This window comes from Kribbella sp. CA-247076 (assembly GCF_050942445.1).
Taxonomy (GTDB): domain Bacteria; phylum Actinomycetota; class Actinomycetes; order Propionibacteriales; family Kribbellaceae; genus Kribbella.
Window position 1 is genome coordinate 615,923 of sequence record NZ_CP192051.1, and the last position, 57,671, is coordinate 673,593.

At 70.3% G+C, this 57,671-nt stretch carries 47 protein-coding genes (1 of these 47 cut by a window edge); 30 read left to right on the forward strand and 17 right to left on the reverse strand.

The genetic code is table 11. From position 1 onward, the window contains the following. The 7 genes from ACQPYZ_RS03020 to ACQPYZ_RS03050 form a co-directional block, all read left to right on the forward strand. Positions 1-661 carry the 3' portion of an ABC transporter ATP-binding protein gene (locus tag ACQPYZ_RS03020; RefSeq protein WP_433164961.1) on the forward strand. 338 nt of this gene lie to the left of the window's left edge, so the window shows 661 of its 999 coding nt (coding positions 339-999); its start codon lies beyond the left edge, outside the window; its stop codon occupies positions 659-661. 1 nt (position 662) lies between these two features. Next, complete coding sequence (locus tag ACQPYZ_RS03025) at positions 663-1,427, forward strand: ABC transporter permease (RefSeq protein ID WP_433164963.1); 765 nt, start codon at positions 663-665, stop codon at positions 1,425-1,427. A gap of 237 nt (positions 1,428-1,664) precedes the next feature. Further along, complete coding sequence (locus ACQPYZ_RS03030; protein WP_433164965.1) at positions 1,665-2,456, forward strand: DUF2785 domain-containing protein; 792 nt, start codon at positions 1,665-1,667, stop codon at positions 2,454-2,456. Between the two features lie 303 nt (positions 2,457-2,759). Beyond that, positions 2,760-4,064: a cytochrome P450 gene (locus tag ACQPYZ_RS03035; RefSeq protein ID WP_433164967.1), complete on the forward strand. Its 1,305-nt coding sequence runs from the start codon at positions 2,760-2,762 to the stop codon at positions 4,062-4,064. Positions 4,065-4,304: 240 nt separating this feature from the next. After that, entirely contained in the window at positions 4,305-4,595 is a 291-nt protein-coding gene (locus ACQPYZ_RS03040; RefSeq protein ID WP_433164969.1) for a DUF6247 family protein, read from the forward strand. A 332-nt stretch (positions 4,596-4,927) separates the two neighbouring features. Next, on the forward strand, positions 4,928-6,472 hold the full coding sequence (locus ACQPYZ_RS03045; RefSeq protein ID WP_433164971.1) for a diguanylate cyclase domain-containing protein: 1,545 nt from the start codon (positions 4,928-4,930) through the stop codon (positions 6,470-6,472). Positions 6,473-6,491: 19 nt separating this feature from the next. Further along, positions 6,492-8,054 carry a diguanylate cyclase gene (locus ACQPYZ_RS03050; RefSeq protein ID WP_433164973.1) on the forward strand — a complete coding sequence of 521 codons (1,563 nt, stop codon included), beginning with the start codon at positions 6,492-6,494 and terminating at the stop codon, positions 8,052-8,054. On the opposite strand, the gene ACQPYZ_RS03055 is transcribed toward ACQPYZ_RS03050, so the two are convergent. Both ACQPYZ_RS03055 and ACQPYZ_RS03060 read right to left on the reverse strand, forming a co-directional pair. After that, on the reverse strand, positions 8,048-9,490 hold the full coding sequence (locus tag ACQPYZ_RS03055; protein WP_433164975.1) for a DUF7059 domain-containing protein: 1,443 nt from the start codon (positions 9,488-9,490) through the stop codon (positions 8,048-8,050). The two genes, ACQPYZ_RS03050 and ACQPYZ_RS03055, sit on opposite strands and share 7 nt — an antisense overlap. Positions 9,491-9,497: 7 nt before the next feature. Beyond that, a complete protein-coding gene (locus ACQPYZ_RS03060; RefSeq protein WP_433164977.1) occupies positions 9,498-13,160 on the reverse strand; it encodes an NPCBM/NEW2 domain-containing protein in 3,663 nt (1,220 codons plus the stop codon). A gap of 158 nt (positions 13,161-13,318) precedes the next feature. On the opposite strand from ACQPYZ_RS03060, the gene ACQPYZ_RS03065 reads away from it, so the two are divergent. From ACQPYZ_RS03065 to ACQPYZ_RS03080, 4 genes are all read left to right on the forward strand, one after another. Then, positions 13,319-14,644 (forward strand): alpha/beta hydrolase family protein, encoded by a 1,326-nt coding sequence (locus ACQPYZ_RS03065; protein ID WP_433164979.1) that lies wholly within the window; start codon positions 13,319-13,321, stop codon positions 14,642-14,644. A 291-nt stretch (positions 14,645-14,935) separates the two neighbouring features. Further along, entirely contained in the window at positions 14,936-17,587 is a 2,652-nt protein-coding gene (gene topA / locus ACQPYZ_RS03070; RefSeq protein WP_433169615.1) for a type I DNA topoisomerase, read from the forward strand. A gap of 13 nt (positions 17,588-17,600) precedes the next feature. Beyond that, the gene (locus ACQPYZ_RS03075) at positions 17,601-18,029 is read left to right on the forward strand and encodes a Fur family transcriptional regulator (RefSeq protein WP_433164981.1); all 429 of its coding nucleotides are present in this window, start codon (positions 17,601-17,603) and stop codon (positions 18,027-18,029) included. A gap of 72 nt (positions 18,030-18,101) precedes the next feature. Then, positions 18,102-20,903 (forward strand): glycoside hydrolase family 2 TIM barrel-domain containing protein, encoded by a 2,802-nt coding sequence (locus ACQPYZ_RS03080; RefSeq protein WP_433164982.1) that lies wholly within the window; start codon positions 18,102-18,104, stop codon positions 20,901-20,903. Positions 20,904-20,906: 3 nt separating this feature from the next. Here ACQPYZ_RS03080 and ACQPYZ_RS03085 read toward each other — a convergent pair whose 3' ends face one another. Beyond that, positions 20,907-22,331: a PLP-dependent aminotransferase family protein gene (locus tag ACQPYZ_RS03085; protein ID WP_433164983.1), complete on the reverse strand. Its 1,425-nt coding sequence runs from the start codon at positions 22,329-22,331 to the stop codon at positions 20,907-20,909. A 63-nt stretch (positions 22,332-22,394) separates the two neighbouring features. Between ACQPYZ_RS03085 and ACQPYZ_RS03090 the strand changes: the two genes are divergently transcribed. The 7 genes from ACQPYZ_RS03090 (at position 22,395) to ACQPYZ_RS03120 (ending at position 31,456) form a co-directional block, all read left to right on the forward strand. After that, the gene (locus ACQPYZ_RS03090) at positions 22,395-23,507 is read left to right on the forward strand and encodes a pyridoxal phosphate-dependent aminotransferase (protein WP_433164985.1); all 1,113 of its coding nucleotides are present in this window, start codon (positions 22,395-22,397) and stop codon (positions 23,505-23,507) included. A 9-nt stretch (positions 23,508-23,516) separates the two neighbouring features. Next, positions 23,517-25,502, forward strand: coding sequence for a dTMP kinase (gene tmk, locus ACQPYZ_RS03095; protein WP_433164986.1), 1,986 nt, complete (start codon positions 23,517-23,519; stop codon positions 25,500-25,502). Beyond that, positions 25,499-26,668 (forward strand): DNA polymerase III subunit delta', encoded by a 1,170-nt coding sequence (locus ACQPYZ_RS03100; RefSeq protein WP_433164988.1) that lies wholly within the window; start codon positions 25,499-25,501, stop codon positions 26,666-26,668. Before tmk ends, ACQPYZ_RS03100 begins: the two co-directional genes overlap by 4 nt. 107 nt (positions 26,669-26,775) lie before the next feature. After that, the gene (locus ACQPYZ_RS03105) at positions 26,776-27,441 is read left to right on the forward strand and encodes a DUF4190 domain-containing protein (protein ID WP_433164990.1); all 666 of its coding nucleotides are present in this window, start codon (positions 26,776-26,778) and stop codon (positions 27,439-27,441) included. 25 nt (positions 27,442-27,466) lie between these two features. Further along, the gene (locus ACQPYZ_RS03110) at positions 27,467-28,591 is read left to right on the forward strand and encodes a DUF4190 domain-containing protein (protein WP_433164991.1); all 1,125 of its coding nucleotides are present in this window, start codon (positions 27,467-27,469) and stop codon (positions 28,589-28,591) included. Positions 28,592-28,814: 223 nt separating this feature from the next. Next, the gene (locus tag ACQPYZ_RS03115) at positions 28,815-29,855 is read left to right on the forward strand and encodes a PSP1 domain-containing protein (protein WP_433169617.1); all 1,041 of its coding nucleotides are present in this window, start codon (positions 28,815-28,817) and stop codon (positions 29,853-29,855) included. Next, on the forward strand, positions 29,852-31,456 hold the full coding sequence (locus tag ACQPYZ_RS03120) for an alpha/beta hydrolase (protein WP_433164992.1): 1,605 nt from the start codon (positions 29,852-29,854) through the stop codon (positions 31,454-31,456). The genes ACQPYZ_RS03115 and ACQPYZ_RS03120 overlap by 4 nt, the downstream gene beginning before the upstream one ends. Positions 31,457-31,491: 35 nt before the next feature. Here ACQPYZ_RS03120 and ACQPYZ_RS03125 read toward each other — a convergent pair whose 3' ends face one another. Beyond that, positions 31,492-32,118 carry a hypothetical protein gene (locus ACQPYZ_RS03125; RefSeq protein ID WP_433164994.1) on the reverse strand — a complete coding sequence of 209 codons (627 nt, stop codon included), beginning with the start codon at positions 32,116-32,118 and terminating at the stop codon, positions 31,492-31,494. A gap of 81 nt (positions 32,119-32,199) precedes the next feature. On the opposite strand from ACQPYZ_RS03125, the gene ACQPYZ_RS03130 reads away from it, so the two are divergent. Genes ACQPYZ_RS03130 through ACQPYZ_RS03140 form a run of 3 tightly spaced genes read left to right on the forward strand, consistent with a single transcriptional unit; the run spans position 32,200 to position 34,847 of the window. Then, a complete protein-coding gene (locus tag ACQPYZ_RS03130) occupies positions 32,200-32,535 on the forward strand; it encodes a sterol carrier family protein (protein ID WP_433164996.1) in 336 nt (111 codons plus the stop codon). A 47-nt stretch (positions 32,536-32,582) separates the two neighbouring features. Further along, on the forward strand, positions 32,583-33,869 hold the full coding sequence (locus ACQPYZ_RS03135) for an MFS transporter (RefSeq protein WP_433164998.1): 1,287 nt from the start codon (positions 32,583-32,585) through the stop codon (positions 33,867-33,869). Positions 33,870-33,881: 12 nt separating this feature from the next. Further along, positions 33,882-34,847, forward strand: coding sequence for a hypothetical protein (locus tag ACQPYZ_RS03140; protein ID WP_433164999.1), 966 nt, complete (start codon positions 33,882-33,884; stop codon positions 34,845-34,847). Here the strand turns inward: ACQPYZ_RS03140 and ACQPYZ_RS03145 are convergent. Beyond that, positions 34,844-36,262, reverse strand: coding sequence for a PLP-dependent aminotransferase family protein (locus tag ACQPYZ_RS03145; protein WP_433165001.1), 1,419 nt, complete (start codon positions 36,260-36,262; stop codon positions 34,844-34,846). The genes ACQPYZ_RS03140 and ACQPYZ_RS03145 overlap by 4 nt on opposite strands. A gap of 82 nt (positions 36,263-36,344) precedes the next feature. Between ACQPYZ_RS03145 and ACQPYZ_RS03150 the strand changes: the two genes are divergently transcribed. Genes ACQPYZ_RS03150 through ACQPYZ_RS03160 form a run of 3 tightly spaced genes read left to right on the forward strand, consistent with a single transcriptional unit; the run spans position 36,345 to position 38,826 of the window. Next, positions 36,345-37,154 (forward strand): methyltransferase domain-containing protein, encoded by an 810-nt coding sequence (locus ACQPYZ_RS03150; protein ID WP_433165003.1) that lies wholly within the window; start codon positions 36,345-36,347, stop codon positions 37,152-37,154. Next, a complete protein-coding gene (locus tag ACQPYZ_RS03155) occupies positions 37,148-37,303 on the forward strand; it encodes a hypothetical protein (protein ID WP_433165005.1) in 156 nt (51 codons plus the stop codon). The genes ACQPYZ_RS03150 and ACQPYZ_RS03155 overlap by 7 nt, the downstream gene beginning before the upstream one ends. Before the next feature lie 32 nt (positions 37,304-37,335). Continuing rightward, the gene (locus ACQPYZ_RS03160) at positions 37,336-38,826 is read left to right on the forward strand and encodes a CHAD domain-containing protein (RefSeq protein ID WP_433165007.1); all 1,491 of its coding nucleotides are present in this window, start codon (positions 37,336-37,338) and stop codon (positions 38,824-38,826) included. A gap of 992 nt (positions 38,827-39,818) precedes the next feature. Here ACQPYZ_RS03160 and ACQPYZ_RS03165 read toward each other — a convergent pair. The 9 genes from ACQPYZ_RS03165 to ACQPYZ_RS03205 all read right to left on the reverse strand — a co-directional run bounded on the left by ACQPYZ_RS03165 (position 39,819) and on the right by ACQPYZ_RS03205 (position 48,224). Continuing rightward, complete coding sequence (locus tag ACQPYZ_RS03165; protein WP_433165009.1) at positions 39,819-40,175, reverse strand: PAS domain S-box protein; 357 nt, start codon at positions 40,173-40,175, stop codon at positions 39,819-39,821. A gap of 208 nt (positions 40,176-40,383) precedes the next feature. After that, on the reverse strand, positions 40,384-42,030 hold the full coding sequence (locus ACQPYZ_RS03170) for a solute symporter family protein (RefSeq protein ID WP_433165011.1): 1,647 nt from the start codon (positions 42,028-42,030) through the stop codon (positions 40,384-40,386). Next, a complete protein-coding gene (locus ACQPYZ_RS03175) occupies positions 42,027-42,371 on the reverse strand; it encodes a DUF485 domain-containing protein (protein WP_433165013.1) in 345 nt (114 codons plus the stop codon). Before ACQPYZ_RS03175 ends, ACQPYZ_RS03170 begins: the two co-directional genes overlap by 4 nt. Before the next feature lie 199 nt (positions 42,372-42,570). Next, positions 42,571-44,199, reverse strand: coding sequence for a cation acetate symporter (locus tag ACQPYZ_RS03180; protein ID WP_433165014.1), 1,629 nt, complete (start codon positions 44,197-44,199; stop codon positions 42,571-42,573). Next, positions 44,200-44,580, reverse strand: a complete 381-nt coding sequence (locus ACQPYZ_RS03185) for a hypothetical protein (protein ID WP_433165016.1) — start codon at positions 44,578-44,580, stop codon at positions 44,200-44,202. It abuts the gene before it with no gap. A 1-nt stretch (position 44,581) separates the two neighbouring features. Further along, positions 44,582-45,331, reverse strand: coding sequence for a LytR/AlgR family response regulator transcription factor (locus ACQPYZ_RS03190; protein ID WP_433165018.1), 750 nt, complete (start codon positions 45,329-45,331; stop codon positions 44,582-44,584). A gap of 9 nt (positions 45,332-45,340) precedes the next feature. Then, positions 45,341-46,471 (reverse strand): histidine kinase, encoded by a 1,131-nt coding sequence (locus tag ACQPYZ_RS03195; RefSeq protein WP_433165020.1) that lies wholly within the window; start codon positions 46,469-46,471, stop codon positions 45,341-45,343. A 17-nt stretch (positions 46,472-46,488) separates the two neighbouring features. Next, complete coding sequence (locus tag ACQPYZ_RS03200) at positions 46,489-47,226, reverse strand: metallophosphoesterase family protein (protein ID WP_433165021.1); 738 nt, start codon at positions 47,224-47,226, stop codon at positions 46,489-46,491. Between the two features lie 56 nt (positions 47,227-47,282). Further along, a complete protein-coding gene (locus ACQPYZ_RS03205) occupies positions 47,283-48,224 on the reverse strand; it encodes a hypothetical protein (protein WP_433165023.1) in 942 nt (313 codons plus the stop codon). On the opposite strand from ACQPYZ_RS03205, the gene ACQPYZ_RS03210 reads away from it, so the two are divergent. Beyond that, positions 48,202-48,423, forward strand: coding sequence for a hypothetical protein (locus tag ACQPYZ_RS03210; RefSeq protein WP_433165025.1), 222 nt, complete (start codon positions 48,202-48,204; stop codon positions 48,421-48,423). The genes ACQPYZ_RS03205 and ACQPYZ_RS03210 overlap by 23 nt on opposite strands. A gap of 103 nt (positions 48,424-48,526) precedes the next feature. Here ACQPYZ_RS03210 and ACQPYZ_RS03215 read toward each other — a convergent pair whose 3' ends face one another. Both ACQPYZ_RS03215 and ACQPYZ_RS03220 read right to left on the reverse strand, forming a co-directional pair. Next, on the reverse strand, positions 48,527-49,708 hold the full coding sequence (locus tag ACQPYZ_RS03215) for a hypothetical protein (protein ID WP_433165027.1): 1,182 nt from the start codon (positions 49,706-49,708) through the stop codon (positions 48,527-48,529). A gap of 14 nt (positions 49,709-49,722) precedes the next feature. Continuing rightward, positions 49,723-50,823, reverse strand: coding sequence for a hypothetical protein (locus ACQPYZ_RS03220; RefSeq protein WP_433165029.1), 1,101 nt, complete (start codon positions 50,821-50,823; stop codon positions 49,723-49,725). Between the two features lie 116 nt (positions 50,824-50,939). Between ACQPYZ_RS03220 and ACQPYZ_RS03225 the strand changes: the two genes are divergently transcribed. Then, complete coding sequence (locus ACQPYZ_RS03225; protein ID WP_433165031.1) at positions 50,940-52,373, forward strand: serine/threonine-protein kinase; 1,434 nt, start codon at positions 50,940-50,942, stop codon at positions 52,371-52,373. Here the strand turns inward: ACQPYZ_RS03225 and ACQPYZ_RS03230 are convergent. Continuing rightward, positions 52,370-53,311 carry a hypothetical protein gene (locus ACQPYZ_RS03230; RefSeq protein WP_433165033.1) on the reverse strand — a complete coding sequence of 314 codons (942 nt, stop codon included), beginning with the start codon at positions 53,309-53,311 and terminating at the stop codon, positions 52,370-52,372. The genes ACQPYZ_RS03225 and ACQPYZ_RS03230 overlap by 4 nt on opposite strands. A 120-nt stretch (positions 53,312-53,431) precedes the next feature. On the opposite strand from ACQPYZ_RS03230, the gene ACQPYZ_RS03235 reads away from it, so the two are divergent. From ACQPYZ_RS03235 to ACQPYZ_RS03250, 4 genes are read left to right on the forward strand one after another with little or no spacing between them, the layout of a single operon-like run. Beyond that, entirely contained in the window at positions 53,432-54,766 is a 1,335-nt protein-coding gene (locus ACQPYZ_RS03235) for a dipeptidase (protein ID WP_433165035.1), read from the forward strand. Between the two features lie 43 nt (positions 54,767-54,809). After that, positions 54,810-55,934, forward strand: a complete 1,125-nt coding sequence (locus ACQPYZ_RS03240) for an NAD(P) transhydrogenase subunit alpha (protein WP_433165037.1) — start codon at positions 54,810-54,812, stop codon at positions 55,932-55,934. Continuing rightward, entirely contained in the window at positions 55,931-56,236 is a 306-nt protein-coding gene (locus tag ACQPYZ_RS03245; protein ID WP_433165038.1) for an NAD(P) transhydrogenase subunit alpha, read from the forward strand. Before ACQPYZ_RS03240 ends, ACQPYZ_RS03245 begins: the two co-directional genes overlap by 4 nt. After that, entirely contained in the window at positions 56,233-57,603 is a 1,371-nt protein-coding gene (locus tag ACQPYZ_RS03250; protein WP_433165039.1) for an NAD(P)(+) transhydrogenase (Re/Si-specific) subunit beta, read from the forward strand. The genes ACQPYZ_RS03245 and ACQPYZ_RS03250 overlap by 4 nt, the downstream gene beginning before the upstream one ends. The last annotated feature ends 68 nt before the right edge of the window (positions 57,604-57,671 follow it).

Sequence of the window (57,671 nt, forward strand, 5' to 3'; positions counted from 1 at the left end):
CATGGTCGGCCTGAGCTCGGTCGCGAACAAACGCGCCGGTGCCTACTCGCTGGGTATGTCGCAGCGGCTCGGCATCGCCGGCGCCCTGCTCGGCGACCCGGAGGTGCTGCTGTTCGACGAGCCGGTCAACGGCCTCGACCCCGAGGGCATCGTCTGGGTCCGTACGTTCATGCAGAAGCTGGCCGCCGAGGGCCGGACCGTGCTGGTGTCCAGCCACCTGCTGTCCGAGATGGCGCTGACCGCCGAGGAACTGATCGTCATCGGCCGCGGCAAGCTGATCGCGCAGAGCTCCACCCAGGAGTTCGTCGACCGCGCCAGCGGGACGACGGTCAAGGTGCGGACCCCGCAGCTTGACCAGCTGGCCGGCGTCCTGCAGCAACAGCAGCTCGCCACCCGGATCGAGGACACCGACGCGCAGGGCAAGGTGCTGTTCGTCGAGGGTGACCTGACCACCGACCAGATCGGTGAGGCGGCCGCCGCGCACGGGATCGTGCTGCACGAGCTGACCCTGCAGCGCGGCTCGCTGGAGCAGGCGTTCATGCAGATGACCGGCGACTCGGTGCAGTACCACGCGCACGACGAGCTCGCGCAGATGACCGACGTACCAATGGACGTGCCATCGAACACCGAGGTGGTCGCGGGTCCGAAGGAGGACAACTGACATGTCGGTGATCACTGTCGAGCGCATCAAGCTCTTCTCCACCCGCTCGCCGTGGTGGTGCATGGTCATCGCCGCCGTGCTCACCGTCGGGTTCGCCGCGCTCACCACCGGCTTCCTGAACGCGCAGGACGAGCAGCAGGCGACGATCTTCATCACCCAGCCCGGCGCGCAGCTCAGCCAGATGGTGATGATGGTGATGGCCGCGCTGGCGGTCACCACCGAGTACCGGTTCAGCACGATCCGGACCAGCTTCCAGGCCGTTCCGCAGCGCGCCGCGCTGCTGCTCGGCAAGACCGCGGTGGTCGCGTTCCTGGCCGGTGTGATCGGCCTGATCGCGTCGTTCGGCGCCTGGGCCATCGGCAGCCTGTTCGCGGGCAACGCCGACCTGGCGATCAACACGTCGGCCGAATGGCGGCTGCTGGCCGGCCAGGGCCTGATCTTCGCGATCTCCGCGGTGATCGCGGTGGCGATCGGCATCCTGATCCGGCAGAGCGCCGGCGCGATCGCGATCCTGATCCTCTGGCCGCTCCTGGTCGAGAACCTGTTCCTGCTGATCCCGAAGGTCGGCGACGACCTGAACAAGTGGTCGCCGTTCGTGAACGGCAGCTCGTTCCTCAACCAGGGCCAGGACTTCGGCCTGGCCGGTGCGGAGGCGGGCGGCAGCAACTGGGCCTTCGGTCCGTGGGGCGCGCTGCTGTACTTCACCGCGTGGGCGGCGGCGCTGATGGCGATCGCGCTGTTCTCGGCGAGCAAGCGCGACGCCTGACAAGACGCACCCCGGCCTTGGTTGAGGGGCCCTGGCCGGGGACGCGAGGCCCGGCCGGGCTGAGGGGTCCTGGCCGCCACGGCCCGTGGATCATCCGGTACACCGGGTGGACCACGGGCCGTCCTTGTTGGGGCGGTCCGGCGGGGCCTGCGGTCGGCTCGGCGTACAGGACCGGTTGGTTCCGGAATCGGGGTGCGGGGTGGCGGGTCGGGTCGGAGAGCGTTTAACCTGCCGCGCATGACCGACTGGGACCGCGTGCGCGCCGACGACTACGCCGTACCGACCGATCGTCCGCTCACCGAGCTCGTCGCCGAGCTGTCCGGGCTGCTGCGCTCACCCGATCCGGCGGTGCGCGACACCCAGGCGTACGCCGTCCTCGCCACCTGGATCGGCCGTGGCGTCCTGTCCACGGATCAGCTCACCGGCCTCGGCGACGAGATGGTCAGCCGGTTCGGCGACCCGGAGATCCAGGCCCGCACGTTCGCGCCGTTGATCCTCGACTCGATCGTCTCCGCCGGCGTCTTCGAGCCGACCTGGGTGCCGCCGTTCGAGCGTTGGTACGTCGCCGAGGAGGACCTGCGCGGGTACGACGGCAAGCTCGGATGGCTGCACGCCGTCGCCCACGGCGCCGACCTGCTCGGCACGCTCGGCCTGCATCCCGCGGTCGAACCGGTGCAGATGCTCCGCCTCGGCATCGGCCGGCTGCTCACGCCCACGCCGTACGTGCTGCGCGACCTCGAGGACGACCGGCTCGGGTACGCCCTGGCCGTCACCCTGACCCGCGACGACCTCAGCGAGACCGACGCGGTGGAGTGGCTCGATCCCGTCGTCCGCGTGCTGGCGACTCCTCCGGCGGACGGGTTCGCCCCCGAGGTGTCGAACACGATCCGCACGCTGCGGGCGACGTACCTGCTGATCGACCACGGCGTGCGGCTGCCCGGTGGCACGCTGACGCGGGCGCCGTACGGCGATCTGGTCAAGGCGAAGGTGGCCGACGTACTGCGCGTCGTCACGCCGTACTACCTCTGACGGTCTTTCCTTGCAGCAGACCTGCGGTGGATGACGCGTCCGACTTTCGGGTGGGGTTTCCCTGACGTGACCCCGAAGGGCGGCGTGCCGTGATCCAGGGCACGGTACAGGTGGTATCCGGTGGATGCGAACCCATGTCCGTGGGATCGTCTGAGCTGGCAATACCGTGGCCCCCTCCCATGGTGGTGCCAACGCCACTACCGCAGTAGTGCCAACACCATCGGATCTGGTTTTCGGCGGCGTTAGCTTTTTCGGTGACGAAGGCCGTCGGGGGCAGCAGGGCAGAGAGGGCGCGTAGAAGTCATGGTTGCGACATACCTGAAGAAATGGGTCGGCAGCCGGATCTTGAACAGGACCACCCGCAAGGGTGGTCTCGACCTGTCGAAGATGCGGATGTTCCCACGTCAGGTTTCGATGCCGCTCCGCCGCAACGGGGTGGACCCCGTCCCAGAGCTGGGACAGGTGCGCGAAACCGAGCCGGTGCACAAACTGGCTCATCTGTTCGGACTCAACGTGTGGGTGGTGAGCGGCCACTCCGAGGCGAAGGCCGTGCTCACCGACACCGCGAACTTCAGCAACGACATCCGGCCGCTGGTCGGCTCGGACCCGAACAAGCCGTCCGAGGGCATCGGCGGACTCGGGTTCACCGACCCGCCGGACCACACCCGGCTGCGCAAACTGCTCACGCCGGAGTTCACCAAGCGCCGGCTCGCGCGGCTCGAACCGGCGATCGAGAAGATTGTCAACAATCAGCTCGACCTGATGGAGGCCAAGGGCCCGGTCGTCGACATCGTCTCCGACTTCGCCTTCAACGTGCCGTTCCTGCTGATCGCCGACCTGCTCGGCGTCGAGGAGCAGGACCGCGACCGCTTCCGCGCGCTCGGCCCGGCCCGGTTCGACCTGTCCGGCGGCGGCATCGGGGTCTTCGGCTCCGCGAGCGAGTCCCGCGACTTCCTCTTCGAGATCGTCCGCAAGCAGCGGGCCGACCCCGGCGACGGGCTGATCGGCTCGATCATCCGCGAGCAGGGCGACGCGATCGACGACATCGAGCTCGGCGGGCTGGCCGACGGGGTGTTCCTCGGCGGGTACGAGACGTCGGCGAGCATGCTCGCGCTCGGCACGCTGGTGCTGCTGCGCGACCCGTCGAACTTCGAGCGGATCCGGGAAGAGCCCGGCGCGGTCGACGGGATCGTCGAGGAGCTGCTGCGCTACCTGACCGTCGTACAGGTCGCGTTCCCGCGGTTCGCCCGGCACGATCTCGAGCTGTTCGGCCAGCAGGTGAAGAAGGGCGACCTGGTCGCGGTGTCGCTGTCCGGCGCCGACCGGGACAAGCAGGTTTTCGGCCTCGACGCCGAAGACGTCTACCCCAAGCGCAACGCCCCCGCCGCCCACCTCGCCTTCGGCCACGGCATGCACCGCTGCGTCGGCGCCGAGCTGGCCCGGATGGAGCTGCGCGCGGCGTTCACCGCCCTGGCACACCGCTTCCCGGATCTGGCGCTGGCCGTCCCGGAGGAGCAACTCCGCTTCCGCGACTTCTCCATCGTGTACGGCGTCGAGTCCCTCCCCGTCCAACTCCACGCCACCACCACCGAACAAGCCGCCGGCTGACGCGCGAAGGACGCCGCTGCGCGGCGGCTGTCCTGTGGCCGCCTTCGGCGGGGTGCGCGAGGCGTGGTCGTGGTGTTGTGGTGGTTGGCGCCGTCGGACGTGGAGCGGGTGGACAGGCGGGGGACCATCTGGCCGACGCCACTGAAGCACAGGGTGCTGGTGCGCGGTCGGCTGGGCCGGTGCGTTGGGTCGCAGTTGTGTGGACGGCGTTCGGTGCGGTTGGGCGGTAACCTCGCGGCCGTGGCTGCTCAGGTGGTGCAGGGACCGTTGGATGATCCCGGGGAGATTCTTCGGGTGTTGCCGGTGAAGTGGCATGAGCAGTTCTTGGGTGAGTATCGGACAGCGCTGCAGGCTGCCCGGGACGTTCGGCGGATTCCGGAGTTGCGGGTGATGCTTCGTCTCTGGAGGTTGCGGGCGTTTGCCTACTCCAGCCCGGGGTTCGAGGAGGCCATGGAGGCGGCTCGCGAGGGACGGGACGACGAATTCGTTCCGGCCGAGCATGTGATTCCAGGCTGGCCAGACAGGCAGTGACCATCACGTGGAGTTCCACGCGTCCGCATGCCCCAGCTGTGTGGTTGATGCGCGGGCGGTAGCCCGGTGACACGGGCGATAGCCCGTAGCTTGCGATGGGTGGGCGGGAGTCGCCGCGTAGCGGGCGACGGAGGAGGTCGCGTAGCGGCGCGTGGGGCGATACATACCACCTTCCCCCGGGGTATTCGGGTGGCACTAGGTGGTCGGTGGCTGGTTCGGGTCGTGACAGATGTGGGGGTGGGTGGTCACAATGGGCGGTCCGGCCCGAGGTGCGGGTGTGGATCAGGGAAGGCCGCCGGCGGGTTATGGGTAGTGGCGAGATGGGGACGGGCGTGGGGTTGACCGCTCGGATCGCCGCCGCGATGACGTTGGCGCAGTCGGGTGGACATGCGATCGCGGCCGCCGAGATCGAGGCGATCCGGGTGGAGCTCGGGGACGTGCCGAGCTACCAGAAGGCGGCCGCGGAGTACGTTCGCGGCGTCACCGCCCATCACGCGAGCGACGCCGACGAGGCCCTGAAGGCGGTGGACGACTGCATCGCGGTGGCGAAGGCGATCGACGAGCCGGGGTGGGAGGCGAACGCGCTGCCGATCCGGATCATCAACCTGGCCAGGAGCGGCCGGGGCGGGGACACGGTGAAGGATCTGGTGACCGCCGAGCACGCTCTCCAGCGGACCCAGGACGCCGGGCTGACCGCGTGGGCGCATACCGGGCTCGGCTACGCGTACGACGTACTGCGACTTTATGAACTGTGCATTCCGCATTACGAGCTCGCCACCCAGCTGACCGAGGACGTGTTCGAGCTCGCGGAGTCGCCGGCGATCGACCGGCTGAACCTGGCCGAGACGTACCTGCGCTGGGCGCACGAGCTCGAGCGGCTCGGCGATCCGTCGTACGGGCAGGAGATCCAGGAGCGGCTGGCGTCGGCGGCGTACTGGGCGCGCGAGGCGGAGCGGGTCATCGTCGACGACGAGAGTCAGGAGTTCTGGCGGTTGAGTGCCCGGCTGTGGATTGCGGCCGCGGCGACGGCCGAGGATCCGGAGACGGCGGTCGCCGAGCTGACCGAGTGCCGCGACGAGATTTCCAAGCTGGGTGAGACCGAGCGGCTCGCGATCGCGGGTGTCTATCTCGCGAGGGCTCTGCAGGCGCAGGGCAAGTCGGAGGAGGCGAGCGCAGCGGCGGATCGGGCGGTGGACGACCTGATTCCGTTGGCGGATCCGGCTACGCACGTACTCGTATTGCAGACCCGGTCGGAGATCGCCGCGGCCGACGATGGTCCGGGAGCCGTTGCAGGCTTGGAGTATGCGCGGTCGGTGGCCCGTGGTTGGTGGAAGGAGCGGCAGCGGGCACTCAACGCCGTACGCCACGCGCTTGCCACTCACGATCTCTCCGCGCGCCACGATGCCGAGTGGCACGCGGCCCGGCAGGATCCGCTGACCGGCGTCGGCAACCGGCGCGCCCTCGACGAGCGACTGACCGCCGCGCGGGACTCGGGCCGCGCGGTGACCGTGCTGGCCATCGACGTCGACGATCTGAAGGTGGTGAACGACACCTACGGGCACGCCTGCGGGGACGAATTGCTGCAGGTTGTGGCAAATCTCCTGGTAGAACAGGCGCGAGCCACCGATGCCGTGATTCGATCGGGTGGCGACGAGTTCATCGTGGTGCTCGACCAGCCGGACGCGAAGGGCGGTGCGCAACTGGCCTCGCGGATCCGGGCCGGGGCCGCGGCGATCGCGGCAGCGACGCCGAAACCGTGGCTCGGGCGGCTCGGGCTGAGCATCGGGTACGCCGCGACGGCCGAGGGCGTCGCCGTGGAGCAGTTGATCGCCACGGCGGACCGTCGGTTGTACGACGACAAGCGCCGCAGGCGGTGAGGCGACAGGGGGTTGTGAGGTGCGCGACACGTCGGGGGTGACCGCGCGGATCGCGGCGGCGATGACGCGGGCCCAGTCGGGCAATCCGGCCGAGGCCGCGACCGAGCTGCACCGGCTGCTGGCCGAGCTGGGTCCCGAGCCGAGCCCCGAACGGGCCGCCGCCGAGTACGTCCGCGCCGTCGCGGCCCACCACGCCACCGACGCGGTCGAGGCGCTGGACGCGGTCGACGCCTGTATCCGGGTGGCCCGCGCGATCGACGAGCCGGGCTGGGAGGCGAACGCGATCGCGATCCGGATCGTCACCCTGATCCGGACCGGCGAGGGCGGTGACTCGGTCGCGGATCTGGTCGCCGCCGAGAACGCGCTCTCGCGGACCCGCGACCTCGGCCTGGCCGGGTGGGCGCACACCGGCCTCGGCTACGCGTACGACCTGCTCCGGCTGTACGAGCTGTGCATCCCGCACTTCGAGCTCGCCGCCGAGGGCGATCACGATCCGATCGGGCTGCCCGAGGCCCCGGCCATCAACCGCCTCAACCTGGCCGAGTCCAACCTGCGGTGGGCGCACGAGCTGGAGCGGCTGGGCGACCCGTCGTACGACGGAGAGATCCGCGAACGTCGGCGGGATGCGCACCGGTGGGCGGCTGAGGCGGTCGAGGTGATCGTCCGCGACGATCTGCTCGGGTACTGGCCGATCGCCGGGCGGATGTGGCTGGCCGCGAGCAACGACGACAGCGACGCCGCCGAGGCTGTGGTGATCCTCAAGGACTGCCGCGACCAGTTGGCCAAGTTGGGTGACCTGGAGTTGGCAGCGATCGCCGGCGCCTACCTGGCCAAGGCGTACGCCGCCCTCGGCCGGCATGACGACGCCACCGAGGCCGCCGACCGGGCCGGAAGCGACCTGCCGCCGACGTCCGATCCGCCGGTCGAGGCGCTGGTCCGCCACACGGCGGTGCAGATCGTGGCGGAGTCCGGTGACGCCGGCGCGGAGACCGGCATGCAGTACGCGCGGGCCATCACCAGGGGCTGGTGGGCGGAGCGGTTGCGCGGCCTGTACGCCGTACGCTCGGCGCTGGCCAACCACGAGCTCTCGATCCGGCACGACGCGGAGTGGCGGGCCGCCCGCGAGGATCCGCTGACCGGGGTGGGCAACCGCCGGGCTCTGGACGAGCGCATGTCGGTCGCGCACGACGTCAGCCGCTCGGTGGCGGTGATCGCGATCGACGTGGACAACCTCAAGGTGATCAACGACAGCTACGGTCACGCCTGCGGTGACGACGTACTGCGGCGGGTCGGGCAGCTGTTGACCGAGCAGTGCCGGGCGGAGGACGTGGTCGCCCGGGCCGGCGGGGACGAGTTCGTCGTCGTCCTGGACAAGCCGGACGAGCGTGGTTCGCGGGAGCTGGTCGAGCGGATCAAGCTGGCGGCGGACCGGGTCGCGTCGAGCGCCGACAAGCCGTGGTTCTCGATGCTGCGGCTCAGCATCGGTCACGCGAGCAGCACCGACGGTACGCCGGTCAGTGACCTGCTCACCGAGGCGGACCGGCGGATGTACGCCGACAAACGCCGACGTCGGCCTCAGTAGTTCAGAAAGCCTTCGACCACGAGGCGTCTGACCTGCGGGAGGTAGTCCCGGAGCACGTCCTCCAGCGGCCGTTCCAGCAGGTCTGCAAGCGCCGCCAGGATCTGCCCGGCGCTCAGGTCACCATCACAGGCGCCGACGAAGCCGGCCAGCACAGTGTCCGCCTGCTCGGCCCGCCGCATCCCACGCTGCCGCCGCAGCACGATGGTCGCCGGGTCCTCGGCGCCCGGCTGCCCAGTGGTCTCCTGGATCACGTCGTCAGCGACGACCAGGTGCAGGCCGGTCAGGTCGTCCGGCAACCCCTCCGACCGTTCGAATCGACGCAGTACGTGCGGACCGATCGGGCGCTCGATCTCGTACGGCCACTCCTCGGCGTCGAGCGTTCCGACCACGTTGTGCACGGTGATCCAGCCCATGCCGATCGCCTCGACGTCCTGGTCGTCCAGCCAGCGCAGCCAGGCGTCGTACCGAGCTGTGTACTCCGGAGTCCCGTGCAGACCCGCGTCGCGCAGCCACAGCTCGACGTACTCCGACGGGTCGAGCTGCTCGCGCTGCACGACCCACGCGGACCGGTCGCCCGTCCAGCCGGCGATCCGGTCGCGCCAGTCCTCGCCGCGTACGCACGTCCAGTTCGCGAGCAGCTGGCACCAGCCGCCGTCGGTCAAGTGGTACGGCGCTTGCCGGACCAACTGCTCGACTACGGAGTCACCGGCGAACCCGGTCTCCCGGTAGGTCAGCCGGCCGTCTCCGGGGGAGATCACGTACGGCGGGTTGCTCACGATCAGGTCGAACCGCTCACCGCGAACCGGCTCGAACAGGCTGCCCGCGCGGACGTCGAGGTCCACCCGGTTCAGCGCGGCCGTCCACCGGGCCAACTGGAGCGCCCGCGGATTCACGTCGGTGGCGACGACCTGGTTGACCCGGTCCGCGAGGTGCAGCGACTGGATGCCGCAGCCGGTGCCGATGTCGAGCGCCCGCTCGGCCTTGATCGGCACGGTCAGGTGGACGAGGCTCAAGCTGGCGGGAGCGATCCCGAGCACGTAGTCGGACCGCATCGGCTCCCGCCGCCCGTCCAGCCCCGGCGTAAGGTCCGCGACCACCCACCACTCCCGCTCGTCCTCGGCGAACGGCCGGATGTCGAGCACCGCCCGAGCCTCCCCGCCGTCCACCTCAACGATGCCGAGAGCAACCAAGTCGAGACCCGGAAACGCTGCCGACAGGTCGTTTTCGGGTACGGCGTACTGCAGCAGGAACAACCGGATCATCGTGTCCAGCGCGTCCCCGGCCCCGGTCCGCCGGCCCGCAAGAGTGGTCTCGTTGCGAGCCAGCGCACCGTTCGCCTGAACCCCCAACCGCCCAGCCACACCCTCAACCGTGTACCCGGCAGCCGAGAACGCCCGCCGCAGCGCGTCCGCGTCGATCCCCGTCAGATCTCTCATGCAGCAATTATGGGTTGCAGGTCACCTTTGCTTCCGCCCAGTCGCCGTGGTCGCTGGTGATGCCGTCTCCGCCGTCGGTGACCTGGAGGATCAGAGTTTGGCCGCCGGAGACGTCGACCGAGACGTTTGCGGTCGGGGACGTGCCGGTGAGGAGGTCGGAGGTGTATTTCGCGACGCCGTCGACGAGGACCTTGAAGCTGACCTTGCCGCGATCTTCCATCTCGTCGTCCACCCCGACCTTGGCGGTGAAGGTGGTGCAGTTCCCGCCGATCCGGACGCTGACCGTCGACGGGGCGTGCGTCCCGAGGCCCTTCGCGTACTGCACGCCGTCGAGGGTGATCGGGTTGCCGTCGGTCGCGCCGTCCTCGCCGTTGCTGCGGTCGCGTTCGACCGGTCCCCAGCCGTTCGTCGAGTCGAGGAACTCCAGGTCGCTGACCCAGTTCTCCCCGGTAGGCGCCGGAGGCAACGGCTTGTCCGCGATGGTGGCCGCGAAGAAGCCGAGTCCACCGCCGGGCAGCTTGATCGCCTTGACCGTCTTGCCAGGATCCAGCGGTACGGCGGTGTAGAAGACCCGGTAGTCCGTCGTCGTGTTGCTCAACCCGGCCTGCGTGTAGCGGCCCTTGACCGACACCGCGAGCTTCGCGCCACCAGTCGTCGGGTCCTGGCAGCACCAGTTCGGCAGCTGGAACGTGCCCTGGGATTCCGTGCCGTCGGTGTAGATGATCGTGACCGCTCCGCGGGCGTTCAGGCTGGCGCCGGCGCCCAGCAGGGCGAGGTGCGAACCAGTACCGGACACCAGGATCGGAGCCGATTGGTTCTTCACCAGGTTCGGCGTCCCCGGCGCCCCGGACGGCCAGGTGAACTGCGCGTCCTGCACGGTCACCGTCGCGCCGGGCGTGTACCCGGCCGCGGCCAGCGCTTCACCGTTGAAGCTGTTGCCCGATCCGTCGAAGTTGCCCTGCGCGTACGTCGACGCGTCGCTGATCCCGACCACGTTGGCGGCCTGCGACAACGAGGCGTACGGCAACTGCGCGGTCGCCGCCGCACCGACGCTGTAACTCTTGCCGTCAGCAACATAACTGGCCTTCAGTCGCAGCGTGAACGACGCAGGCTTGACGTCGGCTCCAGGCGTCACCTGCAGCTTGGTAGTCACCGTCTTGCCGCGGTCGACCCGTGGGAACACCGTCTGCCCGGTGACGGACCAGCCGGAAGGAACCTGCAGGTCGAGCTTCACGTTCCGCATCGTCGTCCGGCTGTCGTTCCGGAAGGTCGCGGTCACCTCGGTGGCCTGACCAGGAGCGTTCCACAGCGACGGTGTGCTCAGCTCCGCGGTGCCGAAGGTGTTCGCGACGTCCGGTCCGCCGACCGACGAGGTGCCGATCAGGTGTACGACGGCCGAGCGTGCGGTCGAGATCGGCGGAGTCTTCACCCGGACCACGCCGTTGTCGTAACTCCAATCGCTGACCTTCCGGCCGTCCAGGAGGACGATCAGCGGCTTGGAGCCGGTGTGCACGGTCAACTCGTACGGTCGCGCGGCGGGCTTCCCGGCGTACGAGCCGAGGCTGGCGCCGATCTTCACGGTCACGTTCCCGCGGCCCTGCGTCGGGGCGTCGACCGAGAAGAGCTGCTGGGCGGACTTCTGCGACCGGGTGACCCGGTCGTCCTCGTACAGGCTGAACGACGACTTGCCCTGCGGGTAGATGTCGAGGGTGAGCGGGTCGCCGAACGCCTGCTCGGCCGCCCGGTTGATGCCTTCCTTCCACATCGGTACGACGGCGCCGGCCTTCACGAACAGCGGCAACGTGTCCAGTGGGGCGTGGTAGCCGTTGACCGTGGTCGGGCCCTGGTAGACGCGACCGGTCCAGTAGTCGACCCAGTTGCCCTTGGGCAGGTAGATGCCGGTCTTGACCTCGTCGGCACCCCACATCGGCGCGACCAGGAACTCCTTGCCCGCCAGGAACTCGTACTTGGTCGTGTCATCCCAAGTGCGAGGGTCGTCCGGGTACTCCAGCACCAGCGACCGGTTCAGCGGTGCGCCGGTCCGGTGCGCCTCGGCGGCGTACGTGTAGAAGTACGGCAGCAGGCGCTCGCGGAGCTTGAGGTACTTGCGGTTGATCGACGTGTACGGGTCGCCGTACGCCCACGGCTGCTTGAAGGCCGGAGTGGCCCAGCCGGACATCGTCATGAAGGCCGGGTTGAACACCTTCCACTGCATGTCCCGCACGTAGCTGGTGGGTGAGCCGCCGAAGATGCCGTCGACGTCACCGGCGCTGTAGGCGATGCCGGAGTTGCCGGAGCCGTGGATCGCCGGGATCTGCCAGCGGATCGCGTCCAGCGAGCCGCTGTGGTCACCGGTCCACTGGACCGCACAGCGCTGCGCGCCGGCCCAGCCCTCCACCATCCAGGCGTACCCGCGGGCGTTGCTGTGCTGCTCGATCCCGTCGTGCGCGGTGTCGCAGGCGCTGAGCGCGTGCCGGTAGCCCGGGCCGACCCAGGCGACGTCCAGCTTGCGGACGCGGACGCCGGCCTCGCCGACCTCGGCCGGCTGGCGGTCGAGCGAGGACTGCGTCCACAGGCCCATCTCGATGTTGCGGCTGCGGAGTTCGTCACCGGTCTGCTTGAGCGGCGGGATCTCGCGCTTGCCCCACCAGGTGCCCTCGACCTGCTCGAACTCGGTGTCGTCGGAGTAGCCGCAGCCGTAGTCGTCGTTGACCAGCATCCAGCCGCCGGGCATGTCCTCGTCCTCGAACCGCTGCGCGATCTTCACCGCGTCCAGCGTGGTGACCTTGTCCGGGTGCACCTTCCAGTCGTTGCTGGGATCGGGGTCCTTCGCGTAGTGACCGCGGTTGTAGCAGTCGGAGTCGCCGTACTCGAGGCCGTAGATCGGTGGCATGAACGGCCGGCCGGTCAGCTCGGTGTAGCGGTCCAGCGAGGTCTTCAGGTCGCCGATGAAGTAGTACGCGTCGAACCGCTGCTCGTCGTGCGTGGTGGCGACGGGCTCGGTGAAGTTGTAGCTGCCCGGGCTGAAGGTGTTCCGCAGTACGCCGTACCCGGCCGTGCTCATGTAGTACGGCGACGCGTTCGGGTTGCCGCCGTCCTCCCAGTTGAAGTCGCGGGAGATCTTGATGGTCTGGTCCCGGTGCGAGAACCGGCCGTTCTGCATGCCGCCGCCGAAGAACTGCTCACTCGGCCCGCGCCCCAGCGACTGGGTGGTCGAGGCGTCGTTCCACGAGAGCGGCGCCCGCTCGGCCCAGACCAGCCGACCGCTCCGGTACACGCTGAACGTCAGCGGCTTCTTCTGCGCGCGGACCTCGATCTTGCCGGTCGTGAGCGAGTAGTGGCTGCCGCGATCCCGCCAGGACGTGCGCGGGGTGCCGTAGTCGGTCTTGACGACGATGTTCGACGCGGGCGCGTCCGGGTCGGTCGGCGGGGTGTTCGCGGGATCGGTGAAGTTCCCGTCCGGCGCCAGCCACAGCCGGAACACGTCGTCCTTGAGGAAGGCCACCCGCACCTTCGCCGGACCGGCGCTGAAGGTGTACGTCGCCTTGTCGGCGGAGAACCCGGTGGCGTCACCCAGCGTGGCGTCGGCGGAGGTTTGCGCCTGCGCCTGAGCGCTGACGGCGACCAGCGCACCGGCCATCAAGGCCAGCGCGGTCACTGAACGTTTCATGCGGACAAAGATGCTCACGAGTGCCTCACTTCACGCATCAATGAACAAGAGTGCGCTCATTGAAGCGCACGGACGACGCGTTGTCATCAGCTCGGCCGTCATGAAGTTGAGACGCCGCCGCCATGCCGGGGTGAACCCGGGCCGTGACCATGTTTCGCATGGCGAACAGTCGACCGACCGCGGGGCGCACCCTCAGCCGGCGCCGGATCCTGGCCGGCAGCCTCGGGCTGGGGGTCGCGCTGACGACCCCGGCCGTGGCCCGGGCAGTCCCGTTCGACCCGCATGGGGTCGGCACGCGGGACGACCCGAACTTCCATCCGGTGACGTTCCGGCTGCCCGCACCGACCGGCCGGAAGTCGCTCGGCACGACGGCGCTGCACCTGGTCGACCGGTCCCGCCCGGACCCGAGGATGCCCAGCGGCCACCGGGAACTGATGATCAGCCTCTGGTACCCCGCCTCGATGACCCGTGAGGCGCCGTTCGCGAAGTACATGCCGGCGCGGACCGCGGCCGAGGTCGACGAAGCCTGGACCGGCGAGTACGGGCTGGCGCTGCCGACCGGTTCGTTCGACTTCGCCGGCACCGAGACGCACTCGCGGGTGGACGCGGCGATGCAGCCGATCCCGCATCCCGTCGTACTGTTCTCTCCCGGGTACCAGTACAGCCGGTTCGTGAACACCGCCCAGGTCGAGGACCTGGCCAGCCGCGGGTACGTCGTCGTCACCCTGGACCACACCCACGAGACGCCGACCGAGTTCCCGGGCGGCCGGTTCCTCCCCGGCGTACCGGCCGACCAGCTGCCCGATCCGGTGTTCACCCGGCAGGCGGTCGAGACCCGGACGGCCGACGCACGGTTCGTGCTGGACCAGCTCGAGCGGATCGTCGCCGGCCGGAACCCGGACGCGGACGGCAAGACCCTGCCCGCCGGACTCGGCGGCGGGCTCGACCTGCAGCGGGTCGGCATGTTCGGCTTCGGCCTCGGCGGGTACGCCGCCGCGAACACGCTGCTCGTGGACCGGCGGTTCGCGGCCGGCCTCACCCTCGACGGCACCCTGCAGGACGACCCGGTCAACGGCCCGCTCGGCGAGGTCGCCCGGAAGGGACTCGACCAGCCGTTCCTGCTCTTCGGCTCCGACACCAGCCAGCGCACCGACGAGGGCAAGGAGTACTACGACAGGTCGTGGGCCGGGTTCTGGGACGCGCAGCGCGGGTGGAAGCTGAACCTCGAGCTGGCCGGGGCGAAGCAGAAGGCGTTCACCGACTACCAGTTCGTCTTCGACCAGTTGTTCCGCGCGATCTACGGTGACGACGAGATCATCACCTCGGTGATGACCGCGCTGGTCGGCTCGGTCGACCCGGGCCGCAGCGTGCTCGCGCAGCGGCAGTACCTCGGTGCCTTCTTCGACCAGAACCTGCGCGGTCGCCCGGAGCTGCTGCTCCGCGGCGAGTCGGCGAAATTCCCGGAGGTCCGCTTCGCCCGCTGACGCTCGATCCACGCCCCGCCGAGCCCCGATGTGAAACCCTGTGACGTGTGAGTGTGCCGGGACCGGTTACCGTGCGTTGAGAAATGCGTTGCCGTCGGCCGTACCCTGTCCTCGGACGGGTGGCGACCGGGTGAGCGGTGCGTGCTCGGGGAACAGACGTCCGCCGGCGGGCGTTGTCGGCAGGACGAGAGTGCTAGGGCAAGGAGCGCGGTGGCAGGGGCAACAGGGACGAAGACAGCAGCAGCGGCAGCACGCCGCCTGGTGATCGTCGAGTCGCCGAAGAAGGCGCGGATGATCGCCGGTTTCCTGGGGTCCGGGTACGTGGTGGAGTCCAGCTTCGGTCACATCCGTGACCTGCCGAAGGGCGCCGACGAGATCCCGGCGAAGTACAAGGGCCTGCCCTGGGCCCGGCTCGGCGTGAACATCGAGGACCACTTCGACCCGCTGTACGTCGTCCCGGCCGACAAGAAGGCCCAGATCCGCAAGCTGAAGGACCTGCTCAAGGAAGCCGACGAGCTCTACCTGGCCACCGATGAGGACCGCGAGGGCGAGGCGATCGCCTGGCACCTGCTGGACGAGCTGAAGCCGAAGGTCCCGGTCCGCCGGATGGTGTTCCACGAGATCACCCCGAAGGCGATCCAGGACGCGGTCGGCAGCGCCCGGGACATCAACGAGTCCCTGGTCGACGCCCAGGAGGCCCGCCGGATCCTCGACCGGCTGTACGGCTACGAGGTCTCGCCGGTGCTGTGGAAGAAGGTCATGCCGAAGCTGTCGGCGGGCCGGGTGCAGTCGGTCGCGATCCGGATGGTGGTCGACCGCGAGCGCGAGCGGATCGCCTTCCGCAGCGCGTCGTACTGGGACCTGGACGCCACGCTCGACGCCGGCGAGGGCCGGTCGCCGCGGCAGTTCCCCTCCCGGCTCGTCTCGGTGGACAGCCGGCGGGTGGCCCAGGGCCGCGACTTCGCCGCGACCGGCGAGCTGAAGAATCAGAGCACGGTCCACCTGGACGAGCAGACCGCGACCGCGCTGGCCGCGGCGCTGCGGGACTCGCAGTTCACCGTCCGGTCGATCGAGTCGAAGCCGTACACGCGCAAGCCGTACGCGCCGTTCCGGACGACGACCCTGCAGCAGGAGGCCGGCCGCAAGCTCGGCATGTCCGCCTCGCAGACGATGCAGATCGCCCAGCGGCTCTACGAGAACGGCAACATCACCTATATGCGTACGGACAGCGTGACGCTGTCCGACACCGCGATCACCGCCGCCCGGGCCCAGGTCCGCGAGCTGTACGGTGCGTCGTACCTGCCGGACAAGCCGCGGGTCTACACCTCCAAGGTGAAGAACGCGCAGGAGGCGCACGAGGCGATCCGGCCGGCCGGCGAGGTCTTCCAGACCCCGGCGCAGACCGGTTTGAGCGGTGCCGAGTACCGGCTCTACGAGCTGATCTGGATGCGCACGATCGCGTCCCAGATGAAGGACGCCGAGGGCCGCAGCGTCTCGATCAAGATCGACGCGCCGGCGTCCACCGGCGAGCTGTGCGAGTTCACCTCGTCCGGCCGGGTGATCACCTTCCACGGCTTCCTCAAGGCGTACGTCGAGGGCGCGGACGACCCGTCCGCCGGGACGGACGACCAGGAGACCCGGCTGCCCGACGTGTCCGAGGGCGACGTCCTGCCCGCGGTCGAGGTGCTGGCGTCCGGTCACGAGACCAAGCCGCCGGCCCGCTACACCGAGGCGACGCTGATCCGGGAGCTGGAAGAGCGCGAGATCGGCCGGCCGTCGACGTACGCGTCCATCATCGGCACGATCCAGGCCCGCGGGTACGTCTACAAGAAGGGCACCGCGCTGGTGCCGGCCTGGCTGGCGTTCGCCGTGGTCCGGCTGCTGGAGGAGCACTTCACCCGGCTGGTCGACTACGCGTTCACCGCGACCATGGAAGACGTGCTCGACGAGGTCGCGGCCGGGGATCTGCAGCGCGAGGGCGTGCTGTCCCGGTTCTACTTCGGCGACGACGACCTCGAGGGCCTGCACTCGATGGTGAACGACCTGGGCGACATCGACGCCCGGGAGATGTCCACCTTCCCGGTCGGCGGGGACGACAGCGGCATCGTGGTCCGGGTCGGCCGCTACGGACCGTACGTCGAGGACAAGGACGAGCGGCGCGCCAACGTGCCCGAGGACCTGCCGCCGGACGAGCTGACGGTCGACCGCGCGCAGGAGCTGCTCAGCCAGCCGTCGGGCGTCGAGCACGAGCTCGGTACGGCGCCGGACACCGGCCTGCCCGTGGTCGCGAAAGCGGGCCGGTTCGGGCCGTACGTGACCGAGGTGCTGCCCGAGGACGCGCCGAAGAGCGCCAAGCCGCGGACCGGCTCGCTGCTGAAGTCGATGACGCTGGACAGCGTCACCCTCGACGACGCGATGAAGCTGCTGTCGCTGCCGCGGGTGGTCGGCAAGGACCCGGAGAGCGGTGACGAGATCACCGCGCAGAACGGCCGCTACGGGCCCTACCTGAAGAAGGGGACCGACTCGCGGTCGCTGGCGTCCGAGGAGCAGATGTTCGACATCACCCTCGACGAGGCGCTGAAGATCTACTCCGAGCCGAAGCAGCGCGGCCGGCGGGCCGCGGCGCCGCCGCTGAAGGAGCTGGGCGAGGACCCGGAGTCCGGCAAGCCGGTGGTGGTGAAGGAGGGCCGGTTCGGTCCGTACGTGACCGACGGCGAGACCAACGCCACCCTGCGCAAGGACGACTCGGTCGAGACCATCTCGCTGCTGCGCGCGGCCGAGCTGCTCGCGGACAAGCGCGCCCGCGGTCCGGTGAAGAAGTCGGCCAAGAAGTCCGCGGCCAAGAAGACCACCACGAAGAAGTCGGCGGCGAAGAAGTCCACGACCAAGAAGGCTGCCGCGAAGAAGACCACGGCCAAGAAGTCGGCGGCGAAGAAGTCCTGAGAGGGGGCCGGACGTGACCAGTGCGGTCGAGGTCACCGCGCAGCGGCTGCGGGACCGGGGCGAGCGGGTCACGCCGGCCCGGCTCGCGGTGGTCGAGGTGCTCGCGGGCACCGAGGAGCACCTGAGTGCGGAGCAGATCGGCGAGCGGGCCGAGCAGCTCCGCCCGGGCATCCACCGTGCCACCGTCTACCGGGCCCTGGACGCGCTCGGTGAGTTCGGCCTGGTCACACACGTCCACCTCGGCCGCGCCGGGACGACGTACCACCTGGCCGGTGACCTGGCTCCCCGGCACCTGCACCTGCGCTGCTCGGACTGCGGGACGGTGTACGACGCCCCGGGCGACATCCTGGAGGCCGCCCGGCGCAAGGTCCAGCGAGAGCTCGGCTTCCAGTTGGCCCCCGAGCAGGTCGCCCTGCTCGGCGTGTGCAAGCAGTGCCGGTGACCTGATCCGGTCATCGGCCTGTCCATATCTGTTGATCGGTGTGGATTCGTGAACAACTTGGGCTTAGGCTCGATGCCTGTGACCCAAGACCACAGCTATGTCGAGGACTTTGCTCCCGGCGCCAACGTGCTTCCCCCGCGTGCCTGGCTGGACGACGACTCGGCCAAGCTCCCGCTGACCGGCGACTGGAGCTTCCGGCTGTCCCCGAGCGTGGCCGACGCCCCCGACGACCTGAAGGACCCGGACACCTCCGGGTGGGACACCATCGCGGTCCCGGGTCACTGGCAGCTGTCCGGGTACGGCGCCCCGGCGTACACGAACGTCGTCTACCCGTTCCCGCTCGAGCCGCCGTACGTGCCGACCGACAACCCGACCGGTGACTACGTCCGGACCGTGACGGTCCCGGCGGACTGGTCCGGTGCCCGGGTCGTCCTGCGGTTCGAGGGCGTGGACTCGCGGTTCGCGGTGCACGTGAACGGCGAGTTGGCCGGCTGGTCGTCCGGCTCACGGCTGCCGTCGGAGTTCGACGTCACCGAGCTGGTTGTTCCCGGCAAGGAGGCCCGGATCGCCGTCCGGGTGCACCAGTGGTCGGCCGGCAGCTACGTCGAGGACCAGGACATGTGGTGGCTGTCCGGGATCTTCCGCGAGGTCAACCTGCTCGCACTGCGTCCGGGCGCGCCCACGGACGTCTTCGTCAAGGCGGCGTACGACCACGTCGACGGCGCCGGCACGCTGATCGTCGAGTCCGACGTCCCCGGCACGGTGAGCGTGCCCGAGCTCGGCCTGGAGCTCGCCACCGGCGAGCACACCCGGATCGAGAGTGTGCAGCCATGGAGCGCCGAGGCGCCGCGGCTGTACGACGGCGTGCTGCGCACCGAGGTCGGTGAGGTCCGGTTGCGGATCGGCTTCCGGACGGTCGCGATCGCCGACGGCGTGCTCAGGGTCAACGGGAACCGCGTGCTGTTCAACGGGGTCAACCGGCACGAGTTCCACCCCGACCGCGGTCGCGCGCTGACCGAGCAGGACATGCTGGACGACGTACTGCTGATGAAGCGGGCCGGGATCAACGCGGTCCGCACCAGCCATTACCCGCCGCACCCGCACTTCCTGTCGCTGTGCGACGAGTACGGCCTGTACGTGATCGACGAGTGCGACCTGGAGACCCACGGCTTCGGGTACGAGCCGCAGCCGCCGAAGCTGCCGAACCCGGTGATGGACGAGCGGTTCCGCGACGACCTGGTGGCGCGGATGGCCCGCACCGTCCACCGCGACAAGAACCACCCCTCGATCATCATCTGGTCGCTCGGCAACGAGTGCGGGATGGGCGAGAACCTCAAGGCGATGTACGACCTGGCCAAGGAGCTCGACCCGTCCCGGCCGGTGCACTACGAGCGCGACACCGAGGCCGAGTTCGTCGACATTTACTCGCGGATGTACACCGACCCGGCCGGCTGCGCGGAGATCGGCGCGGACTCCTCGCTGTACCGGAACCTGCCGTTCATCCTCTGCGAGTACGGCCACGCGATGGGCAACGGGCCGGGCGGACTGCTCGACTACCGCGAGGTCTTCGAGAAGTACCCGCGCTGCCAGGGCGGGTTCATCTGGGAGTGGATCGACCACGGTCTGCGCACCACGATCGACGGCCGCGAGGTCTACGCGTACGGCGGTGACTTCGGCGAGACCATCCACGACGGCAACTTCGTCTGCGACGGGCTGCTGTTCCCCGACCGGACGCCGTCGCCGGGGATGCTCGAGTACGTCAAGGTGATCGAGCCGCTGCGCATCGTTGCCGATGGCAATGGTGTTGCGATCACCAACCGGTACGAGGTGCTGGACACGAGCCACCTGACCTTCAAGTACGTCGTCGAGGTCGAGGGCACGCAGGTCGACGCCGGCGAGCTGTCGGTTCCGGCGATCGCGCCCGGCGAGACGGTCACCGTCGAGCTGCCGTCCGCGGACGCGTCGCGGCCGGAGACCTGGCTGACGGTCACCGCCGCCCTCGCCGACGCCACCTCGTGGGCCGAGGCCGGCCACCGCATTGCTTGGGGCCAGATCCGGCTCGACGAGCCAGCTCCCCGAGCCGAGGTCAGCGCAGCGGCCGACGGTGGTTCCGCGGGCAGCTCGGTGGATGTGGCGGCTGGGGTTGGGGGGATTGGCTTCGGCGTGGTGAAGGACGCTCGGCTGGAGGTGTGGCGGGCGCCGATCGACAACGATGCGATTCCTGGGGTTGCGGCTGCGTGGCGTGAGAAGGGGTTGCACCGGGTGCAGCACCGGATCGTGTCGCAGGGCGAGCGGGACGGTGCCTGGGAGGTGGTCACGCGTACGGCGCCGCCGCAGCAGCAGTGGGGTCTGGTCAGCACGTGGCGCTGGACCGCTGTCGACGGCGGTGTGCTCCTCGACCTGAACGTCGTACCGGAAGGCCAGTTCCCCGAGGTGCTGCCGCGGCTCGGGATCACCTTCGAGCTGCCCAAGGTCGGGCGGGTCGAGTGGTTCGGCACCGGCCCGAACGAGGCGTACGTCGACACCCGCGAGGCCGCCGCGGTCGGCAAGTACTCGGCCACGGTCGCCGAGCTGCAGACGCCGTACGTGCGCCCGCAGGAGAACGGCCACCGCATCGACACCCGCTGGGTCACCCTCGACGGCCTGCGGATCGATGCCGTCGGCACCCTCTTCGGCCTCACCGTCCGCGACTGGACCACCCAGGCCCTGGAAACCGCCAAGCACACCGCGGACCTGACCCCGGGCGACACCACCTACGTCACCCTCGACCTAGCCCAGACCGGCGTAGGCACAGCCGCCTGCGGCCCAGCCCTCCCAGACCGAGACAAACTAAAAACCGCCCCCGCCACCCTGTCGCTGAAGTTCTCCAGCTGACCCTCAGATCGCGATGGCCGGCCGAGGTGGTACTCGGTCGGCCGGTGGGTGGTAGGCCGTCCAGGCGGTGGTGAGGCGGTGGGTGGCTTCGGTGAGGTCGGTGGGGTGGGCGCGGAAGTGCAGGCGGACGTAGGGGTCGCTGTTGCCGGTGACGTCGAGGCCTGAGCCGGGGAGAATGGCGATGCCGTGGCGCATCGCGGTCTGGGCGAAGGAGTTGCCGTCGCCGTGCGGGAGTTTCACCCAGAGCGTCTGGCCGCCCTGGATGGTCGGGACGTGCCAGGTCGGGAGGTGCTCGGCCAGCAGGTTCCGGAGGTGGTCGTGGCGCACCTGGAGCTCGGCGGCCAGATCCAGGTCGTCCAGCTCGGCCACGAGGTGGGCGGCGGCCAGTTGGGCGGGGACGTTGCCGCCGAGGTCGTGGACGGCGCGCAGGCGGGCCAGCCGGTTGGTGAGCGGCGCGGGCGACCGGATCCAGCCGATCCGCAGCCCGCCCCAGACGCTCTTGCTCAACGAGCCGAGCGAGATCACGGCCTCATTGAACGCCGCCATCGGCACCGGTCGCGTCGTCCCCGGGAAGCCCAGGTCCGCCGGCACCTCGTCCTCGACCAGCGGTACGTCGGCCGCCGCCGCGGCCCGCGCCAACCGCTCTCGCAGCAGCACCGGCAGCACCGACCCGGTCGGGTTCTGGTATGTCGGGACCACATACGCCAGCGCCGGACGCCGCTCACGAACAGCGGCCTCGAAACCGTCCAGACCGACCGGCAGCCCCCGCGGTACGGCGGCCTCCTCCCGGAACGCCTCCAACGCCCCCGGGTAGGTCGGCGCCTCGACCAGCACCTGGTCGCCGGGCGAGATCAGCGCGTGCGCCAGCAGCGAGAGCGCCTGCTGACCGCCGTTCGTCACCAGGATCTGGTCCGGTGTCGTGGGTACGCCGTGGCCGGCGTACCGGTTCGCGATCGCCTCCCGCAGCGCCGGGTGACCGTACGGGTAGTACCCGATGTCGCCGCGGATCTCGCTCAGCGCCGGCAGGATCCGCGCGTACGCCTCGGCCAACTGTGGCGGGGGATCGCCCGGAGCCGCACAGATGGCCAGCAGTACGTCGCCGTCCCGCGCCTCCAGCGAGTCGAGGAAGATCGGGTCGACCGGAGCGTCCTCGACAACGCCCGCCGACGAGGTGCCGGCGACCCGCGTCCCGCTGCCCTGGCGGCGGACGATCCGGCCTTCCGACCGCAGCAACTCGTACGCCGCGACCACCGTCGTCCGGCCGACCGCCAGAGCGCCCGCGAGCGCGCGATCCGGTGGCAGGAGCGCGCCCGGCGGCAGTTCGCCGTCGTCGATCAGCCGGCGCATCCGGGCCGCGAGCAGCACGTACAGGGGCCCGCGGCCGGATGACCAGCGACCTAGGCGCTCACTCAGCTCGATTGGTCTCATTCGCGAACCAATTCTGCCGCATTGGCTCTGGGGTGACCAGTCCCCGGCGCGGACGATGACCGTATGGCCACCTTTCCTCACAACGAGATCCTGTCGCTGACCGCCGTACAACCCACCCATGAGCTGGGCGAGAGCTACGGCCCCGACCTGCGGCTCGCGGACCTGCTGACCCCGGAGCTGGCCGACCTCGAGCTCGGCTACGGCTCCGCGTCCGGCGACTTGCGGCTGCGGACCGCGATCGCCGACCGGCACGGCGTACGCCCGGACCAGGTCGTCGTCACAGTCGGCGGGATGCACGCGATCTTCCTGCTCGCCTATCTGGTCGCGGACAACGGCGGCCAGGTCGTCACGACCGCTCCGCTGTTCCCGCTGGCCCGCAACTGCTACGACACCGTCGGCGCCGACGTCCGCGTGATCCCGGTGTCGTTCGACGACGGCTACCGGCTGACGGTCGACGACGTCCGCGCCCAGCTCACGCCGGAGACCGGGCTGGTCAGCCTCGCGACCCCGCAGAACCCTTCTGGCGTGGCGATTCCGGCCGCCACGCTTCGGCAGATCGCCGACGTGATGAGCGACGTCTGCCCGGAGGCGTACCTGATGGTCGACGAGACGTACCGGACCGCGGCGTACGGCGACGACCCGATCGCGGACACCGCCGTACACCTGGGCCCGAAGGTCGTCTCGGTCGCCTCGCTGTCGAAGTGCCACGGCGCCGCCGGACTGCGGATCGGCTGGTTGATCAGCACCGACGAGGACCTGGTCGACCGGATGGTCACGGCCAAGTTCAACACCGTCGTCACCTCCGCTCCGGTCACCGAGGCGCTCGCCGTCCGTGTCTTCGAGCAGGAGGACGAGATCCTCGGCGTACGGCGCCGGTGGCTGGCGGACGCGCTGGCGTCGACAGAGGAGTGGGTCCGGGCGAACGGCGAGCTGGTCGAGTGGGTCCGCCCGGACGCCGGAGCCTTGTGCTGTGTGCGGTTGAAGCCTGAGGTGCCGCTCGACCGGTTCAAGGCGGCGGCCGTCGAGCTGAGCGTGCGGATGGCGGACGGCGACTGGTTCGGGGACGAGTCGCGGGTCTTCCGGCTCGGGTTCGGGTTCCTGTCGCCGGCCGAGCTGAAGGCCGCCCTGGAGGCCCTGACGGCAGCACTCGACAAAGCTGTCCACGCCTCCGACTAGTCTTGCGGTGTGCCGGAGGTTTATGACCCGCTGACTGATCCTGCACCGGCGCATGACGTGCGCGCGGTGTTGCGCATCCGGGCGTTCCGGCGGCTCTGGATCGCGTTCGGGCTGTCCAGCCTGGGCGACTGGATCGGGCTGCTCGCGCTGACCGCGATGGCGAAGTCGCTCGCCGGCGACGACTACCAGGCGGCGAACTTCGCCATCGGCGGCGTGCTCTTCCTCCGGGTGCTGCCCGCGCTGGTGATGGGCCCGGTGGCCGGCTGGGTCGCCGACCGGCTGGACCGGCGCTGGACGATGATCCTCGGCGACCTGATCCGGGCCGCGTTCTTCGTCAGCATCCCGATCGTCGGCACGCTCACCTGGGTGCTGGTCGCGACCGTGCTGATCGAGATCGTCAGCCTGGTCTGGGGCCCGGCCAAGGACGCCAGCGTGCCGAACCTGGTGCCCCGGCACCGGCTCGAGGCGGCCAACCAGGTCAGCCTGATCACCACCTACGGGACGGCGCTGCCGGCCGCGGTCATCTTCACCTCGATCACGCTGGTCTCCCGCTGGGCCGGGGACTTCGCCATCGACCTCGCGGTCTACGTCAACGCCGCCACCTTCGTGGTGTCCGCGCTGGCGATCGTGTCGGTGGCCGAGATCGGCCGGGCCGTGCACGACCACGAGGAGCACCCGACGCTCTGGCGGACCATGGTCGAGGGCTGGTCCTACGTCACCAGTACGCCGGTCGTCCGCGGCCTCGTGGTCGGCATCTCCGGGGCGTTCGCGGCCGGCGCGGTCGTGATCGGCCTCGGCCGCACGTACGTCGAGGACCTGAAGGCCGGCGACCCCGGGTACGGCGTCCTGTTCGGGGCCGTGTTCGGCGGTCTCGCGCTCGGGATGGGGTTCGCGCCGCGGCTGTTCTCCGGCCTGTCCCGGCGCCGGTTGTTCGCGGCCGGGCTGGTCGGCTCGGGCATCTGCCTGGCTGGGCTGTCGCTGATCCAGCAGATCGAGATCGCCACCATGATCGCGATCCTGCTCGGCTTCTGCGCCGGCGCCTCTTGGGTCTCCGGTTACACCCTGCTCGGCCTCGAGGTCCCGGATGCGGTCCGCGGCCGGACGTTCGCCTTCGTCCAGTCCGCCGTACGGACCGTGCTCGCGGTCACGCTGGCCGTCGCGCCGTTCGCCGCCGGCGCGATCGGCCGGAACACCTGGACGATCGGTGGCCGGTCGGTCACCTATAACGGTGCCGCGATGACCATGCTGATCGCCGCCGTCGTGGCCGGGGTGATCGGCCTGATCGCCTGGCGGCAGATGGACGACCGGCCAGGTGTCCCGTTCTGGCGCGACGTACGGCGGAGCTTCGGCAAGACTCCCGGGGTGTACCCGACCACCGGGTTGTTCGTCGCGCTCGAGGGTGGCGAGGGCGCGGGCAAGTCGACGCAGTCCGCGTTGCTGGTCGAGTGGCTGAAGGAGCAGGGCCAGCAGGTCGTGCTCACCCGCGAGCCGGGCGCGACCGATCTCGGCAAGACCCTCCGCGGAATCGTCCTGGACCCGGCCACCGGCGACATCTCCCACCGTGCCGAGGCGTTGCTGTACGCCGCCGACAAGGCCGAGCACGTGGACTCGGTGATCAAACCCGCGCTGAAGGCGGGCGCGGTCGTCATCACCGACCGGTACGTCGACTCCGCGCTGGCGTACCAGGGATCCGGGCGGGATCTCGACCTGTCCGACGTGGAACGCGTCAACCGCTGGGCCACCGACGACCTCCGGCCGAACCTGACCATCCTGCTCGACCTCCCGCCGAAGAGCGGGCTCGACCGGTTCGCCGAGCGGGACCGGATCGAGGCGCAGTCGCACGACTTCCACGTCCGGGTCCGGAACGCGTTCCTCGAGCTCGCCGCGGCCGAGCCGCAGCACTACCTGATCCTCGACGCCACCCAGGACCGCGAAGAGATCGCCCGGCAGATCCGCGCCCGCCTGCAACCACTCCTGCCAAAGGTGGACTTATGAGTGTCTGGGACGACCTGGTCGGGCAGGAGCCGGCGGTCGCCGTACTGCGGAAGGCCGTGGCGGCTGCGGAGGCCGGCATGCGCGGCGAGAGCGGGGCCGCGGTCGCCGGGATGACACACGCCTGGCTGATCACCGGGCCGCCCGGCTCCGGCCGGTCGAACGCGGGCCGAGCCTTCGCGGCCGCCCTGCAGTGCCAGGACCACGGCTGCGGCGAGTGCAACGAGTGCCGTACGGCGCTCAGCGGCGCCCACCCCGACGTGTCGCTGATCCGCACCGAGCTGCTGTCGATCCGGGTCAGTGAGATCCGCGAACTCGTCCGCCGGGCCGCGATGAGCCCGACCCAGGGCCGTTGGCAGGTGATGGTCGTCGAGGACGCGGACCGGCTGACCGAGCAGGCCGCCGACGCGCTGCTGAAGAGCATCGAGGAGCCTGCGCCGCGGACCGTCTGGGTGCTCTGCGCGCCGACCGTGGAGGACGTCGTACCCACGATCCGGTCGCGCTGCCGGCTGCTCGTTCTGCGCACTCCGCCGGTGGACGCGGTCGCGACCATGCTGACCGGCAAGCTCGGCGTGGACCCGGAGCTCGCGGGCTTCGCCGCCCGGGCCGCTCAGGGGCACATCGGCCGGGCCCGCGCGCTCGCGCGGGACGCCGAGGTCCGGGACCGGCGGAACAAGGTGCTTGAGGTCCCGTTCGCGCTGCGCGATCTCGGCGCCTGCCTCAAGGCCGCGCAGCAGTTGGTCGAGGCGGCCAAGGAGGAGGCCAAGGCCAGCGCGGAGAAGGTCGACGAGAAGGAACGCGCCGAGCTCGAGCAGGCGCTCGGCGTCGGCACCAAGGGCGCGAAGCCGCGGGAGGCGAACGCCGCGCTGAAGGAGCTCGAGGACCAGCAGAAGGCCCGGGCCAAACGCTGGGAACGCGACGTGCTCGACCGGTCACTGGTCGACCTGATGGCGCTCTACCGCGACGTCCTGATGGTCCAGACCCACGCGGGCACCGAGTTGATCAACGCCGAGCTCGGCCCGAACATCCGGCAACTCGCGGGCCGGACGACGCCTGAGCAGACGATTCGAAGGATCGACGCCATCGCAGCCTGCAGAGAGGCGATCGAAACCAACGTCGCGCCCCTGCTCGCGCTCGAGGCGATGACGATCGCGCTCTTCGAGGGATGACGATCACGTCCGCTTAGCGGGCGGCAGGTGTAACACCGAGACCGGCCGGTCCGATGACTGGGTGTCCGGGCAGAAGGCTCGGCGACACCCTGCCCGAACGGACCTGAATGACGCAACCGCCCCCGATCCAGCCCGCCCGGCCTTCACTGCCGCCGGCCGAGTCCTGGCTCGCGGGCGTTCCGACCCCCGCGCAGCGGCGCCAGGACCGCTACGCCATCGCCGCGCTGGTGACGAGCCTGCCCGGCCTGGTGCCGGTCGCCGTCGTCCTCGCCGGGATCGCGCTGCGCCGGATCAAGCGGACCGGGAGCCGCGGCAAACGGCTGGCGTACGGCGCACTGGTGATCAGCCTGTGCTGGACGATCGCGATCGGCGTCGCGGTCGCCCTCGGCCTGTACGGCGAACGCCGGGCCGGCATCGGCCGTACGGTCGCCATCTCCGAGGTCGCCGTACAGCAGTGTTTCGACGCCGACCTGGACGCGGACACCCTGCGGGTCGTCCGGATCGCCGACTGTGCGGTCGCGCACACCGGCGAGGCGTACGCGAAGGTCCGGGCGAGCCTCGCCGGGCTGTCGGTCGAGGACAAGGGGACGGTCGCCACCCAGCAGTGCGCGACCGCGTTCGGTGCCTTCGTCGGCAAGCCGTACGAGCAGTCGGAGCTGGACATGTACTACGTCGTCCTGGAGGACCGCGCGGTTGCTGACGGCAACGTCCTCTGCCTGCTCGGCCGGCCCGGGACCCACCTGACGGGTAGCATGCGCGGGTCGCAGCGGTAACACCGGCGGGGGAACTGGGGGAAGCGTGAGTCAGCCACCGTACGGCCCTGAGCCCGAACGGCCGCAGGACGTACCGCGATCGTTCCCCAGCTACACCCGCCCTGAGCCGACGCCTGGGCAGGGGGTTGGGGGACAGGCGGCGGACGAGACGCAGTACGGGGAGCAGTCGTCAGCGACGCAGTACTACGGGCAGTCCGGGCCGACGCAGTACGGGCAGGCGGCCGGGGCATCGGGTGCGTCGGCGGGATCGACGCAGTACGGGCAATCGGCGGGGTCTACGGAGTGGACGGCGCCGGGGCAGCAGCAGTCGGGTGGGCAGTCGCAGCACGGGACGTCCTACGGGCAGTCGGCGTACGGACAGGCTCCCGGGCAGTCGGCGTACGGGCAGGCTCCCGGGCAGTCGGCGTACGGGCTGGGTGCCGGTCAGGCGGCGTACGGGCAGGGGCCTGGGCAGGGGCAGTACGGGGCGGGGTATGGGTATCCGGGGACGTGGCCGGCGCAGTACGGGTACGGCTATCCGGGTCAGGGGAACGGCGGCACGAACGGGCTCGCGATCGCCTCGCTGGCGACGGGGATCGGCGGCTTCTGCATCGGTATCGCCGCACCGGTCGCCGTCGGCCTCGGCATCGGCGCCTTGGTGCAGCTCAAGAAGCGCCCGCAGGCTGGCAAGGGCATGGCGATCGCGGGCCTGATCCTCGGAGGCCTGGGCACCATCGGCTGGGCAATCTACCTCGTGGTGATGATTGCGATCGGCGTCAGCGCCGACGACGACCACGGCGCCCCCGCGCCGTCGTACTCGACGTACATCGACGACCTCGCCGTCGGCGAGTGCTTCGACGACGGCGAGGAAGAGGACGAGGTCGTCCGCCGGCCGTGCACCGAACCCCACGACGGCGAGGTCATCGCCGGCGTCACCCTCCCCGACGGCCCGTACCCCGGCGACCGCGAGGTCGACAAGTCCGGCGAGGACGCCTGCATCACCGCCTTCTCCGAGTACGTCGGCTCGACCGTCAAGACCACCGAACTCGAGTGGGACTACTGGACCCCGACCAGACAACTCTGGAACGCCAACGACCGCCTGGTGGTCTGCGCCGCCTACGGCCCCGACTTCAACCAACTGACTGCCACCGTCAAGAACACCCGCCGCTAGTCCCTCTCGAACACCGCGGCCGCCGGGGTGGTGCAGTTCGACAGGAGGTGTCTGGTCGGCGGCCCTGTTCGGTGGCCGGTTCACGCGGGGACTGGCCGGCAGTGGGCGTATACGTCCTGTTGAGTTGCAACAAACTCCTGCACGCTCCCGCGGGACACCGCAGAGGGCGGGGCTGCGTAGTCCGCGTGCGGGAGACAGCAGCAAGTACGCTGGCCGCGTGGGCATGGTGATGGCTGTGTCGTTCGAGCGGTACGGACGGCTCTACTACCTGGACCCCGGCCCGCATCGTCCGCGCGTCGGGGACAAGGTGCTGGTTCCGACCGATGACGGTCCGGAGGTGGCGGAGTGCGTGTGGGCGCCGCAGTACGTCACCGAGGAGATCGGCGGGCTTCCGCTGTGTGAGGGGATCGCGACTGCGGCCGACCTGGACCGGGACGAGCAGAACCGGCGGCGGCGGGCCGACGCGCGGGTGACGGCGAAGCGGTTGATCCGTCAGCACGGGCTGCCGATGAAGGTGGTCGGGATCGACTTCGTCGACCGGCGGCCGGACGTGGACCAGCTGGTCATCGTGTACTTCTCCGCCCCGCACCGGGTGGACTTCCGCGAGCTCGTCCGCGACCTGGCTCGGGGTCTGCGGGCCCGGATCGAGCTGCGCCAGGTGGGTGCACGCGACGAGGCGCGGTTGCAGGGCGGGATCGGGCCGTGTGGGCGGGATCTGTGCTGTGCGACGTTCCTGAAGGACTTCGAGCCGGTCAGCGTCCGGATGGCGAAGGACCAGGACCTGCCGCTGAACCCGCTGAAGATCTCCGGCGCGTGCGGGCGGCTGATGTGCTGCCTGAAGTACGAGCACCCGTTGTACCAGGAGTTCAACGCGAAGGCTCCGCCGACCGGAACCCAGGTGGAGACCCCCGCGGGTGATGGAGTGGTGGTCGGACACAACGTGCCGAGCGACACCGTGGTGGTGCGGTTGGCGGCGTCGGGGCGGCGGTGCGCGTGCAGCCGCGCGGACGTCTGCTCGCCGCGACAGCAGTACGAGGCGTCCAGTACGACGACCCCGGACGCACCAGCCGTGCCGCCGGAAGCACCCGCGGACGACCCCGCAGCCGCGCGGACAACTGAGGTTGCAGCGACCGCTGAGGGACTGGACGCTCGGGACGCCGGAGAAGCTGGGGCGGACGCGGCGGCGGGTGACCAGCAGCGGCGGCGGAAGCCTCGGCGGCGCCGGCGGTTGCACCATGACGACGAGGGAGACACTTCGCAGTGAGATACCGCAGGACGACCGCGCTCGGCCCGCACGTGAGAGGTCGGGTCGCAGCCCGGCCCGGTCGCCTCCGAGCAGGCTTCGTCGTGGTCGCCGCGCTCGCGGTCGTGGCCAGCGGTTGTGGTGTGGCCAGCCGGGCCCAGGACGCGGGCGAGGGCAGCACGAGCGGCTCCAGCGGTGGCAACCCGACCAAGGCACCCGCGGGCCCGGTCCCCGCGGGCCTGGAGAAGTTCTACGAGCAGCGGCCCGACTGGGAGCGCTGCGGCTCCAACCAGCAGTGCGCGACCATCAGCGTGCCGCTGGACTACTCCAAGCCGGCCGGCGAGACGATCGAGCTGCGGGCACGGAAGGTGCTCGCGCGGGACCGCGGCGGCAAGATCGGCACGCTGTTCATCAATCCCGGCGGCCCGGGCGCGTCGGGGCAGGAGTTCGCCGCGTCGGCCGGGTTCGTGCTGGGTGCGCAGCTTCTGCGGAAGTTCGACGTCATCGGCTGGGACCCCCGCGGCGTGGCGCAGTCGACGCCGGTCCGCTGCCTGGACACCGCGCAGCTGGACAAGTTCATCGCGACCGACGGCAGCCCGGACGACGAGGCCGAGATCAACGAGCTGAACGAGGAGTCGAAGATCCTCGCCAACGGGTGCCAGCAGCGCTCCGGCGAGCTGCTGCCGCACGTGTCGACCAAGGACGCCGCCCGCGACATCGACGTACTGCGGGGGATCGTCGGCGACTCGGAGTTGTACTACCTCGGCATGTCCTACGGCACGTATCTCGGTGCGACGTACGCCGAACTGTTCCCGAAGAACGTCGGCCGGCTCGTGCTGGACGGCGCCGTGGACCCGTCGAAGACCGCGAAGCAGAACAACATCGCCCAGGCGAAGGGCTTCGACACCGCGCTGGACGCGTTCGCCGCGGACTGTGCGCAGCGGTCGTGCCGGCTCGGCGGCACCAAGGAGGAGGTGCTCGCGAAGGTCGACAAGCTGATCGACGACAGCGACGCGACCCCGCTGCCGGGGGACGGGAAGCGCCAGGTCACGCAGGCCCTGGTCGTGCTGGGGATCATCTACCCGCTGTACGTGAAGGACTTCTGGCCGCGGCTCGAGGACGCGGTCCTGGACGGCCTGGCCGGGAACGGCGCCCGGCTGCTGGCGCTCGCGGACGAGTACACCGACCGCGAGCCCAGCGGGTACGCGAGCAACAACAACGAGGCCATCTACGCGGTGAACTGCCTGGACCGCCCCGACATCACCTCGATCGCGCAGGCGAAGGCGGAGGAGCCGGAGTACAAGGCGGAGTCGCCGCGCTTCGGGTCGTTCCTGCTGTGGGGATCGCTCGCGTGCGCGAACTGGCCGGCGAAGCCCAAGGACAAGCCGCACCCGGTCCGGGCGGCCGGGGCGAAGCCGATCGTCGTCGTCGGTACGACGCGGGACCCGGCGACGCCGTACGAGTGGGCCGTCGGGCTGGCGAGTCAGCTGGACAGCGGGGTCCTGATCACCCGCGACGGTGACGGGCACACCGGCTACAAGTCCGGCAACGCGTGTGTGGACAACGCCGTGGAGAGCTACCTGCTGCAGGGCACCGCCCCGACCGCAGACATCAAGTGCTGAGCGACATCAAGTGCTGAGACCGCCCCGGCAGGCGGTCAGCTGGGCCGGGTGTCGTTCGCGGACGCCGGCAGCTCGAGGGTCTCGGTCGCGTGCTCGAGGACGGCGCGCAGGGCGGCCTCGTCCTTCGGGCGGCCGCCGACGGTGATCTCGATCGCCGAGCTCTGGTCGTTGTCGGTGGAGATCCAGCGGGACAGACCCATCCGCGGCCCGCGCGCCTGGTCGACGTACGTGTAGATCAGGGTGCCGTTGTCGCGGCTGATGACCTTCAGGTCGCGCTCGTCGATGCTGCCGGCCCGGCTCGTGACCTGCTCGTCCGGCGAGCGGCTGCTGCCGCGGGTGTCGAACCGGATCTGCCAGACGCCGGTCGGGTCCGCGAACCGCGGCCGGGTGCCGTCCTGCGGGCTCTTCCAGCCGGTGGGGACCTCGGCGGACACCGGGCTGTCCTTGGTGCCGAAGGTCTGCTGGCCGTACTTCAGCGAGTCCGACCGCAGGCAGTCGGTACAGGCAGGGGTGCTGGGCGAGGGTTGCGCGTTCACGACCCCCGCGGGCGTGTCGTTCCCGAACAGGTTGCCGTTGATGGCCAGCACGCTGCCGAACACGGCGACGCCGACGGTCATCCCCGCCAGCGTCATCAGCAGCGCCTGGTGCCTGGGCGTGAGCATCCCGACCTCGCTTCCGTCTCTCCCGCCTGATTATCGACCACGAAGGGGGCGAGTCCACAATCGCGCGTACGCTGGCACGTCGTGGATCCCGCTTTCGACCAGGCCCTGCAGCGGTACGACGCCGGTACGGCGGAGCGCGCCGACCTGAAGCTGCTGACCAAACACCTGCTGAAACTCCTGGTCGCGAAGGCTCCCGGGCACGCGGTCGAGGTCCGCGTGCCGCCGTACGGCGCGGTGCAGTGCATCGAGGGCCCCCGGCACACCCGCGGGACCCCGGGAGCCGTGGTCGAGCTCCCGGCCGAGCTGTGGATCGAGCTGGCCCTCGGCCGCACCACCTGGGCGGACGCGCGCGCCGGCGGCCGCCTGCGCGCGAGCGGTGAGCGCACCGACCTGAGCGCGCTGCTCCCGCTCGCCTGACGGAAAACGGTTCCTCGCCGGGTGACGGCGCGTGTCACCATGTGCCGGTGGCATCCCGTGTGCGCGAACGCCTGTCCCGGCTGCGCGTCGATCTGACTCCCTGGCGCGGCTCCCGCGACTTCCGGATCCTGGTGATCTCCGGGTCGGTCTTCTACCTCGGCGGCATGGTCGGGTACGTCGCCCTGCCCTATCAGCTGTACCAGCTGACGCACTCGAACTTCGCGGTCGGCGCGATGGGTCTGGTGACCATCGCCCCGCTCGTCGTCTTCGGCCTGTACGGCGGCGCGCTCGCGGACCACGTGGACCGGCGGAAGATGCTGATCGGCACCGGGATCGCCCAGGTGGTCATCTGCGCGCTCCTGCTCGCGAACACCCTGCTGTCGAACCCGCAGGTCTGGCTCATCTACGTCTGCGGCGGCCTGAACGCGATCGCCTCGTCGCTGCAGCGGCCGAGCCGGGACGCGCTGTTCCCGCGGGTGGTGAAGCACGAGGAGATGCCGGCCGCGGTCACGCTGAACGCGCTCACCCTCCAGGTCGGGCAGCTCGCCGGACCCGCGTTCGGCGGCGTCCTGGTCGCCACGGCGGGTGTCGCCTGGGCCTTCACGGTCGAGCTGGCCGGACTGGCCGCCGCGACGCTGCTCTACCTGCTGCTCCGGCCGTACAAGACGAGCGAGCACAGTACGCCGCCGAGCCTGCGGGCGATCGGCGAAGGCATCACGTACGCCGTCCGCCGCCGCGACCTGCTCGGGACGTACGTCGTCGACATGGTCGGCATGTTCCTGGCGATGCCGATCGTGCTGTTCCCCGCGTTCGCGACCGAGGTGCTGAACCAGCCGAAACTGCTCGGTCTCCTGTACAGCGCGGAGGCCGTCGGGGCGATGCTCGCGACCCTGACCAGCGGCTGGGCCCGGCACGTGCACCACCACGGCCGGGCCGTCGTGCTGGCGACGATGACCTGGGGCGCGTCGGTCGGGATCGCCGGGCTGGCGCCGAACATCTGGTTCGCGATCGCGTTCTTCGCGCTCGCGGGCGGCGCGGACATGATCTCCGGCCTGTTCCGCGCGGTGATCTGGAACCAGACCATCCCGGACGAGATGCGCGGCCGGCTGGCCGGGATCGAGATGCTCTCGTACTCCCTCGGTCCGCTCGGCGGCCAGTCCCGCTCCGGCCTGGTCGCGGACCTCACCAGCGTTCGGACGTCGATCGTCAGCGGCGGCGTGCTGTGTGTCGCCGGCGTGGTCGCCACCGCCGCCTGGCTACGAGACTTCTGGCGGTACGACGCCCGTACGGACGAACACGCGGTTCGCGAAAGGGAGTTGCGCGCGGCGAGTTAGAGTCAACTCACCATGCGTATCCGTCCTGTAGTCCTGGTTGCCGCACTGCTCGTCGTGGGTGGCTGCGGTGGTCCCGGCAACGAGACCGCGCCGAACGTGCCGCCGCTGGTCTCGGTGACTACGACGCCCCCGAAGACGCCCACCGAGACGCCGTCGCCGAGCACCCCACCGACCGCGAAGGTCGCGGAGACGCTGTGCGTGCGGATGGATCAGCCGCTCGTGCAGGCGACGCTCGGGACGCCGGTGGTGACGCTCCAGACGAAGGCGGCGCCGGCCGACTTCGGTCTGCCGACGTACGACGTGTGCCAGTTCGGGTTGAGCACGAGCCCGAACGGGCCGGTGCTGCGGGTCGGGATTTCGGTGCTACCGGCAACGAAGGCGACGCTGACGGCCGCGCAGAAGGCCTACGCGGCGACGAAGGGTGAGCCGGCCAAGCCCGCGGTCGTCGGCGAGGGCGGGTTCGGCACCAGCACGTCCGTGGTCTTCCTGCTCGACGGACGGCTGTACAAGGTCAGCGGTCCACCGGCCACGCTCGCCAAGTACGTCGTCCTCGGGCAGGAGGTGGTCCGGCAGGCGCCCGGGCTGCCCGAGCCGCAGCCGCTGATCGCGCGGCCGGACTGCGCGCGCGGCTCGTCGGCCGCGGCGAAGGTGATGGGTGCGCCCGCGATGATCCGCCGGGACGGCGAGACCGCGCTCGGCGACCTGGTCTGCGGCTGGGTGAACCCGACCAGCGTGCTGTCCACGTCGGTACGCCGTACGCCGCAGGCCGAGGCGTTGATGGCGCCGATCCGCAAGTCCCCGACCGCGCAGTCGATCCCACTCGGCGACGAGGCGTACGTCGACGCCGCCACCGGCCGGACCACGATCCGGGTCGGCGCCGACAAGCTCGTCGACCTCGTACCACTCCCGGCCCGGGCGATCGACCCGGACACGATGACGTCGTTCGCCTTGGCGATGTCCCCGCTCTACACCCGCTAGAGGACCTCTGCGATGGTGGCGATGGCTTCGGTGAGCTCGGTCGGGGTGCGGGCGGCGTAGCCGAGGACGAGGCCCGGCGCGTGCGGGAGTTGGCAGTGCCAGGAGAGCGGGTGCGTCTTCACGCCCTTCTGGAGTGCGGCCGCGGCCAGCTCGACGTCGTTCACGTCGTCGTCGAAGGTGATCGTCAGGTGCAGACCGGCGGCCGCGCCGTGCACGGTTGCTGAGGGCAAGTAATTGGTGACCGCCCGGACCATGGCGTCGCGCCGGGTGCGGTGCCGGCGGCGGAGGAAGCGGAGCTGGCGTTCGAGCTCACCGGACTCCATCAGGTGGGCCAGGGTCAGCTGAGGGAGGGCCGCGTTGCCGAGGTCGGCCAGGCGCTTCATCGCGATCAGCTCGTCCTTGTACTGCGGAGGCGGCAGCATCCATCCGATCCGCAGCGACGGCGCGAGCAGCTTCGACACGCTCCCTGCGTAGATCACCTGGTCGGCCAGCATCGCGCGCACGGCGGACACGGGTGGACGGTCGTACCGGTGCTCGGCGTCGTAGTCGTCCTCCATGATCAGCCCGCCCTCGGCCGCCCACTGGATCAGCTCGCGCCGTCGTTCACCGTCCAGTACGACGCCGGTCGGGAAATGGTGGGCCGGTGTCACCATCACCACGCGGGCACCGGATTCCCGCAGCAGGTCCACCCGGAGACCGCCCTCGTCGACCGGGATCGGCGGGGTGCCGAGACCCCAGTTCTGCAGGTGCTGGCGGGATCCGAGAGACCCCGGATCCTCGACCGCCATTTCCGTGACTCCGCGGGACTTGAGGACCTGCGCGACCAGGCCGATCGCCTGCGAGACGCCGGCCACGATGATCAGGTCCTCCGGGTGCGCGGTGATGCCGCGGTTCCGCGCCAGCCAGTTGGCGACCGCGCGTCGGAGCGCCGGCGTCCCGGACGGGTCGCCGTACCCGAACTCCGCCGACTCGAGATCGCCCAGGACCGCGCGCTCCGCCTTCAGCCAGGCCGCCCGCGGAAACGCGGCCAGGTCCGGCACTCCCGGCGTGAGGTCTATCCGAGCGGGAGCCGCGCGCAGGCTGTCGAACACGTCGAGCCCCGGCTCAGCTCCGAGCACGCGTCGCCCTGAACCACTCGTTCCACCCTCCGACTCCACTCCGGCGCCGGGCTGAATCGTCGCGGCGACCACAACGGTGCCGGCGCGGCCACGGCCGGCGACATGGCCGTCCTCGGTGAGCCGTTGGTAGGCCTCGGTGACCACGCCGCGGGAGACCTGCAGCTCGGTCGCGAGGACCCGCGTCGCCGGGAGCCGGCTGCCGATCGGGAGGCGGCCGTCCGAGATCGCCGTACGAAGTCGCTCGGTCAGCCAGTCCGACAGCCCGCCCGGCGGCGCCTCCGCAGGATCCAGCTGCAAGAAATCAGCACCTGCTTTGGACCGACCAATTCCGCCCTGATTGGACCTGTTCACCGGTCCATAATGCCGTCAGCGTGGAGATATGGGAACTGACTACGTACACGGCTACACGCCGGCCGAAACCCGCCGCCTGACCGACCAGGCGCAGACCCTCGCCGACCTCCTGCACGCCGGCATCACCTACCCGGCCGGCAGTCGCGTGCTCGAAGCGGGTTGTGGCGTCGGCGCGCAGACCGTCCAACTGGTGACCCGCAGCCCCGGCATCGACCTCGTCTCCGTCGACATCTCCGAGGAGTCGCTAGCCCAGGCGAAGGCCCGGGTGAGCACGCTCGCGGCGGACGCCCGCGTCGACTGGCGCCATGCGGACCTGCTCGACCTCCCCTTCCCCGACGAATCCTTCGACCACGTCTTCCTCTGCTTCGTCCTCGAGCACCTACCCAAACCCGAGGAGGCGCTGACCAAGCTGCAGCGCCTCATCCGACCCGGCGGCACGATCACGGTGATCGAGGGCGACCACGAGTCGGCGTTCTTCCACCCGCGGAGTACGGCGGCGCAAGCGGTCATCGACTGCCTCGTCGACCTACAGGCCGGGTCCGGCGGCGACGCGTTGATCGGCCGCCGGCTCCAACCGCTGCTCAAGGACGCCGGGTACGGCGACGTCCGCGCGTGGCCCTGCACCGTGTACGCCGACGAGACCCTGCCGCACCTGGTCGACGGCTTCACCCGCAAGACCTTTATCGCGATGGTCGAGTCGGTCCGCGAACGCGCGATCGCCGCCGACCTGCGGACCCCCGCCGAGTGGCAGACCGGCATCCGCGACCTCGAGAAGACCGCGGCGCAGGGCGGCACCTTCCACTACACCTTCTTCACCTCGGTAGGCCGAAAATGCTGATCCTGTTGCTGTTTCTCGTCCTGATCGCCTGGGCTCTGCAGTGGAATCACGACCGCCAGGTCTGGCCGTCCACGCCGGGCATCGCGCGCAACGGCGTACCCGACCGAGATGTGGAACGGCTTGCTGCCGATCTGCGGGCATTGCGCTGACCAGTTCATGAACACCTGGTAAACAGGAGGGCATGTCGCCTTCCGAGCAGCTCGAGATCGAGACCAAGTACGACGTCGACGAGGCCGCGAGCCTGCCGGCGCTGCACGACCTGCCAGGGGTCGCGAGTGTCGCGCAACCGGTGGAGCTCGACCTGGACGCGGTGTACTACGACACCGAGTCGATGACGCTCGCTGCCAACAAGGTGATCCTGCGCAGACGGACCGGCGGCGAGGACGACGGGTGGCATGTGAAGTTCCCGGTGTCGTCCGGTGAGCGGCTCGAGGTCAGGCATCCGCTCGGCCGGTCGAACCGCAGCGTTCCGGTCGCGGTCGTGCGCACGGTCCGCGTGCACGTTCGCGACCACGAGCTCGTCCCGGTGGTGACGTTGAACACCAAGCGCGTCGTCCACCGGCTGCTCGACGCGGACGGCGCGGTGCTCGCGGAGCTCGCCGACGATCGCGTGACCGCCGTCGTCCCGGGCGCCGAGCCGGACAGCTGGCGCGAGTGGGAGCTCGAGCTCGTCGGCGGCGACCGCAAGCTGCTCGAGGCCGCCGAGGACGTGCTGCGTTCCGCCGGCGCGTCACCGGCGTCCGGGCCGAGCAAGCTGGCGCGGGCGCTGGGCGATCGGGTGCCGACGGCGGACGAGTGGGAGTTGCCGTCGAAGCCGGTGACCTCGGACCTGTTCCGCGCGTACGCCGGTGCGCAGGTGCAGGCGATCCGCGAGCGGGACCCGGAGGTACGGCGGGACGTGCCGGACTCGATCCACAAGTTCCGGGTGGCGACGAGGCGGCTGCGGTCGGCGCTGGCGACGTACCGGCCGGTGGTGGACCGCGAGGCGGGCGACCGGATCCGCGACGAGCTGAAGTGGCTGGCCGGCGAGCTCGGGGTCGCCCGCGACGCCGAAGTACAACGGGAACACTTCGCCGCCGAGGTCGCCGAACAGCCGGCCGAGCTGGTCATGGGCCGGGTCGCGGGGCGGATCGACGACCACCTGCGGGGTGTCTACAAGGAGGGCCGGACGGGTGCGCTGGCCGCGCTGGAAAGCGAGCGGTACTTCCGGCTCCTGGACGCGCTCGACGAGCTGATCGCCAAACCGCCGCTGACCGGGGACGACAAGAAGGCGAAGAAGCAGATCGGCGACCTCCTCGACCACGACTGGAAGCGGATGCGGAAGGCGGTCCGCCGCTCGCAGGACGCCGAGACGTCGGCCGAGCAGGACCACGAGCTGCACGAGGTCCGCAAGGCCGCCAAGCGACTCCGGTACGCCGCCGAGTCCGCCGTACCGGTGCTCGGTGACGAAGCCTCCGACCTGGCCGACCGGGCCGAGAACGTCCAGGAGGTCCTCGGCGAGCACCAGGACTCCGTCGTCTCCCGCGACCTCCTCCGCCAACTCGCCGTCCAGGTCCACCTCGACGGCGGCAACGCCTTCACCTTCGGCCGCCTCCACGCCGCCGAAGAACAGCGAGGCACCCGCTCCCGAGACGCCTTCTACACCCTCTGGCCCAAACTAAAACTCGGCTGACGTTCTCCCGCGCGGTGCCGCGCGAGTAATCCCGCGCGGTGCCGCGCGAGTAATCCCGCGCGGTGCTGCGCGCGGCTCCTGCGTCGCCGTGCTGCGCGCCGCTCCCACCCGCCCGACTGCGCGCGCTGTCGCGCTTGATTGACGCGCTGCCGCGCGTGGTCGACTGCGGGGTGGTCGTCGTGGCACGCGTGCTGGTGTGCGTGTGGTTACCCCCGCGCGGTGCTGCGCGCGGCTCCTGCGTCGCCGTGCTGCGCGCCGCTCCCACCCGCCCGGCTGTGCGCGCTGTCGCGCTTGATTGACGCGCTGCCGCGCGTGGTCGACTGCGGGGTGGTCGTCGTGGCACGCGTGCGTGGTGTGCGTGTGGTTGCCCCCGCGCGGTGCTGCGCGCGGCTCCTGCGTCGCCGTGCTGCGCGCCGCTCCCACCCGCCCGGCTGTGCGCGCTGTCGCGCTTGATTGACGCGCTGCCGCGCGTGGTCGACTGCGGGGTGGTCGTCGTGGCACGCGTGCGTGGTGTGCGTGTGGTTGCCCCCGCGCTGTGCTGCGCGCGGCTCCTGCGTCGCCGTGCTGCGCGCCGCTCCCACCCGCCCAGCTGCGCGCGCTGTCGCGCTCGATTGACGCGCTGCCGCGCGTGGTCGACTGCGGGGTGGTCGTCGTGGCACGCGTGCGTGGTGTGCGTGTGGTTGCCCCCGCGCTGTGCTGCGCGCGGCTCCTGCGTCGCCGTGCTACGTGCCGCCCCCCGCCCGACTGCGCGCGCTGCCGCGCTGAATTGACGCGCTGCCGCGCGTGGTCGACTGCGGGGTGGTCGTCGTGGCACGCGTGCGTTGAGTGCCTGTGCTTGCCCCGCGCGATGGTGCGTGGTCGACCGTGACGTGGTTGTAGGGCCGGTGACTGGCGGGTGCGTGTGGTCGTCACTGGGCGGCTGGTTGCCGCGGACGCGCGGACCGTGGGTGGGCGGCGGCACTGCACGCAGCACCTGCGTTGCCGGGGGCGGGTTAGAGGGGCTCGATCGAGTCGGAGGGGCCTTGGTCGGGGGAGAAGGCGGAGAGGGCTCCCAGGACTTGGCCTCGGGTGTCGTGGATGACGTTGAGGTGGACCTCCAGGCGGACCGTTCTACCGGTCTTGTGGAGGGCCGGGACGTTGAAGGAGCCGTGGTCGACGACGCCGTCCGTGGACTTCATGGCGGCGTCGAAGCCGATCCAGTGGCGCTCCCGGTAGTCGGGCGGCACGATCAGGTCCAGCGTCGCACCGACGGCCTCGTCCGCCTCGAATCCGAACAGGTCGGTCATCCCGGAGCTCCAGTAGTCGATCACTCCGGAAGGGTTCGCGAAGATCACCGCTGAGTTCGTCATGACTCGACGCTAGGCAAGTTGTCGGCGTGGCGTCGACGACGCACACCCCACAGATCGCGACACACCGCAAGCCGAAGACGGACAGCGCAAGAGGCGCCAAAAGGAGACGGACCCGGGCAGGGGGCCGGGTCCGTCTGGGGTGGGGTGGGGCTGTCAGGCAGGTTCGCGGGTGGTCAGCAGGGCCTGCCTGACAGGTCTTCGGCGGCGGTCAGTGCTGGACCGCCTTCTCGGCGCCCGCGCCGGTCAGGGAGCGGACCTCCATCTCGGCGTACTTGTCGACGTCGGTCTGTTCCTTGCTGGTGACGGTCCCGAGCCAGCCGAGGAAGAAGGCCAGCGGGATCGAGACGATGCCGGGGTTGTCCAGCGGGAACCAGTGGAAGTCGATGCCGGTGTCGGTGATCATCGACAGGCTGGCGCCGGTCTTGGCATCGACCTTGCCGGAGACGACCGGGCTGAACGCGATCAGGATGATCGCCGAGCCCAGACCGCCGTAGATGCTCCAGAGCGCGCCGCGGGTGTTGAACCGCCGCCAGAACAGCGAGTACAGGATCGTCGGCAGGTTCGCGCTGGCCGCGACCGCGAACGCGAGCGCCACCAGGAAGGCGATGTTCTGGCCGTTGGCGAAGATGCCGCCGACGATCGCGACCGCGCCGATCACCAGCGCGGTGATCCGGGCGACCCGGACCTCGCCGTCGGCGTTGACCTCGCCCTTCTTGATGACCTGGCCGTAGACGTCGTGCGCGAACGACGTACTCGCGGTGATCGTCAGGCCGGCCACGACCGCCAGGATGGTGGCGAAGGCGACCGCGGAGATGACGCCGAGCAGCAGTTCGCCGCCGAGCTCGAACGCCAGCAGTGGCGCGGCCGAGTTCGCCCGGCCGGGAGCGGCCCTGATCGCGTCCGGGCCGACGAGCGCGGCGGCGCCGTACCCGAGGACCAGGGTGAACAGGTAGAAGATGCCGATGATCCAGATCGCCCAGCTGACGCTGCGGCGGGCTTCCTTGGAGTTCGGCACGGTGTAGAAGCGCATCAGCACGTGCGGCAGACCGGCGGTGCCGAGCACGAGCGCGAGCGCCAGCGAGATGAAGTCCAGCTTGCTGATCCCGGTCGCGCCGTACTGCAGGCCCGGGTTGAGCAGGTTCTCACCAGCCGTTGGGCTGCGGTCGACCGCCGCACCGAGCAGGCTGGACAGGTTGAAGGTGTACTTCGCCAGCACCCACAACGTCATCAGGCCGGCGCCGAGCACGAGCAGGACGGCCTTGATGATCTGCACCCAGGTGGTGCCCTTCATCCCGCCGACCAGCACGTACGTGATCATGATGATGCCGACCACGGCGATCACCAGGCTCTGCCCGGCCCGGCCGTCGATGCCCAGCAGCAGCGCGACCAGACCCCCGGCGCCGGCCATCTGCGCCAGCAGGTAGAAGAAGCAGACGCCGAGGGTCGAGATCGCGGCCGCCATCCGGACGGGCCGCTGCTTGAGCCGGAACGACAGTACGTCGGCCATCGTGAACCGGCCGGTGTTCCGGAGCAGTTCGGCGACCAGTAGCAGGGCGACGAGCCAGGCCACCAGGAAGCCGATCGAGTAGAGGAAGCCGTCGTACCCGTTCAGGGCGATCGCTCCCGCGATGCCGAGGAAGGACGCGGCGGACAGGTAGTCGCCGGCGATCGCGACGCCGTTCTGCGGGCCGGTGAAGGACCGGCCGCCGGCGTAGAAGTCGGCCGCGGTCCGGTTGTTCCGGGAGGCCTTGATGACGATCGCCAGGGTGGCGATCACGAACAGCGCGAAGATCGCGATGTTGACCGTCGGGTTGCCGATGTCGGTTGCCAGTGGCAACAACAGGGGTGCGCTCACTGGTCGGCTCCCTCGATCTGGTGGCGGAGCCGCTCGGCGTCCGGGTCGATCCGCTTGTCGGCCCAGCGGACGTAGGCCATCGTGATGGCGAAGGTCGACACGAACTGTCCGAGCCCGAACAGCAGCGCGACGTTGATGTTGCCGCCGACCCGCGTGGACATGAAGCCGGGTGCGTAGGCGGCGAGCAGGACGTAGACGAAGTACCAGACCAGGAACAGGCCGGTCATCGGGAACACGAAGCGCCGGAACCGGCGACGCAACTCGGAGAAGTCCGGTGACACCTGGACGTCTCGGTACGTCGTCAGCTCCGGATCGCCCGCGGATCGCGTCGTGTCGCTCATCGCGGGACCTCCAGACATGGATCAGGCCGGGCGGATGGGCCGGCAGGGGCTGCTGCTGGTCGTACTGTGGTCCGGATCACGGCACGGCCGACAGCACCCGCGCGCATCGAGCGCTCAGCGGACCACACCAGTCGTTCGGTGGATCACCGCACTGCGACGAGCGGTCGAATCCTCACGACGAGCGGTCACCACCCTCCGTTCATTCGTCGCGCTTTGACCCTTCGTCCGAGATCGACCGCGCAGGCCCGATCGCGTGAGGGTCAAAACGCGACGAATGAACGGCGAGGGAGGTGAAGCCGCGGTCCACGTCGACGGCCTCGGGGGTGTGCAGGCGGACCATGCTGCGGGCGGTGCCGGCCGGGATCTTGTCCGGGGTCAGCTTGGACACCACGATCACGGTGACGAACGCGAGCGGCATCGTCCAGGCGGCCGGTTGACCGACCAGTGCCTGCGGCCAGCCGCTGTCCGGGCCGCCGACGACGTTGACCAGCGCGGCCGCACTCGCCGCGACCCCGCCGACGATCAGCCCGGCCGCGGCGCCGGTCGTGGACATCCGCCGCCACCAGATCCCCAGCACCAGCAGGGGACAGAACGTCGATGCCGCCACCGCGAACGCGAGCCCGACAGTGTCCGCGAGACTCAACGCACCGGTCAGCAGGAACGCGAGATACGGCACGCACATCGACAGCAGCGCCGCGATCCGAAAGCTGTTTACGGCGACGTAGTCACCGCCGGTCCACCGGTGCAACCGGCTCCGCAGCAGGTCCTGGTCGATCACGCCGGCGATCGCGACGGTCAGCCCGGACGACGTCGACAGGAACGCCGCGAACGCCCCGGCCGCGACCAGCGCACCGAGCAGATCCCCTGCGGTCCCGGGGAAGATCCGTCCCGGCAGCTCGAGGACGACGGTGTCCGCCCCACTCCCGACCAGGTCCGGTGCGAACGTCCGCCCGAGGACGGCGTACATCGGTGGGAAGAGGTAGAAGATCCCCAGCAGCGCCAGTACGACGACGGTCGTACGACGTGCCGCCCGGCCGTCCGGATTCGTGTAGAACCGGACCAGCACGTGCGGCAGGCCCATCGTCCCGAAACAAAGGGCCAGGAGCAACGAATACGTCGCGTACAGCGGATGGTCCCGACCGCCCGCGGTGGACAGCGGCTCGGCCCATTCCGCACCCGCGCCCTGCAACGCCTCGAGTACGCCGACCGGATGCTCGACGGATCGCCACGCGATCAGGATGACGAAGATCGGCAACGCCAGCGCGGTCAGCTTCAGCCAGTACTGGAACGCCTGGACGAACGTGATCGACCGCATGCCACCCGCGGCGACGTTGATCACCACGATCACCGCGACGACCGCGGCCCCGACGTCCGGCGGCGCCCCGGTGACGGTCTGGAGGGTCAGCCCGGCGCCGTGCAGTTGCGGGAGCAGGTACAGCGTGCCGATGCCGACGACGAGGCCGGCGCAGATCCGCCGGACGAAGGCCGACTCGAAGCGGGTCTCGGCGAAGTCGGGCAGCGTGTACGCACCCGACCGGCGCAGCGGGGCGGCGACCAGGACGAGCAGCATCAGGTAGCCGACCGTGTAGCCGACCGAGAACCAGAGCATGTCCGCGCCGTTCACCAGCACCAGGCCGGCCACCCCGAGGAACGACGCCGCCGACAGGTACTCGCCGCTGATCGCGGACGCGTTCCACCGCGGCGTCACCACCCGGCTGGCGACGTAGAAGTCGCTCGTGGTCCGCGAGATCCGCAACCCGAACAGCCCGATGCCGATCGTCGCCAGGATCACCAGCACGATCGCGGTCAGACTGGTTGCCGGTGACATCTACTGCCGTCCGACGAACTCGGTGAACTCGGACTCGATCCGTTCGGCGTGGCGGACGTAGATCCGGGCGGCGACGTACACCACCGGGTAGACGGCGACGCCGAGGATCACCCAGGGGAGCGGTACGCCGAAGACGTCCAGAGTGCGCGTGGCCGGGACCAGGACGAACAGCAGTGGGATCCCGCCGAGGACGACGGCCGCACCGGCGATGACGGCGAGCGCGAGCCGGAGCTGGGACTGGATCAGCGAGTGCATGTAGACCTCGCCGAGGCGGGTCTGCTCGTCGATCTCGCGGGTGCCGGTCGGGGTGATCGGACGGCGGGCGGCGCTCGTCCGCGGACTCGTGACCCGGACCCGGCGCGGTCCCTCCGGCGTACTCATGTCAACTCCGCAGCGACGTCGAGCGGACCAGCAGGTCGCGGAGTTCGCGGGTGTGCCGGCGGCTGACCGGCAGCCAGTCGCCGCCGACCCGGACCGCGCACCGGCCGCCGTCGACGCGCATCTCGTCCACGTGCGCGAGGGCGACGAGCGTACTGCGGTGGATCCGGGTGAACCCCGCGTCGCGCCACCGCTCCTCGAGCGTGCTCAGCGGGATGCGGACGAGGTGCGAGTTCTGCCCGGTGTGCAGGCGGGCGTAGTCGCCCTGCGCCTCGACGTAGCGGACCGTCGACCGCTGGACGAAGCGGGTGACACCCGCCAGCTCGACCGAGATCACCTCGTCGTCGGTCTCGTCCGCGCTCTGCAGCGCGGCCGGGGCGCCGGCCGTGACCACCCGGCGGACCGCCTCGGCCAGGCGCTCGGCCCGGACCGGCTTCATCACGTAGTCGGTCGCTTCGAGCTCGAACGCCGCCACCGCGTGCTCGTCGTACGCGGTGACGAAGACGATCTGCGGCCGCGGCTGGCGGAACTTGGACAGCACCTGGGCCAGGTCGATCCCGGTCAGGCCGGGCATCTTGATGTCGCAGAACACCACGTCCAGGTCGGCGGCCTGCAGGATCTTGAGGGCGTCGGGCCCGTTCGACGCGGTCCTGATCTCGCCGATCCGGCTGTCCCGCGACAGCAGGTACACCAGCTCGGCCAGCGCCGGCTCCTCGTCGTCCGCGACCAGCGCGCGCAGTGGAGTGTCGGCCATGCCCACACCCTAGGGCGAGGCATGCACTCCTGAGGAGTATTTGGGAACTCGAAAGGTCACCTTGGTGCCCGCGTCCACGGCGGTCTCGACGACCAGGCCGTAGGCGTCGCCGTACACCTGCCGCAGGCGGGCGTCCACGTTCCCGAGGCCGACCGAGTCGCTGCCGGACTCGCCCGCCAGCGCGGCCCGGATCACCTCGGGGTCGCTGCCGGCGCCGTCGTCCTCCACGCTGATCTCGGCGTCGTTGATCCGGTCGGTGGCACGGATGGTGATCCGGCCGACGCCCGTCGTACCCTCCAGGCCGTGGCGTACGGCGTTCTCCACCAGCGGCTGGACGACCAGGAACGGGATCACCACCGGCAGCACCTCGGGCGCGATCAGCAGCGACACCTTCAACCGGTCCCCGAACCGGGCCTGCTCCAGCACCAGGTACCGCTCGACGTTGCGCAGCTCGTCGGCGAGCGTGGTGAACTCACCGCCGCGCCGCAGCGCGTACCGGGAGAAGTCGGCGAACTCCAGCACGAGCTCCCGCGCCCGCTCCGGATCGGTCCGCACGAACGAGGCGATCGCGGCCAGCGCGTTGTAGATGAAGTGCGGGCTGATCTGCGCCCGCAGTGCCCGCAGCTCGGCCTCCATCGCCCGGGTGCGCTCCTTGTTGAGCTCGGCCAGCTCCACCTGGCCGGACACCCAGCGGGCGACCTCCTCGGTCGCTCGGACCAGTGCGGCCGACGACTTGATGCTGTACGCCACCAGTACGGCGACCACTCGCTCCTCGGTGACGATCGGCGCGACCACCGCCGTACGGATCGGGCACTGCGGGTCGCCACAGGCCACGTCGTGTGCGCCGAGCACCGCCGTACGCCCGGTGCGCAGGGTGGGCGCGGCCAGAGCCTTGGCGTCGCGGCGGTGGTTGCTCTCGTAGGGTCCGCCGACGCCGTCCCAGGCCAGTACGCCGGACGAGTCGCAGATGGCGATGGCCGCCGTACCGAGGAGGTCCCGGAGGTGGCGGCTCGCTTTGCCGGCCGCGGCCGGGGTCAGGCCCTCGCGCAGGTGAGGAGTGGCCAGCGAGGCCGTATGCAGGGTCGCGTACGTTGCCTTGTCGGCCAGAGTCCCGAAATGCTTCCGCCGTCGTGCGAACACGTGACGACGGTAACCGGTCAGCCCTCCGCGCGGGGCCTGAACGCCTCCAAGGCCTCGGTGTCGGAGTAGTTGGACAGCAGGTACTCCGCGACCCACGCCTCCCGGCCCGGGTACGACGACTCGGCGACGATCCGGTCGGCGGCCTGCCGACTGTCGAGGGCCGACCGACGCAGTTGCACGCCGTCCGGAGTCAACAGGGCCCAGCTGGGGCCGGGAGCGCCGTACGGCATCCCGACGCTGCCCGCGTTGACCACGAGTCTCCGATCGACCTGCCGCGCGAACGGCATGTGCGTGTGCCCGCAGACCACGGTCCGGATCTCGTCCGGCAGCCCGCTGAACACCTGGGCCCACCGCGGGATCGGACTGTCGACCAGCACCATCTCCTCGTCGTCGCGAGGAGTCGCGTGACAGAACAGCACGTCGTCCAGCATGTGGGTGGTCGGCAGCCCCGCCAGCAACTCCACCTGATCCGCCCGCAACTGCTCGGCCGCCCACGGACTGACCCCATCCGGAGCCTCACCCTCGAAGGTCCCCCGAGCCATCGCCACGAGCTCCCGATCCGCGTTCCCCCGAACCCAGACCACCCGATCCCCGAGCGACATCAGCAGATCCAGCGTCTCCACCGGCAACGGTCCACTGGCGATGTCCCCGGCCAGCACGATCACGTCCGCCGCCCGGACGTCCCGCTCCGCCAGCACCGCCTCCAGCGCAGGCAACACCCCATGAACATCCGCGAGCACGGCAACTGTCGTCATCTCACCAGTCTGCGCCGAAACCTGCGGCACCACGCGGCTTGTCTGCCGCCAGCAGATCAGCGGGCGAAGTCGACCTCCTTGGCCGCCGTGATCTCGGTCGCCCGCTCACAAGCGCCGGTGCTGATCGCGCAGCGCACCAGCACGCTCTTGCTGAACGGCGCCTGACCGCCTCCGGACACGAGCGCGACCATCAGCAGATTATCGTTGTCCTCGGCGACGACCCGGTAGAAGCATCCGCGCCACTGCCGGATCACCGCACCGCTGCGCACGTTGAGCGCGGCCACGGAGATGGCACAGTTCCCGTCGGTGTTGGCCGGTGTGCCGATCGCTACGGATCCGTCGGGGGTGAACCCACCGATGGTCTGCTCGCAGCTCTGGAACAGCCGGTCGCCGGTGGTGACGCCGCGGACGGTCGAGCAGCCGGCGTCGCTGCCGGTGGCCGGCAACGAGGACGCCAGCTTGCCGTCCGGCGAGATCGCCAGCGGCGCCGGGACCGTCTTCACCAGCCGGCTGCTGCTCCCCGGTCTCCAGGAGTAGAGCTTCGCCACTTTCTCCGAGCCCTTGACCGAGGCGCTGTAGTAGACCTGACCGTTCGCGTACGCCATCACCTTGATGCTCCGGACGTCCGGCAGTTCCACCGATTGCACCGATCCACCCCGCTCGGAGTAGAGCGTCGCGCCGTACGTCATCTGCCCGTCGACCAACGGCGCGTCGGACGCGTACGCCGCGGCCGCCTGGTCCGAGGCGGAGACGAGCGTGTAGATCCTCGGAGTACGGCGGACGACCGCTCCTGCCGAGTTGAGCTTGAGGAGCTCGCCGGACCCGTCCGCGGTCAACGTGGTCGCCAGCACGCCGTCGCCCAGGCCCGCGACGTCCAGGATGGTGTTGCTGCCCGGAACCTTCAGGTCCCGGCCGCCACCGAGGACCGCACGATCGAGGCGGTAGCTCAGTTGCGGGCCGCGTCCCTTCGGCAGCGTGCCCAGCTCGAGATCGACCACCGTCGGAGCGCTCGGCGCGGAGGGGGTCCTCGACGGCGCAGTCGGCGATGTCGGTGGGGTCGGCGGTGCTGACGGCGGCAGCGGTGTCGGCGAAGGCGACGGCGCCGCCGGGCTCGCTGCCGCGGTAGGTGACACCTTCGGCGACGGACTGCCGCTCAGCGGCGCGGCCTCGGCACTCGAACTCACCCGCGGCCCCTGACGGTAGGCGAGCGCACCACCAACGGTGACGGCGACCACGGCCACCACCACGACGAGGATGACCAGATGCCTGTCCTTCGGTCCCATCCGCAGAGCAGCTCCCGTCAGGACCCGAGAAGGAGAGTGCCCTTGGCAAGCGGCGTTGCCAGCTCGCAGGCACCGGTGGTGATCGTGCACCGGATGATGGAGGCCGGTGACTCCTCACCGGTGTCCGCGAGGATCAGCAGGTGCTGGTCGTCCTCGGCGACGGTCTGCCGGAACACCCCGGACCATTCGTGGAGCAGAGTACCGGCCTTCGCGTCGAGCGCGGCCGCGATCCCGTCGGCGTACCCGTCCCGGTAGAAGGGTCCGGCGATCGCGGTGGTGCCGTCGGGGGTGAAGCCGTCGACCTGGTAGTCGCACGTACGCCACAGCCGCTTGCCGCTCGCGACCGCGAGCACGCTGGTGCAGCTGTTGTAGTCGGTCAGTGTGGTCAGCGACGCCGCGACCGTCCCGTCAGCGGACACCGCGGTCGGTTTCGGCACCGTCTTGATCGCGGTCACCTTGGAAGCACCGGGGGTCCATGAGTACAGCGTCCAGGTGCTGGCGGCCTCCTTGGCCGACGCCTGGAAATAGACTTTCCCGTTGCTGTAGCCGATCAGCGTGGTGTTCCAGACGTCCGGGACGGTGACCTTCTGGATCCGCTCCTGCTCGGCGTAGATGGTGGTGCCGGGCGACTGCTCGCCGAGGTCGGACACCAGGGTGGTGTTGTAGGCGGCGGCCATCCCGTCCTCGGTGGTGACGATCCCGGTGACGTTCGGCGTCCGCCGGAGAATGGCGCCGTCCGAGCCGATGGTCAGCATCTCGGTGGTGTTGTCGTTCCCGCCCACGACGGCCAGGACCGACTGCCCCATCCGGGCAACCCGCTGAATGTCCTGGGTGCCTGGGATCTTGACCTCCTGGCCGGCACCACCGCGGACCGTCCGTCCGGTCAGGTAGGCAACCTGTGGCAGGCGTCCGGCCTTGAGCTGGTCCAGCTTCACTTCCGACTTGACCGGGCCGGATGGTGGCTTCGGCGGGGTGGTGGTCGGTTTCGCGGTCGGGGTCGGCGTGGACGGGGTCGGGGTCGTCGAGGGCTTCGGAGTTTGGCTCGGGCTGGGTGTGGGGGACGGGGAGCCGGTCAGTGGGGCGGCGTCGGCGGAGGCGTTCTGGGGGCCTTGGCGGTAGGCGATGGCGGCGCCGATGGCGACGGCGGCTACTGCGACTGATGCGACCAGGATGACCAGGCGCCTGTTGTTGTTCCGCATCAGCGGCTCCTTACTCACGATCCGAGCAGTAGGGGCTCGGAGGACAGAGGTGTGGCCAGTTCGCACCGGCCGGTGCTGACCGCGCAGCGCACGACGGCCGAGCGGGACGTCGGCTCGGGCCGGTCGTGCCACAGCAGCAAGAGGTGGTCGTCGTCCTCGGCAACGGCTCCACGCAGCGACGGGCCGGTCCACTCGCGCAGGAGCTTGCCGGCCTTGGTGTCCAGGGCCGCTGTCCGAGGCTCGCCGTACGGCGAACCGCCGTGGGGCGGCAGGCCGATGACGAAGGCACTGGTCGGACTGAAGCGGTCCAAGCGGTACTGGCACGTGCGCCACCGCTGCCGGCCGCTAGCGATGTCCGTGACCGCGCTGCACAGCCCGCTGTCGGTGAACACCGGGATGCCGGCCGCCAGACCGCCGCGGGCAGCCACCGACACCGGCGATGCCACGGATGCGGTCGTCCGTACGACGTTCTGGTCGACATCCCACGTGTACAGGCTCCACGAGGTGCCGTCACTCCGCCCGCTGCTGAAGTACACCGTCCGGTCGACGACAGCGATCACCCGCACGTCGAAGGCCTCGGGCCGGGCCAGTACGGCGGCCGGCTTCGTCCCGGGCTCCTGGAAGTACACCGTGCCGCCGGGCTCACCGGACGAGAACCGCCCACCGGACGCGTAGGCGGCGTACTTGCCGTCGGCACTCGTCGCGAGCGAGTCGACACCAGTGATCCGCTGGACCACCTTGCCGGAGTGGTCCTGGATGACCAGCGAACTGCTCGTGCCGCTCGTGACCTGGACTGTCAGCGTGGTGTCCCAGAGACGGGCAGCGGCCTCGATCGCCGCCGTACCGGGGACTGTGACCGGATTGCTCACTCCACCCGTCACCGTGCGGCCGCGCAGGTAGGTGACCTGTGGCTCGCGCCCGGGCGTGAGTTTGGTCGCATCGACCGGGACCTTGAGACCGAGCGGGGCCGCCGACACCGATGCCGCCAGCGGAGCGGCTGCCGCGCCGGCCTGATTGCGTGGGGTCCGCGCGGCGCCGAGCAGTCCGCCGCCCACGACAGCCGCGACCGCAACCGCGGCCACCACCGCCGCCAACGGCCGTCTGCTGCTCGCCACGCGTACCTCGTTCATCCCCGTTGTGGACGCCGCGGAGACCCGGTTTGTTCGCCCCGAAACGCCGTACCTCTTGCTCCGGCGAACGAGTCGCACGGCGGATCGAGCATAATTGCGCCATGGACCAGCCACCGCGGATCGGCCGGTACTCCCTGGTCCGCCGGGTGGGTGCCGGGGGTTTCGCGACCGTCTGGCTCGCGCGCGACGAGCAGCTGGACGCCGAGGTCGCCGTCAAGATCCTGTCCGACAACTGGGTCGAGGACGAGGACGTCCGGCGCCGCTTCCTGGCCGAGGGCCGCTTCCTCCGCAAGGTCGACTCGCTGTACGTCGTCGGCGTACACGACATCGGCGAGGCCGACGACGGCCGGCCGTTCATGGTGCTCACGTACGCCGACGGCGGCACGCTCGCGGACCGGATCAAGGCCGGCTCGCTGGAGATCGCCGAGGCGGTCCGCATCATCACCCAGGTCGGCCGCGGCCTGAAGCACCTGCACAGCCGCGGCGTCCTGCACCGCGACGTGAAGCCGGCCAACGTGCTGTTCCGCACCGACCCGGCCGGCGACCGCGCGATGCTGTCCGACCTCGGCCTGGGCAAGTCCCTCGCCGAGGTCTCCCGGATCACGATGCCCGGCGGCACCCCGTCGTACGTCGCCCCCGAGCAGGTCCGCGGTGAACGCCTCGACCACCGCGCCGACCTCTACTCGCTCGGCGCGGTCGCGTACGCCGCCTTCACCGGCCAGGCACCGCACGGCGTGGCCAGCCTCGGCGCGGTCATGCAGATCGACTCACCGCCGCCGTCGATGACCACGATCCGCGACGACATCCCGGACGCGATCGACGTCGTCGTACGCCGAGCCCTCGAGCCGGACCGCGACAAGCGCTGGCCGGACTTGGACAGCTTCCTCAACGCGCTCCGCGACGCCCACACCACCGGCGAGATCCCACCGGCCCTGGTGCCGGCCGCCGAGATGCCGACCCCCGCGGCCCCACCGGCTGACGTCGACCAGGCCACGGCCCTGGCCAGCTCCAACCAGCCCACCGTCGCCACACCCGCCGGCCGCGGCCGCTCCCGCGTCATCGCCGCCGTCGCCGCGATCATCCTCGCCGCAGCAGGCGCCTACGGCGGCTACGAGCTGGTCCAGACACGACCAACGACGGTTGAGTACCAGAACCTGTCTGTCGAGGTGCCACGCGACTGGTCACAGAAGGCCGAGCGTTCCGAGGGACCTGCGTTGCTGGTGAGCACCGACACGGCGAACTGGAGCAAATCCACGGATGTCGATGGCGTGTACGTGGGCGTCATCGACGGCACGAGTCTGCCGAGGACCACCACACCTCCACCTGGCTGCACGGCAGTTCCGGGGGAGAACCAGGACATCGGTGGACGTCAGGCGGTTCTGTTCCGATACACGTGCAACGAGGCCAACTCTGTCTACGAGCGGTTCGTGCAGTACCCCGGCGGCAAGCTGCTTCAGGTTCAGGTGCGGGAGGACAACGCCGGCCGGCGACAGACCGTGCTGGACTCGGCGTCGTACCTCCCACCAGGCGGTTAAGGCACCAGGGACGTCAGGCTGGTGATGGGGGCTTTGTGGAGGCGGGGGATGACGTTGAGGGTGGCGGGGTCCGAGCCGTAGAGGTGGGAGGCGGACTCGTAGACCAGGTAGGCGGTGCCGTTGTACTCGGTGATGCCTTCGGTCATGCTCGGCGCGCGGAAGCAGCTGAGCCGCGCGGCGTCCAGGTCCTTCTGGCCGCGCTTGACGACGTACAGGTTGCTCCGGTTTCCCCGCCCGTACGACGTGCTGTAGATGAAGTGGTTCGCGGTCACCATCAGGCCCTGGGTCTTGGTCGGGACCTCCCACGCGCCGGCGACCGTGGTCAATGTCCCGTCGTCGGCGATCTTGTACTCGTACATGGTCCCGCGACCCTCGGAATTGAACGACCCCGAGAACAACGAGTCCCCGTAGCTCCCGATGAACGACGACGCGGCCACGTCCCGCGCGGTCCCGACCTGCGTCAGGTACGGCGTACCCGCGGCCTTCAGCGCGTCCCGCAAGGCCGTCAACCGGTACTTCCGGATGCTGCTGCCCTGCCCGGACACGAACGCCCAGCCCTTGCTGACGGTGATGCCGCCGACATGTGACTCGGCGATCGCGACCACGCCGACGGTGGCGCCGGTCGACGGGTCGATGCCGTAGATCTGCGAGTCGGCGCCGCTGCGGTACGACGTGACCAGCAGCAGGTTCTTGCCGGAGCCGTCCCAGTTGTACCAGGTGCCGGCGCCCTGCGGGGTGTGCGTGCTGAGGTTGGGGATGCTCGCGCTGTTGCTGAAGCGGGCGTCGTACTTGTAGGACGCGGACGGTCCGTCGTAGAAGGTCGAGCCGCCGCTGGTGGACGTGTCGCAACTGATCGCGGCACCGGCGGGCAGCGCGGCAGTCAAGGCGGCAGCGGTGGTGACGAAGGCGGTCACGATGGCAAGGGGGCGTCTGGCCATGATGGGATCCTCTGGAGGTTGGGCGGAAACCTACGAGAATTCCAGAGTAGATCGTCAATGAGTAACGCGCGAGGGGATTCCGGCCGTCGGCCGCGCGAACGAACGCCGTACGGTAGGCGCATGACCGATCTGTCCGCGGCGATCGACCGCGTTCTGCCCAGCGTCCGTGCCGACCTCGAGGACCTCATCCGGATCCCGTCGGTCAGCTACGAACCGGCCCGCGCGGCCGACGTCCAGCGTTCCGCCGAAGCGACCGCGGCGCTGTTCGAGGCCGAGGGATTCACGGTGAAGATCGTCCGCGCCGGCGAGGGTGCGCCGGCGGTGATCGCCAAGAAGGCCGCGCCCGCGGGCAAGCCGACCGTGCTGCTGTACGCGCACCACGACGTCCAGCCGACCGGCGCGGTCGAGCAGTGGACCTCGGACCCGTTCGAGCCGACCGAGCGCGGCGACCGGCTGTACGGCCGGGGTGCGGCCGACGACAAGGCCGGCATCGCCGCCCACCTGGCCGCCGTACGGGCCTTCGGCAACGATCTGCCGGTGGGCGTGACCGTGTTCGTCGAGGGCGAGGAGGAGATTGGCTCGCCGACCCTGCTGCAACTGCTGGACGAGTACTCCGAGGAGCTCGCCGCCGACGCGATCGTGATCGCGGACTCCGGCAACTGGGACATCGGCCGGCCGGCGCTGACGGTGTCGCTGCGCGGCCTGGTGGAGGCGTACGTCGAGGTCCGCACGCTCAGCCACGCGGTCCACTCCGGGCTGTTCGGCGGCCCGATCCCGGACGCGCTGTCGACCCTGTGCCGGCTGCTCGCCACCCTGCACGACGACAAGGGCGACGTCGCGGTGGACGGGCTGCACGCGTCCCGGGCCGCCGACGTCGAGTACCCGGAGCACCGGCTGCGGGCCGAGTCCGGCGTACTGGACTCGGTCCGGCTGACCGGCTCGGGTTCGCTCGTCGACCGGCTGTGGACCCGCCCGTCGATCGCCGTCCTCGGGATCGACGCGCCGTCGGTGGCGGAGGCCAGCAACACGCTGGTCCCGGTCGCGCGGGCGAAGGTGAGCCTGCGGGTCGCGCCGGGCGACGACGCGATCAAGGCGAGCGCGGCGTTGAAGGACCACCTGGAGGCCAACATCCCGTGGGGTGCGCAGGTCACCGTGACCGAGGGCCAGACCGGTCAGCCGTGCAGCGTGAACGCGCGCGGCGCCGGGTACGAGGCCGCCCGGTCGGCGTTCCGGACCGCGTGGGGTGTGGACCCGATCGACATGGGCATGGGTGGCTCGATCCCGTTCATCGCGGAGTTCCAGCAGACCTTCCCGCAGGCCTCGATCCTGGTCACCGGCGTGGAGGATCCGGACACCCGCGCGCACGGGATCGACGAGGGTCTGCACCTGGCCGAGTTCCGCAAGGTCTGCCTGGCCGAGGCCCTGCTGCTCCAGAACCTGGCCAAGGACGCCTGACCGGGCTTTCCGGCGACCCAGTGTTTGGCATAGGTTTCGGCGAGTGAAGATCGCAGTCGTGCGGGAGACCAGACCGGCCGAGCGCCGGGTCGCGCTGGTGCCGGAACAAGTCGCGAAACTCATCGAGCTCGGTTACGAGGTGGCGGTCGAGCCCGCCGCGGGTGAGCGGGCGCTGTACTCCGACGACCAGTACCGGGCCGCGGGCGCCGAGGTCGCCTGGGGTGCGGACCACGCCGCCACCATCGTGGCGTCGGTGCAGCCGTTGGAGCGCGAGCGCCTGCAGCGGCTGCACGCCGGTACGGCGCTGATGTCGTTCCTGCCGACGAATCCGCCGGACGTCGTCCGGACCGCCACCCGGGCCAAGCTGACCGCGTTCGCGATGGAGCTGATCCCGCGGATCTCCCGGGCCCAGTCGATGGACGCGCTGTCCTCGCAGGCCCTGGTCGCCGGCTACCGCGCGGCCATCGTCGCGGCCGAGCGGCTGCCGCGGTTCTTCCCGCTGAACATGACCGCGGCCGGCACGGTCCCGCCGGCCCAGGTCCTCGTCCTCGGCGCCGGTGTGGCCGGCCTGCAGGCGATCGCGACCTGCAAGCGCCTCGGCGCCGTTGTCAAGGCGTACGACGTCCGGACGGCCGCGGCCGAGGAGATCGCGTCGATGGGCGCCGTACCGATCGAGCTCGAGCTCGGCACCCTCGACGGCCCCGGCGGGTACGCCCGCGAGATGACGCCGGAGCGGGCCCAGTTGCAGCGCGAGCTGCTCACGCCGTACGTCGCCGCCGCGGACGCCCTGATCACCACCGCCGCCGTGCCCGGCCGGACCGCGCCGATGCTGGTGTCGCGGTCGATGGTCGAGCAGATGAAGCCCGGCTCGGTCGTGGTCGACCTGGCCTCCGAGCAGGGCGGCAACGTCGAGGGCTCGGTCGCCGGGACCGAGCTGACCATCGGCGGCGCACTGGTCTGGGGCGGTGCGAACGTCGCCAGCCAACTGGCCGGACCGGCCAGCCGGCTCTACGGTCAGAACATCGCCAACCTGATCCGGTTGATGACCCGCAACGCGGCCTTCGACCCGGACTTCACCGACGAGATCGTCCGCGGCTGCTGCGTCACCCACGACGGCAGCGTCCTGCACGAGCCGACCCGAGAGCTTCTGGAAGGACAGGCCCCGTGACCGAGTCAATCGCCTTGCTGACGATCTTCGTGCTGGCGGCGTTCGTCGGGGTCGAGGTGATCAGCAAGGTCTCCTCGACCCTGCACACCCCACTGATGTCCGGGGCGAACGCGATCCACGGCGTCATCCTGGTCGGCGCCATCATCGTCACCGGGCAGGCCGAGTCCACGCTCGTGGTGATCGTCGGGCTGCTGGCCGTCGTCCTGGCGACCGTGAACATGGTCGGCGGGTTCGTGGTCACCGACCGGATGCTGGAGATGTTCAAGGGTCCGGGGGCACGCAAGAAGGAGCTGCAGAAGTGATCCCCACCTGGGCCCAGATCGGGTATCTGGTCGCCGCAGTCTGTTTCATCGTCGCGCTGAAGGCGCTCTCGTCGCCGCGGTCCGCCCGGGCCGGCAACGCGCTCGGCGCGGCCGGCGCGGTGCTCGCGGTGGTCATCACCTTCGTCGCCTACAAACCGGACCACCTGGCGCCGATCCTGATCGCGCTGGCGATCGGCACCGTCGGCGGCGTGGTCGGCTCGCGCCGGGTGCAGATGACCCACATGCCACAGCTCGTTGCCCTCTTCAACGGTGTCGGGGGTGGCGCGGCCGCCCTGGTCGCGCTGATGGAGCTCGGCGAGGTCCGCGAGGGCCAGACCGTGGCCGCGCTCGCGACCGCGTTCACCATCCTGGTCGGTGCGATCAGCTTCTCCGGCTCGATCGTGACGTTCGCCAAGCTGCAGGAGCTGATGACGACCCGGCCGGTGGTCTTCCCCGGTCTGCCGGTGCTGTTCATCGCCTCGGTCCTCGGCGGAATCGCGCTGGCCGGCTGGCTGGTGTCCGACCTGCGGGTCTGGGTCGGCGTCCTGCTCTGCCTGGTCGGCCTCGCGGTCGGCGTGATGCTGGTGCTCCCGGTCGGCGGCGCCGACGTACCGATCGTCATCTCGCTGCTGAACGCGTTCACCGGCCTGACCGTCGCGGCCGGCGGCTACGTCCTCGGCAACACCCTGCTGCTGGTGGCCGGCACACTGGTCGGCGCGGCCGGTACGTTGCTGACCAAGCTGATGGCCGACGCGATGGGCCGCTCGGTCTTCAACATCCTCTTCGGCGCGGTCCGTGGCGGCTCCACCCTCGGCGGCGGTACGGCGTCCGAGCGGCCGGTCATCTCCGGCGGCGCCGAGGACGTGGCGATCCTGCTCGGGTACGCGAACAAGGTCATCGTCGTGCCGGGCTACGGCCTCGCGGTCGCCCAGGCGCAGCACACCCTGCGGGACCTGGTCGAGGAGCTGCAGAGCCGGGGCGTGAAGGTCGACTACGCCATTCACCCGGTCGCGGGCCGGATGCCGGGCCATATGAACGTGCTGCTGGCCGAGGCGCAGGTGCCCTACGAGCAGCTGCGGGAGATGGACGACATCAACGGCGACTTCAAGTCCACCGACGTCGTCCTGGTCGTCGGCGCCAACGACGTGGTCAACCCGGCCGCCCGGAGCACCCCGAGTGCGCCGATCTACGGGATGCCGATCCTGAACGCCGACGAGGCCCAGCGGGTGATCTTCCTCAAACGCTCGATGCGCCCCGGTTTCGCCGGTATCGAGAACGAACTCCTGTACGACCCGCGAACCACGCTGCTGTTCGGCGACGCAAGGGAGTCGCTGACCAAACTCATCGGCGCGCTGAAGACGGTCTGACCGACGATTACGTTGTCAATCGCGAAATAAAGCACGCGGAGCACCCCGGTGGCAAGCGGTTGGCACCT

Excerpts from the sequence above, each read along its gene's own strand:
- ACQPYZ_RS03025 (WP_433164963.1), top strand. The coding sequence starts at position 663 with ATGTCGGTGATCACTGTCGAGCGCATCAAGCTCTTCTCCACCCGCTCG.
- ACQPYZ_RS03030 (WP_433164965.1), top strand. The coding sequence starts at position 1,665 with ATGACCGACTGGGACCGCGTGCGCGCCGACGACTACGCCGTACCGACC.
- ACQPYZ_RS03035 (WP_433164967.1), top strand. The coding sequence starts at position 2,760 with ATGGTTGCGACATACCTGAAGAAATGGGTCGGCAGCCGGATCTTGAAC.
- ACQPYZ_RS03055 (WP_433164975.1), bottom strand. The coding sequence starts at position 9,490 with ATGAGAGATCTGACGGGGATCGACGCGGACGCGCTGCGGCGGGCGTTC.
- ACQPYZ_RS03060 (WP_433164977.1), bottom strand. The coding sequence starts at position 13,160 with ATGAAACGTTCAGTGACCGCGCTGGCCTTGATGGCCGGTGCGCTGGTC.
- ACQPYZ_RS03065 (WP_433164979.1), top strand. The coding sequence starts at position 13,319 with ATGGCGAACAGTCGACCGACCGCGGGGCGCACCCTCAGCCGGCGCCGG.
- topA (WP_433169615.1), top strand. The coding sequence starts at position 14,936 with ATGATCGCCGGTTTCCTGGGGTCCGGGTACGTGGTGGAGTCCAGCTTC.
- ACQPYZ_RS03080 (WP_433164982.1), top strand. The coding sequence starts at position 18,102 with ATGCCTGTGACCCAAGACCACAGCTATGTCGAGGACTTTGCTCCCGGC.
- ACQPYZ_RS03085 (WP_433164983.1), bottom strand. The coding sequence starts at position 22,331 with ATGAGACCAATCGAGCTGAGTGAGCGCCTAGGTCGCTGGTCATCCGGC.
- ACQPYZ_RS03090 (WP_433164985.1), top strand. The coding sequence starts at position 22,395 with ATGGCCACCTTTCCTCACAACGAGATCCTGTCGCTGACCGCCGTACAA.
- ACQPYZ_RS03100 (WP_433164988.1), top strand. The coding sequence starts at position 25,499 with ATGAGTGTCTGGGACGACCTGGTCGGGCAGGAGCCGGCGGTCGCCGTA.
- ACQPYZ_RS03105 (WP_433164990.1), top strand. The coding sequence starts at position 26,776 with ATGACGCAACCGCCCCCGATCCAGCCCGCCCGGCCTTCACTGCCGCCG.
- ACQPYZ_RS03115 (WP_433169617.1), top strand. The coding sequence starts at position 28,815 with ATGGTGATGGCTGTGTCGTTCGAGCGGTACGGACGGCTCTACTACCTG.
- ACQPYZ_RS03125 (WP_433164994.1), bottom strand. The coding sequence starts at position 32,118 with ATGCTCACGCCCAGGCACCAGGCGCTGCTGATGACGCTGGCGGGGATG.
- ACQPYZ_RS03140 (WP_433164999.1), top strand. The coding sequence starts at position 33,882 with ATGCGTATCCGTCCTGTAGTCCTGGTTGCCGCACTGCTCGTCGTGGGT.
- ACQPYZ_RS03150 (WP_433165003.1), top strand. The coding sequence starts at position 36,345 with ATGGGAACTGACTACGTACACGGCTACACGCCGGCCGAAACCCGCCGC.
- ACQPYZ_RS03155 (WP_433165005.1), top strand. The coding sequence starts at position 37,148 with ATGCTGATCCTGTTGCTGTTTCTCGTCCTGATCGCCTGGGCTCTGCAG.
- ACQPYZ_RS03160 (WP_433165007.1), top strand. The coding sequence starts at position 37,336 with ATGTCGCCTTCCGAGCAGCTCGAGATCGAGACCAAGTACGACGTCGAC.
- ACQPYZ_RS03165 (WP_433165009.1), bottom strand. The coding sequence starts at position 40,175 with ATGACGAACTCAGCGGTGATCTTCGCGAACCCTTCCGGAGTGATCGAC.
- ACQPYZ_RS03175 (WP_433165013.1), bottom strand. The coding sequence starts at position 42,371 with ATGAGCGACACGACGCGATCCGCGGGCGATCCGGAGCTGACGACGTAC.
- ACQPYZ_RS03180 (WP_433165014.1), bottom strand. The coding sequence starts at position 44,199 with ATGTCACCGGCAACCAGTCTGACCGCGATCGTGCTGGTGATCCTGGCG.
- ACQPYZ_RS03185 (WP_433165016.1), bottom strand. The coding sequence starts at position 44,580 with ATGAGTACGCCGGAGGGACCGCGCCGGGTCCGGGTCACGAGTCCGCGG.
- ACQPYZ_RS03190 (WP_433165018.1), bottom strand. The coding sequence starts at position 45,331 with ATGGCCGACACTCCACTGCGCGCGCTGGTCGCGGACGACGAGGAGCCG.
- ACQPYZ_RS03200 (WP_433165021.1), bottom strand. The coding sequence starts at position 47,226 with ATGACGACAGTTGCCGTGCTCGCGGATGTTCATGGGGTGTTGCCTGCG.
- ACQPYZ_RS03215 (WP_433165027.1), bottom strand. The coding sequence starts at position 49,708 with ATGCGGAACAACAACAGGCGCCTGGTCATCCTGGTCGCATCAGTCGCA.
- ACQPYZ_RS03225 (WP_433165031.1), top strand. The coding sequence starts at position 50,940 with ATGGACCAGCCACCGCGGATCGGCCGGTACTCCCTGGTCCGCCGGGTG.
- ACQPYZ_RS03230 (WP_433165033.1), bottom strand. The coding sequence starts at position 53,311 with ATGGCCAGACGCCCCCTTGCCATCGTGACCGCCTTCGTCACCACCGCT.
- ACQPYZ_RS03235 (WP_433165035.1), top strand. The coding sequence starts at position 53,432 with ATGACCGATCTGTCCGCGGCGATCGACCGCGTTCTGCCCAGCGTCCGT.